Raw genomic sequence first — 55233 nt, forward strand, 5'->3', positions numbered from 1 at the left:
GCGACCGGGTCCGACGGCAGGACCCGTTTCCCGCTCACGAGGCGGCCTTCAGGGCCTCGCCGCCGCCGCGGGCGTCCTGGTCGAGGGCATCGGCGGCGATCCAGCCCGACATCATCACCATCGGCATGCCGGGCCCCGGATGGGCGGCGCCGCCGGCGAGGTAGAGGCCCTGCACCTCCCGCGAGCGGTTGCCGGGCTTGAACGCCCCCATGATCCGGCCGTGGGAGGCCAGCCCATAGATCGCGCCGTTGAGCACCTTGTAGCGCGAATGGATGTCCGCCGGGGTCAGGTGGCGCTCGACGACGATGCGGTCCTCGATGTCCGGCATGCCGGCGGTGCGCTTCAGCTTGTCGAGGATCTTCTGCCGGTAGGCCGGCAGCATCTGCGACCAGTCGTGGTGCGGGCGCAAGTAAGGCGTGTGGACCAGCACGTAGAGCGCCTCGCCGCCCTCGGGCGCCACAGAGTGGTCGGTGATGCTGGGCGCAGCGAGATAGGCGGTCGGGTCCGGGGCCGGCTCGCCCTTGCGGTAGATCGCGTCGAACTCCTCCTCGGGGTCGCGCGAGAACACGAAATCGTGGTGGGCGAGGTGGTCGTAGCGCTTGTTCAGGCCGAGATAGAGCACCACGCCCGAGCAGGCCGGCTCGAAGCTGCGCTTCTCGTAAGCGCGCCCGACCTCGCCGCCGACCAGCTCGCGGTAGGTCCGCACCGCGTCCATGTTGGAGATGACACGATCGTAGGGCACCACGCTCCCGCCGACCCGCACGCCCTTCACCGCGCCGTTCTCGATGGCGACGCCCTCGACCTCGCTGTGGGCCTTGAGGGTGGCGCCGAGATCGCCGGCGAGCTTCATCAGCCCCTCGGCCACCGCCCGCGTGCCGCCCATCGGGTACCAGACCCCGTCCGCGGTCTGCATATGGGCGATGGCGCAGAGCACCGCCGGCGCGCCGTAGGGCGAGGAGCCGACATATTGCACGAAGTGGTCGAGCATCTGGGCGAGGCGGGCATCCCGCACCTTGCCCCGGATGGTGCCGGCGACCGAGGCGTGCATGCGTAAGGACAGCACGTCGCGCAGGGTGCCGGGATTGAGGTTGGCGCGGATGTCGATCGTGTCGAACAGGTCCTGCACCGGCTTCCAGAAAAAGAACTTTTCGGAAACGCCGTGCAGGTGCTCGGAGAGCGCCAGGAAGCGCTTGTAACCCTCGCCGGCCTTCTGGCCCGGGGCGAAGCGGTCCATCTCGGCCGCCATCGCCGAGACGTTCTCCATCAGGTCGATGCGGCTGCCGTCGTCGAAGAAGCAGCGCCATTGCGGATCGAGCCGGCGCAGGTCCATGTAGTCGTGCACCGAGCGGCCGGATTCGGCGAAAATCCGCTCCAGCACGCGGGGCACCGTCAGGATGGTCGGCCCCATGTCGAAGCGGAAGCCGCCTTCGTGCAGCACCGCGGCCTTGCCGCCGATCCACGCATTCTTGTCGTAGAGGGTGACGTCGTGCCCCCGCGCGGCGGCCACGCAGGCCGCCGCCAGACCGCCCAACCCGCCGCCGACCACCGCGACCGAGGACCCCGCCATCACGCCCCTCCCGAGCGGGCGAAGCGCCCGTTTCGGACAAGCTAGGCCCGTGCCGGGATCGGTCAACGCGTCGGACCCGGTCCATGTTGCCGCGCCGCAGGCATGCCGTCGGGGTCAGGAACCCGGTCCCATCTCCTGGGATTTGATTCCGCAGAGCACGACGTCGCCGCCACGACGGAGACATCCCGGAGACAGCCCCATGAAAACGACGACCCTCGCCCGCATCGGCCTCCTGAGCGTCGGCCTCCTCGGCCTCGCCGGCCCGGCTTTCGCTCAGGAGGCCCTCGACATCACCGTGAGCCCGCGCGCGGCACCGGTCGACCCGCTGGTGACCGGCAGCGTCCGGCCGCTCATGCCGAACCCGAACGTCACGCCGAGCAACCCGATGGGCGTCGTCGGCTGGGACGGACCGCCCGGCGGCACCACCAGCGTGATCGGCGACGACGAACCGCTGGCCCCCGGCTCGCCGGCCGCGACCCCGGACGCGCCCTTCGCCCGGCCCTGAAAGCCGCGACGTTTTCGCCCCGGTCCGGTTGACTTTTCAGGCCCCCGCCGGGTAAGTCACGCGCCTCCGCACGGGCGGTGCTCCGCATCGCCCGGCGTCGGCGTTCGTCTTTTCGGGCGGATGCCGCGAGCCCGTTTCCCCATCCGCGCCCGGGCGTTCCGGCGCACCGACGTGAGACCAGACCGATGAAGATCCGCAACTCGCTGAAGTCGCTCCGCGGCCGGCACCGTGACAACCAGCTCGTGCGCCGCAAGGGCCGGGTCTACGTCATCAACAAGACCCAGAAGCGCTACAAGGCCCGCCAGGGCTAAAGGGCGTGGGGTTTGCCGGCGCCAAGCCGCGGCAAGCCATCGCGTTGACGGGATCGCGCCGGCGCCGGACAGTGCCGGCATGCGCCGTCTCTCCCTTCCGATCTGCATGATGGCCGGCCTCCTCGGAGCGCCGGCTTTCGTCGTTCTGGCGACCGTGCCGGTGGCCGCGGCCCCGAAGGATGCGCCGAAAGAAGCGCCGCGCCCGCCCGTCACCCTCGACGACCTCTACGCGCGGCTCAAGGCGGCCAAGGACGATGCCGAGGCCCGCGGCGTCGCCCAGCTGATCGAGCGCCGCCTCGACCGCTCCGGCAGCGACACCGTCGACCTCCTGGCGAGCCGCGCCGCGGAGGCGATGCAGGCCAAGGACTATCCCCTCGCCGTCGAGCTCCTCGACCGGGTGACCGTGCTGGAGCCTGCTTGGGCCGAGGGCTGGAGCCGGCGCGCCACCGCCTTCTACCTGCTCGAGGACCAGGCGAGCGCGCTCGCCGACCTGCACAAGACCCTGACCCTGGAGCCGCGCCACTTCGAGGCCTGGGCGGCCCTCGCCCATATCTACATGGCGAGCGACGACAAGGCCCGCGCGCTCGCCGCCTTCCGCCGCGCCGAGGCGATCTATCCCCGCATGGGCAAGGTCCACGAGGCGATCGAGCGCCTCGCCCCCGACGTCGACGGCCGCGACCTGTGACCGGCCGGCCTCCGCGCCGGCTTCGACAACGGATTTCCCGCGTGCTGACCCTGATCGCCGGCCTCACGGCCGGATTCGTGCTGGCGCTCGTCGCCGTGGGCCTGCTGGCGACCTGGATCATCACCCTGGTGGTCGAGGCGCGCTATCCCCCGGCGGGCCGGCGCGTGGCGGTGGAGAGCGGGCACCTCGCGGTGATCGAGGCCGGCCCGGGCGAGGGCGCCCCGAGCCGCGGCACCGTCGTGCTCCTGCACGGGGCCTCGGCCAACGCCATGGACCCGATGCAGGCGATCGGCCGTCGGCTCGCCGGCGACGGGTTCCGGGTACTCTCCTTCGACCGGCCCGGCTTCGGCTACAGCGACCGCATCACCCCGGACGCCGCCTCGCCGGCGGTGCAGGCCCGGTTGATCGGCGAGGCGCTGGCGGCGATGAAGGTCGGCCCCGCCCTGATCGTCGGCCATTCCTGGTCCGGCGCGCTCGCCACCGCGCTTGCCCTCGATCACCCGGAGCGGGTCGCCGGCCTGGCACTGCTGGCGCCGGTGAGCCATCCCTGGCCGGGCGGCTCGGTTGGGGGATATGCCGGCTGGTACCGCTCGCTCCCCGGGCGGATGCTCCTCACGCTCGCCACCTACACGGTCGCGGCGCCGCTGGGCTTCACGTATCTCGACCGCTTCGCCGAGGTGGTGTTTCGCCCGCAAGGGCTGCCGAAGGGCTATCTCGACGGCGCGCGGGTGCCGCTGATCCTGCGCCCCTCGACCTTCGGGGCGAATCTTCGCGATCTCGACGGGCTCTACGCCTTCCTGGAGCGGCAGAGCCCGCGCTATCCGGAGATCACCGCCCCGACCGTCATCATCGCGGGCGATATCGACCCGGTGGTGAAGACCGACGTGCATGCGCGGGCGCTCGCCCGCGAGGTGCCCGGTGCGAAGCTCGTGGTGCTGCCGGGCGTGGGCCACATGCTCCAATACATCGCCGCCGATACGGTGGTGGCGGAGATCGAGGCCTTGGCGGCGCGGGAGAGAGTGGAGAACTAATCATCCAGTGGCAGACGCGGCACATCGCGAAAGGCATCGCAGATCCGCTGGATCGCCCGGAAGTCGCTGCGCCCGTCCTCCTCGACCGGAACCGTGAAGGGCGGCCCCTTGCTGGGGCGGCACCACCATTCCGCAGTGTTGAGCCGCCCCTTGCCGGGAAGAGGCTCGCAGCCGTTCCTCCGAAGTTTGGCTTCCCATTCGGAGCGTTCGAGCCAAGGCGAGCGGATCATGCTTGAGCATAATGCGCCACATATTCCCAACTCAAGGGCATCTCGGCACGTTTTTCGATGATTCCACGTTCCTCGAGCGCTTCCCGCAAATCGACGAGCGGCTCCGCAAGAATATCTTCGCCGAATTTGGCTGACAGGATGACCTCAAGCGCAGGCTTGATGTCGGCCAGCAGCGCATCGATGGTCTTATGAGACAAGACGAACTCCGGAACGTCCTCGCTCCAGGCCCGCAACCCCCCGTCAGGCCGCCGCTCGAAGCAGACGACCACCTTGAAGAACCGTCGGCTGGGATCGTTGGGCGCTATTCGGTTCATGAACATGCCTTCACGCTAGCGCCCTCATTCTCCCGCATCCAGTGAATAATTCACAAGTCAAGCCATAACGGATTTTCATTAAGCAGAACATCGGGTTAAGGTCCGCGGCCTAGCGCCGCGGATTCAGGGTCGGCCTTGCAGCCGGCTCACGCCTTGGCGGCATGCTCCGGCGTCACGGTCGCGATCCGCACGAGGTTCGTCGCCCCCGGCGTGCCGAAGGGCAGGCCCGCCACCACGATAACCCGGTCGCCGATCCCTGCGAAATTCTCCCGCACCGCGAACTTGCAGGCGCGGAACGACATGTCGTCGATGTCGCTGGCGTCGTTGGTGACGATCGGGTGGGTGCCCCAGGCCAGCGCGAGGCGCCGCGCCGTCTCGCGCTTCGGGGTAAGCGCGATCACCGTGGCGTCGGGGCGGGCGCGGGCGAGCCTGAGCGCCGTCGAGCCGGAGGCGGTCCAGGCCATCACGGCCTTGAGCCCGAGCGTGTCGGCGATCTGGTGGGCCGCCGCCGCGATGGCGTCGGAGGCGGTCGATTCCGGCTGGTTGCGCTGGGCCGCGATGATCGACCAGTAGATCCCGTCCTGCTCGACCTGCTCGGCGATGCGGTTCATGGTCGAGACCGCCTCGACCGGGAAATCCCCCGACGCGCTCTCGGCCGAGAGCATCACGGCGTCCGCCCCCTCGTAGACCGCGGTCGCCACGTCCGAGACCTCGGCCCGGGTCGGCACCGGGGCGGAGATCATCGATTCGAGCATTTGCGTCGCCACCACCACCGGCTTGCCGAGGCGGCGCGCGCCGCGGGTGATGCGCTTCTGCACGCCCGGCACCTGCTCCAGCGGCATCTCGACCCCGAGATCGCCGCGGGCGACCATCAGCCCGTCGGCCACCGCCATGATCGCGTCGAGGGCGGCCACGGCTTGCGGCTTCTCGATCTTGGCCATCACCAGGGCCTTCCCTTGCGCCACCGCCTTGACCTCGACCACGTCCTCCGGGCGCTGCACGAACGACACCGCGATCCAGTCGGCCCCGGCGGCGAGGCCGGCCTCCAGGTCGAGGCGGTCCTTCTCGGTCATCGCAGCCACAGGGATCGTGGTGTCGGGGAGCGACACGCCCTTGCGGTTCGAGATTTTTCCGCCGGTCACCACCCGGGTCACCGCCCGGCCGGGCGAGACCTCGGTGACGACGAGGCGCAGCTTGCCGTCATCGACGATCACCGCGTGGCCGGGCTCCAGGGCCGAGAGGATTTCGGGGTGGGGCAGGTGGACCCGGGTCGCGTCGCCAGGCGTCGGATCGTCGTCGAGGACGAAGCTCTGGCCGTTCTCGATCACCGCCGCGTCGGCGGCGAAGCGGCCGACCCGGAGCTTCGGGCCCTGGAGATCGACCAGCACGGCGATCGGCCGCTTCAGCTTCTGCTCGATGCCCCGGATCGTCGCCACCCGCTCGCTCAGCCGCTCGCGGGGCAGGTGGCTCATGTTGATGCGGAACACGTCGGCACCGGCGGCGAACAGCGCCTCGATCACCGCCGGATCCTCGGAGGCCGGGCCAAGGGTCGCGACGATCTTGGTGCGGCGGGCGCGCTTCATGGGGGTGTCGTCCGGGGGTCAAGCGATGGGGGAGGATGGACCGTACGGAAAGCCGGTTGGCGGGCCGGGGTCAATTGGCGTTTTGGGGCCAAGCGCCAATCGCGAGTGACGGGATAGGATGGCCCGAGTACCCTTGTGGTCTCTTGTCCAACCCGATTTTTGTAGATACAAAAACCATGACGATCGTGTTCGACGAGCCGAAGCGTCAGGCGAACCTCGCGAAGCATGGCTATGACTTCGCCGATTTCGAGCGCTGTTTCGACCGTGAGAGCGCGATGGAGGCCCCGACGCGGCCGAGTGAAACAGGAAGGCCCCGCTTCAACCTCATTGGTCGCTGGAACGACGAGATCATCGTCCTCGCCGTTGTGTCACCGCTCGGCAGCGAGGCTTTGTCCCTCGTGAGCCTGCGCGCTGCGAGCCCGAAGGAAAGGAACGCTTATGCCCGCCGCCTCGAAGGCTGACGCGAATCCGCCCACTTACACGCAAGAGGACTGGGATGCCGTCGATTCTCCCGAACTGACGGATGAGGAACTGTCTCAGCTGCGTCCCGCCCGGGACGCCCTTCCTCCCGAGGTCTACGCGGCCCTCCCGAGCCGCGGCGGCCGGCCGCGCGCCGAGCGCCCCAAGCAGCTCGTGAGCCTGCGGCTCGACCCGGACGTGATCGAGGCCTTCAAGGCGACGGGGCCGGGCTGGCAGACCCGGATGAACGAGGTGCTGGCGGAGGCGGCGCGGACGTTGCGGGCTGCAAATCGCATCTGACATCAACCGGACGACGAATGAGTCTGATCGACAACGAGCGCACGAACCTGACGGCGAACGCCCTGGATCGGGCATCGACGGCATGCGTGACGGTGGGCGTCGTCGGACCGATCGTCGCCTCCCTATATGGGGTGGGAGCGACGGCCGCCGGCGCCCATGGTATCATCCTCGCAATCGGGAGCCTCTTCTGGCTGGTGGTCGCTGGTGGGCTGCACGCGATGGCGCGACGGACGCTCGGGAGGCTGAAGTGACGGGACTCTGGATTTACGCCTACGTGGTGCTGCCCTTCGTCGTCCTTGCCATGGGCTACGGCGCAATGCGCCTCAACGAGCGTGAGACGCGATCCGGATCGACCGACCGATAGAACAACCTTCTCGGCGCCAGGTGCCGGACAGTTCATCCCCGCGCCTGCGGGGAACACTCCTTCTCGAAGTGATTGATGCGCGTGGCGGTTCACGCGATCAGACAGCGCACCGACGGTCCGCACCCGTCCCGGGGCCGGTCAACCGGCCCTGAAATCCCCTCGTCCGGCCCGCCTCACGGCCCCGCCCGTCCCGGATCCGTCAGCTGGATCGTCCAGCTCTTCTGCTCGCCCGTATCGACCTCGAAGAAGCCGTTGCGGTCGTAGCCGCGGGCCAGGCAATCCTCGACGCCCCGGATGGTGAACTCGCGGTCGCGGGTACACATCAGGGAACGGCCGCTCCACTCGCCGCCGCGGTCGTAATCGACCGCGAAGACGTAGTAGAAGCGGGCGGCGAGCGCGCCCTTGAGCAGGGTCTCGCAGCCCTTGGCGGACAGGTTCCACCAGCCCTCCGTCACCCAGCCGCCGGAATCCCGGTAGCCGAGCGCGATGCCGATGCGGCTGCCGGTCATGTTGCACATCCGCAGGTCCGCCCGCGCCGGCCCGGCCCCGAGCAGGGCGAGGAGCGGGAGCGAGAGCAGGGCGGCGCGGCGGGGGGAGAGGAAGTCAGCCAACCAGGATGATGCGGAGGTCATTGACGTTGGTGCGGGTGGGCCCGGGCCGGACGAGGTCGCCGATCCGGTCGAAGAACGGGGTCGAGTCGTTCTCTCCCAAGCTCGCCCCCGCGTCGAGCCCCGCCGCCGCCGCACGGGCGAGCGTCGTGGGATCGATCGTCGCGCCGGCCGGGTCGGTGGCCTCGCCGCGGCCGCCATCGGTGCCGTCGGTATCGGCCGACAGCGCCGAGATCCCGGGGGCGCCGTCGAGGGCGAGGGCCAGCGCCAGCGCGTATTCCTGGTTCGGCCCGCCCTGGCCCTCGCCGCGGATCGTCACGGTCAGTTCACCGCCGGAGATCAGCGCCACCTTGCGGCCCGCAGCCGCCATCTCGCGGGCGAGGGCGGCATGGGCCGCTGCGACCTCGCGGGCCTCGCCCTCGAGATCGGCCCCGAGCAGCACCGGCTCGTAGCCGGCTTTTTGCGCCGCCGCCGCGGCGGCCTCGATGGCGTCGACCGGCCGGGCGATGATGCGGAACTCGCTGCGGGCGAAGGCCGGATCGCCGGCCTTCGGGCTCTCGTTGGCCGGATCGTTCAGCAGCGCCTCGGCGGAAGCCGGCAGGGGAATGCCGCGCCGCGCGCAGATCGCCCGGGCATCGGCCAGCGTGGTCGGGTCCGGCACCGTCGGGCCCGACGCGATCACCGCGGGATCGTCCCGGGGCACGTCGGAGATGGCGAGCGTCAGGATCCGGCCGGCCCGGTGCGCGGCCTGGGCCAGGCGCCCGCCCTTGATGCGCGAGAGGTGCTTGCGCACGCAGTTGATCTCGTCGATCGCCGCGCCCGAGCGCAGCATCGCCCGGGTGATGCCCTGCTTCTCGGGCAGCGTCAGGGCGCCGGCCGGGGCGATCCAGTTGGCTGAGCCGCCGCCGGAGAGGAGCACCAGCACGAGGTCGTCGGGGCCGGCCGAGGCCGCGAGATCGAGCGCGCGTTGCGTCGCCGCGATGCCGGCCTGGTCCGGCACCGGGTGGCCGGCCTCCACCACCTCGATCACCCCGGCCGGCTCGCCGTAGCCGTGGCGGGCCACCGCCAGTCCTGCGATGCGGGACGGATCGACCCCGTGCGCCCGGTAATGCCGCTCGGCCAAAGCCGCCATGCTCGCCCCGGCCTTGCCGGCGCCGAGGATCACCAGCCGTCCGGCCGGCACCGGGGGCAGGTGCGGCACCAGGCAGCCGCGCGGATGGGCGGCGGTGACGCCCGCATCGAGCAGGCGCAGCAGCAGGGCGCGGGTCTCCGCAACGGGGGCATCGGTCACGAGGCGGCTCCTCTCAAGGGTATGGTCACGCTTCGGACCGGCTTCGTGCCGGTCTCGTTCCAATTTGTTAGAGCTAGATCGCCGGGCCGGAACGCCGGGGGCGGGCGACGGCGATGCCGGCCAGGATCAGGCCGCCGCCGAGCACCTGGAGGGGTCCCAGGGCCTCGCCGAGGAGGATCCAGGCGAGGATCGCGGCGGCCACCGCCTCCAGGAAGATCACCAGGGAGGAGAAGCTCGCGGGCAGGCGCCCGAGCGCCACCGCGAGCAGGCCCTGGCCGCCGGCATGGCTGACGAGGGCGAGCGCCAGGAGCCCGGCGGCGGCGGTCCAGGATCGCGGCAGCACCGGCCGGGTCTCGAGCCAGGCGACCGCGCCGAGCAGCACCAGGGCGGTGACGCAGGAGGCCACGAAGGTGACGCGGGCGGCCCCCAGGCCCCGGGCCCGGGCGCGCTCCACGGTCAGGAAGTAGAGGGCGAAGAAGAATGCGGTGATCACTCCGTCCCGGTCGCCGGAAAGGCGCGTGGGATCGACCTGCACCGACTGCCCGACCAGGGTGGCGCCGCCGAGAAGGCAGACGAGGAGGCCCGCGAGCGTGCGCCCGGCGGGCCGGCGGCTGAGGCCGATCCAGGAGAACAGCACCACGAAGACCGGTGCGGTGGTGGCGAAGAAGGTGGCGTTGGCGACCGTCGTGCCCAGGATGGCGAGGTGCCAGAACAGCAGGTCGCCCGAGAAGGCGAGGCCGGCGAGCAGCACCGAGGGCGTGAGGGCGCGGCGTAAGCGCGGCGCCCGCGCCTCCTCCCAGCGCATCCAGCCGTAGAGCGCCGGCAGGGCCAGGGCGACGCGCCAGAACGCGCTGGCGAAGGGCCCGATTTCGGGGCTGACGAACCGCACCAGCACCGGCGACAGGCCCATCGCCAGCGCGCCGAGGACGAGGGCGGCGAAGGCCGGACCGAGACCGGTCGTAACAGGGCCGGCTTGGGCATCGGCCGATGGGCCGAGGGAGGAGCCTGCGGCGAGGTCAGGCAGGGGAGTGCGGGACATCGGCGGGCCTTGCGCGGGGCGCTCCCGGTGCGGAAATCTGTCGGGCGTGTCCGTCACTATGGCATGTCGCGCCCGGCGTCACCGGTTCGCGCCGATGGAGGCCGCCCCGCCATTTGGGTATGGAGGGCGGCCGGATCCCGCCGCCGCCCTCGATACCCGCCACGCCGCCGCCGCCACTCCCCCCAAAAGACCGATCGCCCGATGACCACCGCCCCTTCGCTCCGCCACCCGCCCCAGCCCGTCGAGACGATTCCCGGCGATCCGGCCTGCGGGCTCCTCCTCCTGTGCGACCACGCCTCGAACGCGGTGCCGCCGGACCTCGACAACCTCGGCGTCGCCGCACCCCATTTCGAGCGGCATATCGCCTACGACATCGGGGCGGCTTCGGTGACCCGCGCGCTCGCCCGGCGGCTCGGGGCGCCGGCGCTCCTCACCACCTTCTCCCGGCTGATCATCGATCCCAATCGCGGCCGCACCGACCCGACCCTGGTGATGCGCCTCTCGGACGGGGCGATCGTGCCGGGCAACGCCCGGATCGGGCCCGACGGCGTCGCCGAGCGGCTCGCCCGCTTCTACGACCCCTACGACCGGGCGATCGACGCGGCCGTCACCGCCGCTCTCGCCGCGGGCGCGCCGCCCGCCATCGTGACCGTGCACAGCTTCACCCCGGCCTGGCGCGGGGTCGCGCGGCCCTGGCAGGTCGGCATCCTGTGGGACCGGGACGACCGCCTCGCCGGGCCGCTGATCGCCGGCCTCCGGGCGGACCCGGCCGGGTTCACGGTCGGCGACAACCAGCCCTATGGCGGCGGCCTGCCCGGCGACACGATCGACCGGCACGCCATCGCCCGGGGCCTGCCCAACGCGCTCATCGAGATCCGCCAGGACCTGATCGGCGACGCGGCCGGGGCCGAGGACTGGGCCGGGCGATTCGCCGCCCTGCTGGGGCCGTTGGTCGCCCGCGCTTGACCGGACGGGCGCGCGCCCCGACTTCCCGTTTGCACTGGATCTGAGGAATTTTTCGATGGACGGCATCGACGAAAAAACCCGCACCGAACTCGAGGCCGCGGTCTTCCGCCGCCTGGTGTCGCACCTCCAGGGGCGCACCGACGTGCAGAACATCGACCTGATGAACCTCGCCGGGTTCTGCCGGAACTGCCTGTCGAACTGGCTCAAGGACGCGGCCGACGCCCGCGGCCTGCCTCTCACGAAGGACCAGAGCCGCGAGCACGTCTACGGCATGCCCTACGACGCGTGGAAGGCGCGCCACCAGAACGAAGCGACGCCCGAGCAGGCGGCCGCCTTCGCGGCGCGGGCGAAGACGCATTGAGGGGTCCGCCCGCGCGGGGCAGGGCCGTCCGGGGAAAGATGTGGCGTGGGTTCTCTCCTCTCCCCGCGGGCGGGGAGAGGGCTGCGTTCCCGTTCAGGGAACACGGCGAGCGGAGGCGAAAGCCGGAGCGAGGGTGAGGGGGTCTCGACGCGTGAGGCTCCTGCGGAAACACCCCCCTCTCCCCCGCGGCGAACCTGCGGTTCGCTGCGCGGGCTTCCTGAGCCCCTTCGGAGCTCAGGCCTCTCCCCGCAACGAAGTCGGGCAGGCCCGACTTCGTCTAGCGCTTGCAGATCCCGGGCAAGCCCGGGATCTGTCGGGGAGAGGGGAAACCCGCGCCTCCTCCTCGTGCCGAACAGCCGCGCGCCGGGCGGTTGGCGAACGAATCCCGACGGGATCGGACCACCCCGAATCCGGACGCGCAAGAACTCGGTAAGGTTGCGCATCTATCAAGATCCGGGAGGGCGCGCCGCGAAGGCCGCCATCCGTCAGTGGGTTGGGGTGCCTGATGGCCGCGTCCGCCCCCGGCGGCACGACAGACCCATCGGCCACGACAGACCCATCGGCAAGGAGACCGTGAATGAACGCGCACAGCATGCCGGACGCCGACGTCGCCTCGTCGGGCGTCGCCGCCGAGGAGCTCAAGCAGTTCATCGAGCGCATCGAGCGCCTGGAGGAGGAGAAGGCCGGCCTCCAGGGCGACATCAAGGACGTGATGCTCGAGCTCAAGGGCCGCGGCTTCGACGTGAAGGCGGTCCGCACCATCCTGCGCCTGCGCAAGAAGGACCATTCGGAGCGCCAGGAGGAAGAGGCGATCCTGGAGCTGTACATGCAGGCGCTGGGGATGGCTTAAGGCCCCCCGGCGTCCCTGAAGGAAACGCCGCCGCATCGACGAACGTTTGGCAGGGATGGAGACACCGACGCCCCCGGAGCCCGCAGACGGCTTCCGCTACGCCGACCTCACTCCGGCGACCGACTTCCTCAGTATCCTCGAGGACGCACACTATTGCGCCGTCCCGGACGGCTGGTGGGTGGCGGTCACCGACGTGGTCGATTCGACCGGCGCCATCGCGGCGGGGCGGTACCGGGCGGTGAACTTCGTCGGGGCGGCGGTGATCGCGGCCCTGCGCAACGCGCTGGGGCGGCGCGGGATGCCCCGAGACTTGCCTTTCGTGTTCGGCGGCGACGGGGCGAGCGTGCTGGTCGCGCCGGGGGAGGAAGCGGCGGCGCGAGAGGCGCTCGCCGCGACCGTGACCTGGGCCCGCGACGCGATGGGGCTGTCCTTACGCGCCGCCCTGGTGCCGGTGGCGGCGATCCGGGCGGCCGGGCACGCGGTCGAGGTGGCGCGCTATGCGCCGTCGCCGGACGTCGCCTACGCGATGTTCATGGGCGGCGGCCTCGCCTTCGCCGAGCGCGCCCTGAAGCAGGGGCGCTACGCGGTCGCCCCGGCGCCGGCGGGCACGCAGCCGGATCTGACCGGGCTGACCTGCCGGTTCGAGCCGGCGAGGGCGCGCCACGGCCTGATCCTGTCGATCCTGGTGGTGGCGGCCGAAGGCGCCGACCGGGACGCCGCGCGGGCGGCGATCGCCGACGTGGTGCGGCTCGCGGCCGAGGCGCCGGCCCGCGGCCATCCCCTGCCGCCGGGCGGGCCGCGCTTACGCTGGCCGCCGCCCGGCTTCTCCCACGAGGTGCGGGCGCGCGGGCCCCTGTGGGGCTCCCTGCTGCTGCGGCGCCTCCACCTCCTCGGTGCGACGATCCTCGCCCACCTGATCTTCCGCTTCGGCCTGCGGGTCGGCGGCTTCTCGGCCCCGCGCTACCTCGACGAACTGGTGGCGAATGCCGATTTCCGGAAATACGACGACGGCCTGCGCATGACCGTCGATTGCGGGCCCGATCTCGCGGCGCGGATCGAGGCGCGGCTGGAGGCGGCCGAGGCGGCGGGGCTGGTGCGGTTCGGCCTGCACCGCCAAGCCGCGGCGCTCACCACCTGCATCACCCCGGTCGCGGCCTTGCGCGACCACGTCCACTTCGTCGACGGCGAGGATGGCGGCTACGCGCGGGCGGCGCAGGCGTTGAAGGCGAAGCAGGCCGCGCACCGCACGGATGAGAAGACAGAGGCCGCGCATCGCCCGGCTGGCGCGGATCCGGGCATCGAATCGGCCCGGACGCCGGTTTGAGGCGAGAGCGTGGCCGCGAACGGGGCAGGCTGGCGATCGGTCGCAGCCCACCCTTGCGTCAAGAGAAGGGACTTGGTGACCAGACTCACCGTATATCCCGCCTTTCCGATTCGAACTGGAACAGAGCCCCCTTGGAAATGAACGACGCGGTGTGGACGGCTGAGGCGACCGAGAAGGCGGTCGCGCTGTGGATCGATGGACGTGACCCGGCGGAGATCGCCGGCGCGATCGGCACGACGGTCGCCGATGTGATCGGCCGTGTCGCGCAGGCCGCCCTGGCGCGGCAGCAGGCCAAGGCGGCCGAGAAGGCCGCGGCGGCCAAGTCTCCGGAAATGAAGTCTCCGGAGATCAAGGCTCCGGAGGTCAAGGCGGCGGCAGTTCCTGCCGCCCCCGCCAGGGTAGAGCAGGCCGCCTGGGTCGAGCCCGTGCGGGCAGAGCCGGTCCAGGCCGTCGCCAAGGTGGAGCCTGCCAAGATCGAGCCTGCCAGAGCGGAGGCCGCCAAGGCCGAACCCGTCAAGGCGGCCCCCAGGATCCTGCCTTCCCGGATCCTGACCGCGGAGGCCGCTCCCGTCTCCACCAAGGTCGTGACCAAGGCGGCCCCGGCCAAGCCTCCGGTCGCCAAGACGCCGATCGCCAAGACTCCGGTCGCCAAGACTCCGGTCGCCAAGCCCGCGGCGGCGCCGGTCGCCCAACCGGCGGCAGCTTTCACCAAGCCCGTCCAGAAGCCGGTCGCCGAGAAGCCGGTCGCCGAGAAGCCGGTCGCCAAGCCGGCGGTCGCGCCGCCGGCACCCCGCGTCGAGGCGCCGGTGATGAGCGCACGCGCCCTCGAGGAGGCCACCCGGGCGTTCCTGGCCGCCAACACGGCGCCGTCCCGCAAGGCGCCGCCCGCCCCGAAGGCCGCCCCGGCAGTGGCAGCCAGGCCCGAGGCCCCCCGGGTGCAGACTCCGCCGCGCCCCGTCGAGGCGCCTGTCCGTCCGGTCGCCCCGGTCGTCCAGGCGGCTCCCGAGCCCGTGATGGCCGCTCCCGCCATGGCCGAGACGGCCGAGGGCGGCAGCATCGTGGCGCTGCCGATGTCCCGCCGGGTGCCGGCGGCGGCGGCCGATGGCGGCGACGGGGTGCTGTTCCTCAAGGCGGGCCTCCTCGACTGCACCTTCCCGCTCTGGGCCGACGGCGACGGCACGGCGATCGAGTCGAAGCGCGTCTGCGGCTGCCGGGTGCTCACCGGCAAGCGCTGGTGCCACACCCACTACGCCACCGTGTTCGAGCCGCCGAAGCGGCCGATGCGGGCGGCCTGATGTCGGGAGTACTTCACGATCGCGGCGATCGTGAAGTACTCCCGGTCTTTGAGTTTGCGGCATTTTCTACGACGGACCGGTTTCCGCTTCGTCGGAAAATGCTCCATCCGGGCCCCGACAGGGGCCCGCATCCGTCATCCCGGCAGCACCACCATCACGTCCGGCTCGCGTCCGGTGGCGAGAGTGCCCTGGACGCGCCGCGCGTCGAGGTCGACGACCGCGATGCGGTCGTCCTCCAGGGCCGCGAAGGCCAGCGGGCTCGACGGGTGGCGGGCGAGCGCCACCGGCGCGGCCCCGAGCGGCACCACCGCCATCTCCTTGAGCGCCGGATCGAGGAGCGACAGGCTCTTCTCGGCGTAGTTCGCCAGGATCAGGTCGCCCTCCGGCCCGCAATCGACCCGCACCACATCCCCCCGCGTCGGCACGGAGCGGGCGACCGTCATCGCCTCGGCGGCGAGCGCGGTCAGCGTCGCGCTGCGGCGGTTGGCGACGTAGAGCGTGGCCTCGTCGGGGGAGAGGGCGTTGCCCTCCGGCCACAGCCCGGTCGCGGCGAGGCGCGGGCTCTCGGCCGGCGCGAAAGGCCTGACCCGGCTCACGGTGTTCGACAGGATGTTGGCGACGTAGGCCGTCTCGCCGTCCCGCGACAGCGAGAAGAGGTGGCCCTTGAGGCCGCCGGTCGCCACCGCCCGGTCCGGCCGCTCGGCCCGCTCCGGCGCGTCGAAGCCGAGGAGCACGTCGCGGTCCTCGCTCAGCACGAACAGCCGGTCCTTCGCGTCGAGCCGGATCCCGTGCAGGCGCCGGAACGGCCCGCAGTCGATCGTACGGGCGAGGCTCCGCGCGGCGAGATCGACGACGAAGACGGCATGTCCCCCCGGGCCCGGCGTGGTCGAGGACTTGGCGCCGTAGAGGGCCGCGTAGGCGCGCGCCCCGGCCCGGTCGACGACGAATTCGTGCGGGTACTCTCCCGGCAGCTCGACCCGGCCGGTGCGCCGGCCGCTGGCGAGCTCGTAGAAGCTCAAGGCGCGGTCGCCCTTCTCCATCACCAGGAGGGTGTCGGAACGGCCGGCCTGGATTTGGCTGGTCTGTGCCCGGACGGAGGTCGCCGTCAGGGCGAGGGCGGCGAGGCCGGACAGGCAGGTGCGGCGGTCGATGGCGGGGGGCATGGCGGTTCCTCGATCGTCCCCGACACAACCCGGAGGTGACGCAAGGGTTCTCCCCGTGCGCGCGCGTGGCGCTCCCGCCACATCGGCCGGCGATCGTCACCGGACCCATCGATGGTCGCATCGCCGTCACGCGACAACGGGCAGATATCCGGACACCCGTCGCGAGGACCCGGTCCATGCCGCATCTCCGTTCCTGGCCGCTCGCCGCCTTCCTGCTCGCGTCCGTCAGTCTGCCCGCCGCCGCCATCGAGGGACCGCCGGGCCCCTTCGGCGAAAAGCTGACCATCGACGAGAAGGGCATCACCCTCAAATTCCCCGACGACGCCGCCACCCTGCGGATCGGCGGGCGCCTGCAGCTCGATTTCGGCACCGGGCGGGTGCAGCAGCGCGGCTTCGGCACGGTGTTCGACACGCCGATCGCCGTGCGCCGCTCCTGGATCGAGAGCTACCTGACCCTCGGCAAGGTGCTGGAACTCGCCTTCCAGTACGATTTCGCCGAGCCGAACCGGCCGATCAACGACGCGGTCGTCGCCTACAAAGGGTTCAAGAACGTCATCGTCGCGCTCGGCAACATGAAGGAGCCGTTCAGCCTCGACCAGCTGATCTCCGACAACAACACCCTGTTCACCGAGCGCTCGCTCGCCGACGCCTTCGCGCCGGCCCGCAACTTCGGCTTCGCCGTCGGAACCTACGGCCGGAACTGGACCGCGGTGACCAGCGTGTTCGGCGGCAACATCAACAACGCCGCCATCGGCGACCAGGGCATCGCCTCGACCACCCGGGTCACCTACGCGCCCTACCTCAGCGAGGACGGGTACGACGTCCTGCATGTCGGGCTCGCCGGCAGCTACCGCTCGCTGCCGAACGACGGCAGCGCGCTCACCCTGTCGAGCCGCTCCGAGGCGTTCCTGTTCGCGCGGCAATTCGTGAATACCGGCGGCATCCGCGACGCGGCGAATATCGGCCGTGTCGGGCTCGAGGCGGCGTGGCAGGCCGGACCGTTCCGGCTCCAGGCCGAGTACATCCTGACCGAGATCGGCCGCTTCGGAGGCGCGCCTTCGTTGAGCTTCCAGGGCGGCTACGTCCAGGCCGGCCTGATCCTCAACGGCAAGGGCCGCCGCTACCAGATCGCCCCGAACTACGCCACGGAATACGCGGTGTTCGGGGGCGTGCAGGTCGAGGAGGCGCAGCGCGTCAGCCGCGGCGGCACCGGGGTGTTCGAGCTGGGGTTACGCTACAGCGCCATCGACCTCGAGGACCGCTCGATCCGCGGCGGCATCGAGCAGGACTTCACCGCCGGCGTGAACTGGTACCCGGACCGCAACATCCGCTTCGTGTTCGACTACGTCCGCTCCCACACCTCGCCCTCGCCGGCGAGCCTGAACTTCAACCGCCGGACGATCGATGCGGATGCGTTCATCGGGCGGGCGCAGCTGTATTGGTAGGATAGCCGCCGTCCCGATGGTGCGGTCGGCAGACGGGGATTGGATGCCGCCGATCTCCCGTCAGCGCGGCAACGCCGCGAATTTCGCCGTCAGGAAAAACGGCCGGGCCGGCTCGGGCGAGGCCGCGAGGGTGAGGCGGGAGGGCTCCTCCGCCAGGCGCAGGCGCGAGAACGGCGACGGCTCGGTCTCGATCACCGGCAAGGGCACGAAGGCGACCGGCACGAAGGCGGCCGCGACCTGGATCGGGTGGATCGGGGCTGCCGGGCGGCGGCGGGCCGGGATCACCACCACCTCGCGGCCGGCCAGCGCCAGGGCCTCGGGCCGGCTGACATCGCCGAAGCCGGCCGGCACGATGAAGGACGCGAAGGGGCTCGCCGAAGCAGTGCCGACGGGCGCGTAGGCGGTGGCGCCAGTGACCACGGCCGGGCCGGCGATGGTACCGGTGACGGCAGCAGCACCGGCGGCGGCCCCGAGACCCTGGGCCCGCTTCAGGATCGCGGTGAAGCTCGGATGCTGGCCGCCATCGGCGTAGGTGGTGCGCACCGCCTCCACCCCGCCCTCGACCAGGGCCCGGATGCGGGCCTCCTCCTCGCTGCGCCGCGCCACCGCCAGGGCCTCGACCGCCGGGTCGGGATAGGGAGCGAAGACGTAGGCCCCGCCCTCGACGCCGACCAAGGGCTCGCGGCCGGTCGCCTCGAACCGGTCCGAGCCCTCCTTGAGCTGGCGCCAGAAGGCGATGTGCCGGTCGCTGCGGTGGCGCGCCAGGGCGCGAGCGGTCATCCGGAACGGGAAGGCCTGGAACTGGAACGCCGCCTGGCCGCCGGCGAGCGCGTCGCGCACGAGCGCGTAGATCTCGCCGACCTGCCGGTCGGTCATCGCGAAGCAGCCGGCCGAGGAGCAGGTGCCGTGCACCATCAAGGCCGAGCCGGTGCCGCCATGGGCCCGGTCGTAGGCGTTGGGATAGCCGACGTCGAAGGAGAGGTAATAGGCCGAGTTCGGGTTCAGCTGCCGGGCCGCCACCGAGTAGAATCCCTCCGGGACCTGGCGGTCGCCGGAGCGGGTCTTGGGGCCGAGCTGGCCCGACCAGCGGCAGATCGGGAAGGTCTTGAGGTGGACGAAGCGGCCATCCGCCGCCCGCTTCCACACCTCGATCTCGGATTCCTGCTTGTAGGCCCGCAGCAGCACCGGCGCCGACGGCGCCATGGAGCGCGCCGCCATCAGGGCGACCGTCGCAGGCGGCACCGGAGCGAGGTGCTTGGGAGCCGCATGGACGGGGAGGGGACCCGCCAACAGGGCCGCCGAGACGGCCGCCCGGCACAGGATCGTCCGTCCCCGCAAGGCCATTCCCCGTCGCTCCATCCTCAGCCCGGCCGATGCCTGACACGGCAATGTGGCGGTTTTCGCGCGGGAGCCTGCCACCAAAGACTGTCGAGAGGGTGAAGACTGTCGAGCCACCGAACGGCAAAGCTTTTTCCCGGGAGTCGGCGTGATCACTGCGAGACGAAGCGTGGCCGGCATTCTCAAGATCTCGTTAACGTCTTGTTCGCTCCTGGTGGGCAGCATCGGCCGTCATGCCCCGCGAGGACACGCACGCCCCGCGAGGACACGCACGCCCCGCGAGGACACGCACGCCCCGCGAGGACACGCACGCCCCGCGAGGACACGCACGCCCCGCGAGGACACGCACGCCCCGCGAGGACACGCACGCCCCGCGAGGACACGCACGCCCCGCGAGGGCCCCGGATGACGGAGGCTGCCATGCCCGAGACCGGACGACGCTGGCTGCGGCTGGTGGAGGGGAATGCACCGCACGACGAGGTGGATGGGCCGCTGCCGGGGGAGGCGGGAATCCAGCGCCTCGCCGCCCTGCGGGGCCAGTTGCGCAACCAGCTCGCGGCCCTGCGGGACGCGCCGGTCTCCGCCGAGGCGCGGGCTACCCCGGAGGGCGCCGAGGCCGCGGCGGCTCTCGACCGGCTGGTCGCCGAGGTCACGCGGCTGGCGGAAAGCTGGGACCGCCTCGCGGCGGCAGTCAGTATCCTGTCGGCGGGTGGCGGGGCCGAGGGTGACGGGGCCGAGGGTGACGGGGCCAAGCCGAAGGAGTAGGATCGGGACCCCGACCGGCACCTTTCGAACGACCATGGCCCCGAATCTCAAGCTGCGACCGCTGGAACGCGAAGACCTGCTCTTCGTGCACCAGTTGAACAACAACGACAGCATCATGCGCTACTGGTTCGAGGAGGCCTACGAATCCTTCGCCGAGCTGGCGCAGCTCTACGAGCGCAACATCCACAACCAGACCGAGCGGCGCTTCATCATCGCCACCCCGGAGAACGAGCGCGCCGGCCTGGTCGAGCTGGTGGAGATCAACCACCTGCACCGCTCCTGCGAGTTCCAGATCGCGATCCACCCGTCCTTCCAGGGCCGCGGCTACGCCCTGCGGGCGACGCAGATCGCCATGGACTACGCCTTCAAGGTGCTCAACATCCACAAGCTCTACCTGCACGTCGACAAGGACAACCGGCGCGCCGTGGGCATCTACGAGGCCTGCGGCTTCGAGTCGGAGGGCATCCTGCGCGACGAATTCTTCGTCAACGGCAAGTACCGCGATGCGGTGCGGATGTGCATGTTCCAGCCGGCCTATCTCGCCCGGCGCGGCGGCGGCGACGTCAACGAGCCGGTGCTGAAGACCTGACCCCGCGCGCCGCAAGGGTGCCGCGGATTTCACGGGCCGGGGCCTGGGCACGATTCCGGAATGCGGCGGCGCCCCCCTGGCGCGGGCCTGCCCGGCTCCCCTATTGAGGGGGCCGACCGGGAGCCCCCAGAGCCTTGCTGCGCGAAACCTACCACATCGAGATCATCGGCCCCGAGGACGCGCCGGTCCAGCGCGCCTCGATCCGCAGTACCGGCCTCGACGCCGCCCGCGAGCGGGCGCTGCGCCTCTTTCGCCGGGCCCGGGTGCCGCAGCGCTCCGGCCCGGCGGCCGAGGCGGTGCGCATCGTCGACGGTGCCGGCACCGAGGTGTTTCGCTGGAGCGTGTGGGACGAGGGGACCGGGCCCGCGCGCGGGCGGGGATAGGCGCCCTCACCCCCCTTCCGGCCCCGTCCGCGCCGCCAGTTCGTCGATCAGGCCCTGCATCGAGGCCGGCACCGCGTCCGGCACCTGCCCGGCATACATGTTCCGCAAGAGACGGCCGATCTCGCCGAGCGACACGCTGCCCTTGACGATGACCCGCTCGGTGTCGCGGCCGAGCCGCTCCTTCTCGGCCGGGGTGATGTCCTTGGCGGTGAGCACCACCACCGGCACGTCGGCGCCGTCGGGCCGGGCGCGGAGCTGGGTCAGGAAGGCGAAGCCGTCCATCACCGGCATCATCAGGTCGAGGAGGATCAGCGAGGGCCGGCCCTCGTCGAGGCATCGGAGGCCGACGGCGCCGTTCTCGGCCTCGCGCACGGTCCAGCCGTCCCGGGACAGGCTGCGGCGCAGGCGCTCGCGGGCATCCGCGTCGTCGTCGACGAGGAGCACCGTACCGGGAGCATCCGCCGGACGGTAGCGCTCCATCAATCCCTTGAGGTGGTCCCAATCGATCGGCTTGACGAGGTAGTCGGTCGCCCCCAGCGCCCGGCCGAGGCCCTGCTCGTTGACCACCGAGGTCATGATCACCGGGGTCGCGGCGAGGTCCGGGTCGGTGCGGATGGCGTGCAGCACCGACCAGCCGTCCATCCTGGGCATCTCGATGTCGAGGAGGATCGCCCGGGGCCTGAGCGCCCGGGCGAGCGCCAGGCCCGCCTTGCCGTCGCTGGCGGTCCGCACCCGGAACCCCTCGCGCTCGAGGAAGCGGGAGAGCAGCTCCCGCGCCGCCGGGTCGTCGTCGACGAGGAGCACCGTGTCGTGGCGCGCGGCCTCCTCCTTGGCCTCGGCCAGCGCCCGAACCTCCTCGGGACTGGGCTCGTCGTCCTGCGCCGCCAGCACGGCGGGCAGCCGGATGGTGAAGGTCGCGCCCTCGCCGTAGGTCGAGGCGACCGTGATGTCGCCGCCCATGCGTCGGCAGAAGGCGCGGGTGATGGCGAGGCCCAGGCCCGTGCCGCCGAATTGCCGGGTGGTCGATTCGTCGGCCTGGGCGAAGCGCTCGAACAGCCGGCCGCACTGCTCCGGCGTGAGGCCGATGCCGGTGTCGGCCACCGCGAAGGTCAGCCACTCGGCCCCCTCCACGGAGTCGCGCCGGGCCGAGAGGGTGATGGTGCCGCCCTCCGTGAACTTCGCCGCGTTGCCGAGCAGGTTGACGAGGCACTGACGCACCTTGCCCTGGTCCTGGCGCATGGCGCCGGCATCGTCGGCGATGTCGAGGGCGAGGCGGTTGCGCTTCTTGCCCACCAGCGACTCGGTCGCCGCCACGACGTCGTCGATCATGTCGGTGACGGAAAAATCCTCGGCCGCGACCGTCATCCGACCGGCCTCGATCTTCGAGATGTCGAGGACGTCGTTGATGAGGCCGAGCAGGTGGCGGGCCGACGACTCGATCTTGCGCAGGTCCGGCAGCAGCTCGGCCTGGCCCAGATCCTCCAGCTCCTCGGCCAGCATCTCCGAATACCCGATCACCGCCGAGAGCGGGGTACGCAGCTCGTGGCTCATATTGGCGATGAACTGGCTCTTGGCGCGGTTGGCGGCTTCCGCGGCGTGGCGGGCGCGCTCGATCTCGGCCTCGGCCTCCTTGCGGTCGGTGATGTCGACATGCATGCCGACCCATTCGCGTAAACTTCCGTCCTCGGCGATCACGGGGGCGGCCCGCACCTCCATGTGGCGCCAGGCGCCGTCGCGCCGGCGCATCCGATACTCGATCTCGAAGGGGGTGCGCGCCTCGACGGCGTGGGCCCAGGATTCGGCGGCGCGGCCGCGATCGTCCGGATGCACCGCCTCGACCCAGCCCCACCCCTGGCATTCCTCGTCGCTCTGGCCGGTATAGGCGGTCCAGCGCCACTGCCCGATCGAGAGCTCGCCATTGGCGTCCGCCGACCAGATGATCGCCGCGGCGCTGTCGACGAGGGCGCGGAAGCGCTCCTGGGCGTGGCGCAGGCGCTCCTCGGCGGCACGCCTGCGGGTGATGTCGGTATTGGTGCCGTACCAGCGCAGGATGCGCCCGGACGCGTCGCGCGAGGGCTGGGCCCGCGACAGGAACCAGCGGAAGACCCCGTCGGCGCCTTTCAGCGGGAAGGTGTCCTCCCAGGACTCGCCGGCCGCGAAGGCACGGCGGAAGCGCGCTTCGACCCGCTCGAGGTGGTCCGGATGGTGGACGGCGCGCCAGCCCCAGCCCCGCATCGTCTCGAGGGTCGTGCCGGTGTAGTCGTACCAGCGCTGATTGTACCAGACGATGGAGCCGTCGGCCTCGGCGATCCAGGCGAGCTGCGGCAGCGACTCGGCGAGGTTGCGGTAATCGTCCGGCTGCAGGGCGCTCTCGCTCATCGGATGCGGCCCCGGACGGGGTGCGAGGGCAGGCGGTCGGGCATCCGGGGGGGCTCCGTGGCGTGGCCCCGACAGGGGGCCCAGCGACGGAACTAATCGGGTGCGGGCCGGCTTCCAGTGCGCTCCGTTGACCTCGCGTCGCAAGGCCTCAGCCGAACTGCTCGCGCAGGATGCGCTCGTCCATGCCCTGGCCGGGATCGTGCAGCATCACGAGGTCGGTCGAGCGGTCGAGCTGGGTCTCGACCCGGGCGACGCGGCGGAACTCGGTATGGTCGGCCACCGCCGCGACGGGGCGGTATTCCGGGTCCTTCACCTCGATGCGGATGCGGGCGTGGTTGGGCAGGAGCACGCTGCCCTGGCGCCGGGGCCGGAAGGCCGAGATCGGGGTGAGCGCGATGAGCTGGGACGAGATCGGCAGGATCGGCCCGCCGACCGAGAGGTTGTAGGCGGTGGAGCCCACGGGCGTCGCCGCCAGCACCCCGTCGGCGATCAGCTCGGGCAGGCGGACCTGGCCGTCGATCGAGATCTTCAGCTTGGCGGTCTGGTGGGTCTGGCGCAGCATGTAGACCTCGTTGACCGCCCGCGCCGTATGGGTGAGGCCGAGCACGTCTGTCGCCACCATCAGGAGCGGGTGGACGATGCTGCGCTGGGCCACCTCCAGCCGCTCGATCAGATCCTCGAGGTGGAACTCGTTCATCAGGAAGCCGACGGTGCCGCGGTTCATGCCGTAGATCGGCTTGCCCGTGCCCATGAAGCGGTGCAGCGCCTGGAGCATCAGCCCGTCGCCGCCCAACCCCACCACCACGTCCGCCTCCTCGGGCGGCACATGGTCGTAGCGCTGCATCAGGAGCTCGGCCGCCTGGCGGGCGTCGGGCGTCGGGCTCGCGATGAAGGCGATCTGGTTGAAGCGCCGCGCCATGTGGGGTGTCCCGACCGCCGAAATCGTCAAGGTCCCGCCGCGCCTCCCTCGACGCGACCGGCCGCCGGGCCGTCGCCGGCCGCGGCGGCAGAGGCATAGCACGCGGGGGCGGCGTGTCGTCCAGCGGTCGGCGACGCTCAGGCGAGACCCAATCCCCATTGCAGGGGGACGAACTCGTAGGCCGCACCCGCCTTCGCGATGTGGCCGGCGGCCGGGAAGGGGGCGTGGTAGAAGGCGACCGGCAGCCGCTCGTCGGCGGCGAGCGCCAGCATCCGGTGGCGGGTGGTCCGGGCCTGGTCGGCATCCATGTCGAACAGCGCCGACCAGTCGGGATGGCGCACGAAAAGGGCCGGGTGGTTGGTGATGTCGGAGGCGATCAGGAGCCGCTTGCCGCCCGATTCGAGCCGGAACGAGGTGTGGCCGGGCGTGTGGCCGGGGGTGCCGAGCGCGGTGAGGCCCGGCAGCACCTCCTTGTCCCACGAATAGCGCTCGACCTTGAGGCCGCTCCCGAAGGTTTTTTGGACGGCGGCGAGATTGGCCTTCAGCGCCTCGGGCGGGTTCGCCATGCGCCCGTCATCCATCCAGAATCGCCATTCGGCCTCCGGCACCAGCACTTGCGCGTTCGGGAAGGTCGGCGAGCCGTCCTTGCGCTTGAGGCCGAGGATGTGGTCGGGGTGGAAGTGGCTGATCACCACCGCGTCGATCGTGCCCGGCTCGATCCCGGCGAGCGCCAGCCCGTGCAACACGCCGCCGGTGCCGGGCGGGCCCTGATCGGCGAAGCCCGCATCGACCAGCACCCGTTTGCCCCCGAGGGTGAGAAGGAGCGGCGTGAAGGTGATCGGCAGCACGTCGGTCGGCAGGAAGGCCTGGGCCAACGCCGCCTGGACCTCGGGGAGGGGAGCGTTGCGCACGAAGCCGGCATCGAGGGGGCGCTTCACCCCGCCCTCGTGCAGGGCCGTCACCGAGTCCTCGCCGAGGCGATAGCGGTAGACCCCCGGCAGGTCGGCGGCCGGCGCCGCGGCGCCGCCGGCGAGGCCGGGGGCGCTGGCAAGCACCGGGCCGGCGAGGATGCCCCCGGCCATGAGGGTGCGACGGTTCATCGACATGGAGGCCTCCCTGGAGCGTCGTCCTCCCGCAGCTAGAGCGCGGGCCGCGGAAGGGGATGGGTGCCGCACGGATCTCTCATGCGCGCGATACAGCCGCGCGCCGCCGTCGTGTACCGTGGCGGTCGAATCACCAGCAGGGCAGGACGCTCATGGGCACCAGGATCGCCGCATTCGGCATCGGTCTTCTCTCCGCGCTCCTCGTCGTGGCGGTCCCGCGGGAGGCCGCTCACGCCGCCTCGCGGGCGCCGGTCGCCGCCGAGCACGGCATGGTCGTCACCGCCCAGCATCTCGCGACGCAGGTCGGCGTCGATGTGCTCAAGCAGGGCGGCAACGCCATCGATGCGGCGGTCGCGGTCGGCTACGCGCTGGCGGTGGTCTATCCGGCCGCCGGCAATCTCGGCGGCGGCGGCTTCATGACGATCCAGCGCGCCGACGGCAGCCGGACCTTCCTGGATTTCCGCGAGAAGGCGCCGCTCGCCGCCACCCGCGACATGTTCCTCGACACGAACGGGAACGTGATCAAGGGCGCGAGCACCAAGAGCTTCCTCGCCGTCGGCGTGCCCGGCACCGTGTCCGGCCTCGAGGAGGCGCGGGCGAAATACGGCACGAAGCCCCGCGCCGACCTGATCGCGCCGGCGATCCGGCTCGCGGACGAGGGCTTCGCCCTCGACCAGGGCGACGTCGACATGCTGGGAACCGCCACCGAGGATCTCGGCAAGGATCCGGCATCCGCAAAAATCTTCCTGAACCAGGGGCAGCCCTACCGGGTGGGCGACACGCTGGTTCAGAAAGACCTCGCCGGGACGCTGCGGGCGATCGGCGAGCAAGGCAAGGAGGGGTTCTACAAGGGCGCGGTCGCCGAGGCGCTGACCGGGGCGAGCCGGGCGCAAGGCGGGCTCATCGTCCAGGCCGACCTCGACCGCTACGCTACCCGCGAATTGCCGCCGATCGAGTGCGACTATCGCGGCTACCGGGTGATCTCGGCCCCGCCGCCCAGTTCCGGCGGGGTGGTGATCTGCGAGATGCTGAACATCCTCGAAGGCTACGACCTGGCGAAGCTCGGCTGGGGCTCGGCGCAGGCGGTCCATTACGAGATCGAGGCGATGCGCCACGCCTATCTCGACCGCAACAGCTATCTCGGCGACCCCGATTTCGTGAAGAACCCGGTCGCCCGGCTGACCGACAAGGCCTATGCGGCCAAGATCCGCGCCGCGATCGACCCGCAGAAGGCCGGGGTCTCGGCCGAGCTGAAGCCCGGCTCAGCCCCGCACGAGGGCAGCAACACCACGCATTACTCGATCGTCGATTCACAGGGCAACGCGGTCTCGGTGACCTACACCCTCAACGACTGGTTCGGCGTGCGGATCACCGCGCCGGGGACCGGCGTCCTCCTCAACAACGAGATGGACGACTTCACCGCCAAGGTCGGCGTGCCGAACATCTACGGCCTGCTCCAGGGCGAGGCCAACGCCGTCGCGCCCGGCAAGACGCCGTTGAGCTCGATGAGCCCGACCATCGTCACCCGGGACGGCAAGCCGGTCTTCGTGACCGGGACGCCGGGCGGCAGCCGGATCATCACGGTGGTGCTGCACAGCATCCTCAACGTGATCGATTACGGGATGAACGTGCAGGAAGCCGTGGATGCCCCGCGCCTCCACAACCAGTGGATGCCCGACGTGACCAATGTCGAGCGCTTCGCCCTGTCGCCGGACACCCGCAAGATTCTCGAAGGCATGGGGCACAAGTTCGGCCCGGCCCAGCCGGCGAACCACCTGGCGGCGATCCTGATCGGGGCGCCGACTTTGGGCGGCCAGCCGGTGGGGGCGTTTCGGTATTACGGGGCGAACGATCCGCGGCGGAATACCGGGAGTGCGTTGGGGTATTGAGAGGGAGCGAGGTGGGGGTGTCGCGGGAGCCTTGGGCTTCCGCGGCGCGAGGGCAGATTTACCGGGACACGATCGGTCCGAGTGAATCGCTGACGCTGACCGCTGGTGCGTTCTACTCCGGAATTTCACTCTCTTGGAACGGAGGCGGCTAGGCCTTGGACCGTTCCATGACAGTAGGCCTCATTGGACTGGCCTAGCTGGTAGGGTAGCAACCGGTGCGAGCCAACAACGGCGCTCATCGCCACGCTCGCCTGTACCCTGGTCGGCTCAGGAGAGCTTGCAAGTGGCGATGCGGCCAGCACAACGATCCATCGAGTTTGCCTTGGTCATTACATAGCTAATTTGGAAACACATCATTAAACCACAGCCCAAAAGGCTCGCTTGGAACAAGGTACACGACTGCAATGCTGGACGATGCAGGATATGGCAGTTTGGCAGCCCGACATAACTACCACGTACGTATGCGCGTGACTCATTGCTCGTTATGGACTAAATTTCCAGTCAGGTGGGGGCGATCCATGCCTATTTTGCTGGATGACCGAGAAAAAATGCACAACCCACTATCAACCGACGATTCATGCGAAGGCATGCGCTTGAGAATTAATATTATTTTATCAAAAATCACTATAATATCATCTTAACATCAATTCGATCGATATGATATCAAGATAAGCGAATAACAGCTATATCTTTTGTATATACAGAATCGGGGACCTGAAGTGAAAATTTATATCAGCTACAGCCACAAAGATCGTGACGCGGTCGAGCGCATCACTTCTCGATTAACACAGGATGGGCATGATATTTGGATCGACAGCCAAAGCTTGGCGCCTGGAGATGTTATAGAAGAAAAATTTGTAGAGGGACTTGCTCAATCTGATGTTCTTATTGTTGTGGTTAGTGAGAATTCGTTCCGTTCAAAATGGGTCCAGCGTGAATTTTCCATGCTTGCCCTCAATCAGATCTCCAGCCGAGATAAGCGCATCATACCTATAAAAATAGACGAATCAGAAGTACCAAGTTATCTCGCAGATAGATATTATCTCGATCTGTCACTTAATTTCCAAGCAGGACTCGAAAAGCTTAGTGAGACGCTTCGTAGCCCTATTTTGGAGTCATTCACCCGCCCTGCTACAACAGCGACATCAACCGAAACTAGAGCAGATCAAATAGCCAAATTGCGCGACGCACTTCGGCAGGGGAATTTAACCCTCATGTGCGGAGCCGGCGTTTCCGTTGAGGCTGGAATCCCAGCATGGGGCAATCTCTTAGTAAGACTTCTTGAATTGATGATGGACAAACTTTCAAGGAGCCACCCTCAAAAACTTGGGGAGTTGGAGGCCGCGGAGTTTCAGAAACGCCATGGAGCATCATCTCTTATATTAGGAAAATTTCTTAAGAACAATTTGGGCGATGAGTTCCCAATCAAGGTCAGAGAAGCCCTGTACGAAGCGCCCCTATTAAAATCCCCTTTAATCGAAAGTATCATACAGCTGGCTCGTCCGCAGCGACACACCAGATCACTTGAGTCTATTATAACATTTAATTTTGATTCTATTATAGAAGAAAATTTTGACTCCAATCAAATTAGCAATAGAGCAATTTATTCCGAGTCAATCAAGCACAAAGGCCATGAAATACCTATCTATCACGTCCATGGATATCTACCTAGACAGGGCGAACTCCCAGAAAAATCCACACTCGTATTTAGCGAAGATGCATATCATACGCAGTTCATTGATCCTTTTAGCTGGTCAAATTTGATACAACTTACAAAATTGACGCAAAATACATGATTACTAATCGGTATAAGCTTAACAGATCCCAATATGAGGCGCCTGCTAGATGTGGTGTGGAGAAAAAATCCTGAAAAAACTCTTGGACATTACATCATCAAGCGAAAGCCGACCTCATTCAACGGAGGTGCACTGGATGATATCTCAAAATTGCTAGAAGAGCAAGATGCAAATGCGTTGGGGTTAAATGTAATCTGGATAGATGAATACCAGGAATTGCCTGGTATCCTCACGCAGATTGCTCACATCAGATAATTATCTATGCCCGTCGCCGCGGCATCACACACTGATGGTCGTGCTGGTTCTATAAGCCTTCCTTTCGCGAACCGCCCGCAGCGAGCGCGGAACAGCCGTTCCGCGCCCGCTCCACCCCTCACGCCGCCGCCGGCACCCCGCCGAACCGGCGCTGCCGCCCGCGAAACGCCGCCATCGCCGCGGCCAGTTCCGCCTCGCCGAAATCCGGCCAGGCGCAGGGCGTGAAGTGCAGCTCGGCATAGGCGCTCTCCCAGAGCAGGAAGTCGGAGAGGCGCTGCTCGCCGCTGGTGCGGATCACGAGGTCGACCTCCGGGGCGCCGTCGCCGGTGACGAGGCGGGCGAAGTCCTCGCGGGTGGCGTCGGGGGCGGCGAGCCGGGCGGCGGAGAGGATCGCGTCGCGGGCCGAGTAGTCGAGGGCGATGCGCAGGTGCAGGCGGGTCCCGGCGCGGGTCGCCGCCTCGGCGGCGGCGATGGCGTCGGCCAGGCCGTCGGGCAGGCGGTCGCGCCGGCCGATCACCGTGAGACGGATGCCGTCGCGGCGTAAGAGCTCGACCTCGCGGGTCAGGTAGAGGCGCAGCAGGGCCATCAGCCCGGTCACCTCCGCCGCCGGGCGGCACCAGTTGTCGGTGGAGAAGGCGTAGAGCGTCAGCGTGCCGATGCCCTCACCGGGCGCCGCCCGCGCCACCCGCCGCACCGTCGCGACCCCGGCCTCGTGCCCGACGCCGCGGGGCAGGCCGCGGCGTTCCGCCCAGCGGCCGTTGCCGTCCATGATCAGGCCGACGTGAATCTTGGCGTTCTGTGAAGAAGTGCTTTGCATTGCAAAGTCTCCGGGTAAAAAAGGGGGGAAACGGTTCAGGCGGGGCGGGGCGCGGGCTCGCCCTCGCCTTTGCCCTCGCCGTGGCGGGCGGCCTCGGCGGCGTCGCGGACCACGCGTTCCAGTACGGCGAGATAGGCGACGAAGCGCTCCCGCCCGGCCGGGGTGAGGCGGCAGGTGGTGAGCGGGCGCCGTCCCTCGTAGCCCTTGTGGATCTCGACGAGGCCGGCCTCCTCCAGCACCCCGAGATGGCGGCTGAGATTGCCGTCGGTCAGGCCGCAGAGCTGCTTGAGGTCGCCGAAGGCCAGGGGCTTTCGGTGCGAGGCGAGGGAGGTGAGCAGGCTGAGCCGTGCCCGCTCGTGCAGCACCCGGTCGAGCCCGTCATAGGCGAAAGGCGCCGGCTCAGGCATGGTCGCCTCCCGGGGCACGATGGAGGATGAGGGCCAGCAGCCCCTGGCCGAGAGCGAAGGGCAGCCCCATGATCCAGGGCGAGAGGGCATGCCCCTCGGAAGCGGCCGCGATCGCGCCGAGGCCCGCGACGAGGTACCAGCCCGCCGCCAGGGCGACCGGCCGCGGCAGGGCGCGCAGGGACGAGAACAGCCCGAGCCCGACCAGCATCTGCCACAGGCCCGGCAGCAGCCACAGCGAGTCCGGGGCGAGGCGCGCCAGGACCAGGAGCAGCAGCGCCCCGGCGGCGCCGGCCGGCAGGAACGCCTCGACGGCATTGAGGATCATCGCGTCGGCGAGACCCGAATGATGCCGGCGGCTGCGCGCCAGCATCTCGGCCCCGATCACCCCGACCGAGACGAACGCGGTGGCGATCCAGCCGGCGAGGAAGGTGAAGGGGCGGCCGGTGGGATCGTCGAGGAATATCGCCTGGAGGCTTGCGGTGGCGAGCGCCAGGCCGCCCGTGAGGGCGAGTGCGGAGGGGCCGTAGCCCTGGAAGGCGGTGCCGGCAGCGACCTGGCTCCTGATCGCCACGATATCGGCCAGCACCTTCTCGAGGTCGGCCTTGCCGAGGTCCGTCCGGTCGAGGTCGCGCATCGGGGAACTCGCATCAACTTTCCAATGCAAAGTATGCCGATCCACAAAGTCGCGCAAGCGGATTCGGGCGGCCGCGCGACCGCCCGCTCGTGCTCTTACCGGTTGGCCCGCGCCAGGGCGGCGTGGAGCAGGAGGTTCACGCCCGGCAGGGTCGGCTCCAGGGCGATGTCCTCGGCCTCGTTGTGGGTGATGCCGTCCCGGCAGGGGGTGAAGATCATGCAGGCCGGAGCGACCCGGGCGACGTGGTAGGCGTCGTGGCCGGCCTGGGAGCGCAGGTTCATGGTCGGGACGCCGAGGTTTTTCGCGGTCTCGCGCAACAGGCCGATCAGCCCGTCATCGAAGGAGAAGACCCCGAACCCCCATTCCTCGGCGATGGAAATCTGCGTCAGCGAGCGGGCGGCGCAATCGGGCAGGGCGGCGCGCAAGGCGGCCTTCATGGTCTCCAGGGTCTCGAGCTGCGGCGCCCGCATGTCGATGAACAGCTCGGCGTATTCCGACAGGGTGCCGGGGAGGTTGGGCACCAGGTCGAGCCGGGCGGCGGTGGCCTTGGCGTCGGTGTCGGCATGGGCCCAGCCGATGTCGTTGACCGCCACCGCCACCATGGCGGCCCCCACCAGCGCGTTGTGGCGCTCGCCCATCGGGGTCGGGCCGGTATGGGCGGTGGCGCCCTCGACGGCGATGCGCATGCCGCAGCTCGGATAGCCGCCGGTGACGATGCCGACCGGCACGCCGGCCTTGTCGAGGGCCGGGCCCTGCTCGATGTGGAGCTCGAAATAGGCGTCGATGGTGCGGCCGCCGACCGCGTCCGGTCCGCGATAGCCGATGCCGTCCAGCGCGTCGCCGAAGCGGATGCCGTCGCGGTCGCGCCGGTTCTCGACCCAGTCCGGCGTCGCCTGGCCGGACCAGGCCAGCGAGCACAGCATCGGCGGCGAGAACCGCGCGCCCTCCTCGTTGGTCCAGTTCACGACCTCGATCGCGCGCTTCGTCGCGATCCCGAGATCGTCGAGGGTACGCAGGACCTCCAGGCCCGCCAGCATGCCCAGGATGCCGTCGAAGCGCCCGCCGGCCCATTGGGTGTCGAGGTGGCTGCCGATCACCACCGGCGGCAGGCCGGGCTCGGTCCCTTCGCGGCGCAGCACCATGTTGCCGAGCCCGTCGATGGTCAGCGGATAGCCGCCTTCCTCCGCCCAGGACTTCAGCTGGTCGCGCATCACCCGGTCCGGCTCGGTCAGGGTCAGGCGCCGCAGGCCCCCCCGGGGCCCGGTGCCGATGCCGGCCGACACCATCAGGGTGTCCCAGAGCCGGGAGCCGTTCACGGAGAGGTTGGTGGTCATCGCCGATAAGCCTCGCACTGCAACCCAAGCTGGGTGTGAGCACCAGCATGCGAGGCCCGTGCCCGGCGGACAAGCGCCGGGCGCAAGGGAGGGGTGCGCGCTACCCGAGCCGGGCGCGGGCCGCCGCGTATTCCGCCTTCAGCCGGTCGATCACCAATGCGGTGGCCGGCGCGTCGTCGATGGTGCCGACGCCCTGGCCGGCGCCCCAGATGTCGCGCCAGGCCTTGGTGGTGCCGGACCCGAAATTCATCTTGGTCTTGTCGACCTCCGGCAGCGCGTTGGGGTCGAGGCCGGCGGCGGTCACGCTCGGCTTGAGGTAGTTGCCCGGCACGCCGGTGAAGTAGGGGGTATAGAGCACGTCGGCGGCCGTAGTGCCGACGATCATCTCCTTGTAGGCCGGCGCGGCATTGGCCTCCTGCGTGGCGATGAAGCGGGTGCCCATATAGGCCAGATCCGCCCCCATCGCCTGGGCGGCCAGGATCGCGTCGCCGGTGGTGATCGCGCCCGACAGGATCAGCGGCCCGTCGTAGAAGCGCCGCACCTCGCCCACCAGCGCGAAGGGCGAGAGCGTGCCGGCATGTCCCCCCGCCCCGGCGCAGACCAGGATCAGGCCGTCGACGCCAGCCTCCAGCGCCTTCTCGGCGTGGCGCACGGTGGTGACGTCGTGGAAGACGAGGCCGCCCCAGCCGTGCACCGCCGAGACCACCGCGTCGGGCGCGCGCAGCGAGGTGATGATGATCGGCACCCGGTGCCGGCCGCAGACCATCAGGTCGTGCTCGAGCCGGTCGTTCGAGGCGTGGACGATCTGGTTGACGGCGTAGGGCGCGACGATCCGCTCGGGATCGGCGGCCCTGGCCTCGGCGAGCGCGCCGTCGATCCGGGTCAGCCACTCGTCGAGGGCTTCCTTCGGCCGGGCATTGAGGGCCGGGAACGAGCCGACGATGCCGTTCACGCACTGGGCGATGACCAGGTCCGGCCCGGAGACGATGAACATCGGCGAGGCGATCACCGGCAGGGCGAGGGCGTGGCGGAGGCTGTCGGGCAGGGACATCGGCGGCGTGGCTCCCAGGCTCATTAATTGGGGCCCGGCATCGCACCAGCGTCCGGCATGGTCAACCGGTCGACCTGAAGCGAGACCCGATCACCCGGCTTTTCAGATCCGCCTCAGTTATGTGTTTCGACCTGTGATCTGGAGGAGATTTTTCCATGATGGACCGGCATCCACGCCATCGAACGGTGCTTTGGGAGGCTGAGATGTCCGAACCATCGTGCAACTGACCCGGCACGCCCTCGCGCGCCGGCGATGCGGGCTAGAAAGCGATACTCGCCCCGATTTTCGGGCCTGCCGCCTTGAGCCGGGCGGAGGCGTCGCGACGGCATGACGAACCGTCGCCCTCGCATCGCCGTCGTGATGCGAGAGCACAATGTGAAGTTCGCTCAGGCCACCACCAAGCATGAGCCTGATTGAGCGCAGCTAGAGCGCTTCACGATCGCGTTGCCATCGCGAACCGCTCTAGAGTCTTTAATTTTTGCCGCGTTTAAAAATAATTAGAAAAATCTATACTGCTGTACTGATGATCTATAAGCTGCGCCGCGTGACTCTCTGTCAAATCGGACTTTCCGACATCATCGAACGCTTTAAATTCCAGCGCGATCATCTCCTTAAGGTCATAAGTACTGACAGGACTGTCGCCGAACGTAGTCGGCTTAAAGTTGTACGATCCTGGATACTTCAGGCCGAGATGATTGCTGATTTCGGGATATACTGGGAATATTGCAGATCCCGCCAAGTAATTCATGCCAAAAAGAGCGTCTTTATGAAACCCACTCTGTTTGATGCCGATTTTTTCTTCAAGGAAAGCAGAAATTCTTTGACAATACAGATCGAACATCAACGAAGTCGGATGATTGACCGAGAAAAAGGTCGGTTTCTCACGATAGTTTGCTTGTAGAATATCCGAAAACTGAACATCGACATTCTGCTCGCGGTTTTTCAGTTCCTCAATCGATCGGGTTGCGGCATCGAAATAGCCAAGAGCCTCAAATACTTTAGCGGTATATAATTTGAATGTCTCGTCTGCATTATACCCACGCAAATATGCCAACAATGCAACCTTGCTGTGATAATCGCCGAGCGGCCCATCAACCCTTTTCGCGATACCCCCAATATACGTCAAATCAGGATGAAGCCCTGTAAAGTACATATTGACGATGCGAACCAGCTTATCGCCTTTTACATGATCACCGATTTTTTCCGAGGAAATTTCACCATAGTGATCCGAGAGCGGAACGGCTAAAACGACGTCGTATTTATCGATATCAGCCACAAGAGTGTCGATATGAGCCTTATTGTCATGCGGAAGAAGATGAACTCCAAATCCATCAAAGATTATATTATCAGAATACAAGCTCATCGTATGCTTAATCGGCTGGCACTGACAGTTGCTGATGACCAGTCCACGCTTCATATCGAACTCCTTTTGTCCAAAGACGCACCTGAGATCAACGTCCGTTGAAGATGATCTTAGAGTCCATGCTCGAATTTTTGCCAAAAATTAAAAGGCTGTAATTTTGCGCTTGGCATCGGACCTTCGAAACGGACGGGGAGTCTGATATGTCCAAGTCTCGGCCTGCTGGCATGACAAAGCAAGATGGAACCCTCTTCCCTTTGGGCATCAAGTGGGCATGGCGACGGATTGTCGATGCCTGCCCTGCGTCCGACATTTCCGCACCGCATGATGACGACGCCCAGCGTTGAGACAATGGGCATTGGCGAGGGGAGCAGGGACAGGGCGAACGCGGCGCTCGGCCTGTCGGGTGGGGTGCATCGGCAGCGTGCCTACCATGAGCATTGTTCGGCAGTCAGATCGCATCAACCGTGCATGCCGTCAACGACCCCACCGCCAAGGCGTTACCCGGAAGAAGCCCGCCGAGTCATGCGCCCCGCAAGATCGCATTGCGCACCCATCGCATCGATGTCGACCCGCGCCCGTCAATATTCATATACCCATCATACAAACTGCAGCATCTTACAATATATGATGCGCCGGCCGGATGGCCATCGAATAATAAAAAATCATCACATCTTAATATATCGCACGCTTCGAATTCCGTTGGCACAGTTAAGTCATGACGCGCATGATACGGCCAGAGGTCAGCTTCAGGATTTGATATGACCGTGCCTGGCAGCAAGCGGCGAGGTCGGAGAGGGCGGTGGGCTTCCCTCTTGCCGGAACGGGCTCCGGCGGATTTCCTTATGGCTCGCGCCGCGGAAGGCCGGGTCTTTCGCCCAAGCAGGAGCCGATCGCAGTGGACGGAAGCAGCACCATTTGAAGAAAGCCTCGTTCTCCTGACCGCGGAACGGGCGCGGCGCGGTCGCCCGCCTACCGACCTTGAGCCAAGATCGCTCCCAACGTCCTTGATCATCCTGAGCCAAGTCGACGCCGCCGCCGATCAAGGAGCGGTCGCTGCGTCCAACTGGTCTGCCGCGAAATGTGACGAACCACTCCCGGGCGAGGCAGCGGCCCACATCGTCGCCGGCACCGCTCATGCAACGGAAGCGGGCGGCTTCCGAGAACCCCTGACGGCTATTCGTGCTGATTCCAGCCGTCAGAGACGTGGTTGATCACCGGTCTTGATTTAGCCCGGCACAACAAACAACACTTTACGAAACGATTTCATGTAGCATTTTTTCAAGCGACTCAATATCGACCTCAAGATCGGCGAAGGCAACACCCCACGCATGTTCGGCAACCCGGCATTTCAAAATATAGTGCCGCATTCCCTTAATGTTTGACGTGAACCGATAGCCGGTATCATAAAATCCATTAGACAGGAACTCTGCCACAACAGCGTCAGGCTTGGCCCAAACTATGTTTGTCAAGCCGGCACCGTGAGCGCCAACAATAAACTTTGCGTTTTTAAAGGCGCATATCTGCTCATGCAACGAATGCTGACCAGGACAAAACTCCTTGAACCCGAACTTTCTCAGGACCTCCCGGACGAGAGGCTCATTCATAATTCGCCGATGCTCAGCATCCGCTCGCGTCACGTATATTTTTTCGCCCAATCCTAAATCGGGCATTTCCCGCGTTTTCAAATCTGCGCGATCGCGCAGCTCGGCAAGATAGTCGCTCGACCACCCGACTTTATATATACCGCTGTTATAATCCGGCCTTAGCGTACCAAGCGACTCCTCGAATCGAAACGCTGCATTATATGCATTTTTGAATTTTACAACACAATCACGTTCTATTGTGATGAAATCTTCAGCCTTCAAATCAAAAAGTTCCAGACTTGCGCTCTGGAATTTTCTATCCACATATCTTCCAAACCATTTTATATTTTTTGGGGCCGAATCCTTGATAAAGTTCTTTATATACCAAACCCGAGACAGCCCATCCATTATCCAATGAAAATATTGATGATTGTATCTATGGTGAATATTGGCAACCGGCTCGTCGTATTCTATCGCCTCGAACGACCGGTCGATCAAATACTTCCAGTTCGTCGACCTGTCGTTACGAAACCACTTTGAGAAGAAAATCTCAGAATGCCAGGTGCTTTCCTCTAATAATACGCTACGATCCCCCTCTCCAACGAGGCATGCGTGATCGGGCAAAAACAACGTAGTTGATACAGGCTCGCACACGGCGCGCCGAAACGTCGCCTGGCAAGCGTCATAGACGTTTTTTGCGGGAGATTCGAGCTCGTTGAAGATACGAGACGCAGGAAAGTTCGCAGGTCCGTATACTTCAGATTTAATCGTTATGTCGGACGACAGCTGCCGATCGACCATGGAGGCGAGCTCGCAAGGAACGCCAAACGAACTGTTATCCAACCCGTCCGGCATAAAATTGCGATGATAATGAGTATTCCACATGAAGCCGCCTGGATGCTCGCAGTACGTTTATTCGACCGCTGGCTGAGGCTGCCCCCGATCGAGCAGGACGGCCTACGCCGACACACTTCTTAAGCCACCTGAAAGCAATGTCAAGCTACTGTGATAGCTCAAGCATTGGTATCGATTTTTGCGATATTCCACAGACGAATCCGAATTCGACAATTGAAATATCATATCTCTTGCAGAGGAGATATTACGCCGTATTTTATAATTTATTTTAATAAAAAGCAGGATATCCGCAGATCGCATGCTCGCTCACTATTCGTTACATAATTCAGATATATATAAAGGCCGGACATTGGACGATAGGCACAATGTATTTCACGCGCTACGATGGTATTTATCAAAAAAACAGCCGTTTCGTTAGACGGTCGATGCACCATTGCCGCGCTTCGTCCTGCGGACTGATCGCGCGTCCGTTGTGGCCTAGGCCTGTGCCGGTTTCATGACCGTGCGGTGGGAGGCGGCATGATCGGGTATGACGATCCATGGAACTAGCGAGCGCCACGGGGGTGCGATGCCGGCCCCGGCGAAAGCAAGGCCTTGGTGGTGCCGGACGCGGCGATTGATCTCGAGGCAAGTTCCGGGCCCGCCACTTCCCCTCCGGCAGTTGCATCGAGTCCGGAAGCCTGCCGGTTGTTCGCCATGCATCGCGCGCAGGCATTTCGAACTTGAAAATCGGCGGGCTACGACGCACTCCCGCACGGCCCACTCGACGGTAAGGGGAGCCACAATGCACGCTGAGGTCAGAACCCCGGAGGCGGTCGGCCTCTCGTCGGAGCGGCTGGGCCGAATCATCCCGTGGATGCGGGGCTACATCGAGGCCGGCAAGCTGCCGGGCCTGTCGGTGACCGTGGCCCGGCGCGGCCAGGTGGTGTTTTCGCATCAGGAAGGCCTGCGCGACCTCGCCCGGGGTCTGCCGATGGAGCACGACACCATCGTGCGCATCTACTCGATGACGAAGCCGCTGACCTCGGTGGCGATCCTGATGCTGTACGAGGAGGGCCGCTTCCAGCTCGACGATCCGATCACCCGCTTCCTGCCCGAGTTCCGGGACATGCGGGTTCTGGTCGGCGGCAGCCGGGGGAAGCCCGAGACGGTGCCGGCGGAGCGCGACATCACGTTCCGCGATCTCCTCACCCACACCTCGGGTCTGTCCTACGGCTTCATGGACGCGACCCTGGTCGACCGGATGTACCGGGAGGAGGGCGTCGACTTCCAGACCGCCGAGACCTCGCTCGCCGAGATCGTCGCCAAGGCCGCCCGCCTGCCGCTCCTCGCCCAGCCGGGGGCGGAGTGGAACTACAGCATCGCCACCGACGTGCTCGGCCACCTCGTTGCGGTGATCTCAGGCGTTCCCTTCGACGCGTTCCTGCGCGAGCGGATCATCCGGCCCCTCGGCATGGTTGATACCGATTTCCACGTCCCGGCCGACAAGATCGCCCGCTTCGCCTCGAACTACGCGCTCGGCGAAGGCGGCCGGCTGACGCTCATCGACGATGCGCGCGAGGGCCGCTACGCCCGCCCCCGCACCGTGCCGTCGGGGGGCGGCGGCCTCGTCTCGACGGCGGCCGACTATGCCCGGTTCTGCCGCTTCATCCTGGGGCGCGGGGCGCTCGACGGCGTGCGGCTTCTCGGGCCCAAGACCGTCGACCTGATGACGGCCAATCACCTGCGCGGCGACCTCGCCGATATGGGCCAGCCGCGTTTTTCGGAGTCGAGCTACAGCGGCATCGGCTTCGGGCTGGGCTTCTCGGTGATGCTCGATCCAGCCAAGGCCCAGATCCTCGGCACCCCGGGCGAGGTCGCCTGGGGCGGGGCGGCCTCGACGGCGTTCTGGATCGACCCCGCCGAGGACCTGTTCGTCATCATGCTGACCCAGCTCATGCCGTCCTCGACCTGGCCGATCCGGCGCGAGCTGCGGGTGCTCACCTACGCGGCGATCACGTAAGTGATCGCGGCGATCACCGACTGATCGTCACCCCACCGCCCGGCGGTAGAGGTGCCAGGTGGCGTGGCCGAGCACCGGCAGCACCACCGCGAGGCCGACGAACAGCGACACCATGCCGAGCACGAGCATCCCGGCCACGATGGCGCCCCAGGCGAGCATCGTGCCGGGATTCTCGCGCATCAGCGCCAGCGAGGTCTCGATCGCGGTGCCGGCATCCGCATCCTTGTCGATGATGAGCGGGATCGAGACCGCGCTCACCGCGAGAGCCAGGAGCGAGAAGGCGGCGCCGACGAGGTTGCCGGCGAGGATCAGGCTCCAGCCCCGCGGCGTGGTCAGCACGTCGTCGAGGAAGGCCAGCAGCGAGGGCTCGGTGACGCCGCCATAGAGGGTCCAGTACAGCCCCATCGCGGCGCAGAGCCAGGCGAGGAAGATCAGCGCCAGCACCACGCCGACCGCCGTCACGGCCTTGGCCGAGCGGCCGCCCAAGGGCGCATAGGCATCCGCGAGCGTCGCGGGCAGGCCCCATTCCCGCCGGCGGCTCATCTCGTAGAGGCCGAGCGCCGCGAAGGGACCGATCAGCGCGAAGCCGGCGGCGAGCGGGAACAGGATCGGGATCAGGTCCTGCTCGAAGGTCGCCGCCGCGATCACGACGCCGGCGATCGGGTAGATCAGCACCACGAACAGCACGTGGGTCGGCATCGCCAGGAAGTCGTCGACGCCCCGCGACAGGGCGGCCTTGAGATCCGGGATGCCGATGCGCCGCACGGCAGGGCGGGCGGCGGACAGGCCGTGGGCGAAGATGGGCGAACTCGTCATCGCGTTTCCTCCGGGGGGAGGCACCCGCGACGGGGAGGCCGGGCCGCGTTCGGGCCGTCTGTCGGCGGTCCTCAGGCGCCCGGTCCGGCCCGCACGGGCGCCGGACAGATCGGTCGCATCAAACCTGGATCACTCGCACCGGGCGGGGGGTCCCGCCACACGGCAAGAGCGTAACGCCGAGCCGGCCCGCCCGCCAAGAGGGTGCCGCGCACGATCACGCGACGGTGAGCGGGCCGGGAGCGTGTCGAGCGCCCGGGGTGCCGCACCGCCCGCTTCCACGCTACAAGAGGCCATCCTCGTCTCAACCCAAGGCCGATCATGCCGAGCACGCCCCGCGCCGCGATCATCCCGGTCACGCCGTTCCAGCAGAACTGCACCCTGCTGTGGTGCGAGGCGACGAAGCGGGCTGCCGTGATCGATCCGGGCGGCGACCTCGACCGAATCCGGGCGGCGATCGCCCAGGCCGGCGTCACGGTCGAGAAGATCCTGCTCACCCACGGCCATATCGACCATGCCGGCGGCGCGGCCGACCTGCGCGACGCGCTCGAGGTCCCCGTCGAGGGGCCGCACCGCGCCGACAAGCCGCTCCTCGACCGCCTGCCCGAGACCGGGGCGGCCTACGGCATCGACGGCGCCAAGGCGATCACCCCCGACCGCTGGCTCGACGAGGGCGACACGGTGACGGTGGGGGAACTGACCTTCGACGTGCTGCACTGCCCCGGCCATTCCCCGGGCAGCGTGGTGCTGGTGAGCCGGGACGCGCGCTTCGCGCAAGTCGGCGACGTGCTCTTCCGCGGCTCGGTCGGCCGCACCGACCTGCCGGGGGGCGACCACGCCGCCTTGATCTCCTCGATCAAGGTGAAGCTGCTGCCGCTCGGCGACGACGTCGCCTTCATCCCCGGCCACGGCCCGACCAGCACGATCGGCCAGGAGCGGCTGTCGAACCCGTTTCTCCAGTAAATTCCTCGCCTTCAGTAGGAGCCTCCCCCATGGAGTTGCGTCCCCTCGGCCGTTCCGGCCTCTCCGTCCCGCCCTTCTGCTTCGGCGGCAACGTCTTCGGCTGGACCGCCGACGAGGCGACCTCGTTCGCGCTGCTCGACCGGCTGCTGGAAGCGGGCTTCACCTTCATCGACACCGCCGACGTCTATTCGCGCTGGGCGCCGGGCCACCAGGGCGGCGAGTCGGAAGCCGTGATCGGGCGCTGGCTCAAGGCGCGGGGCGCCCGCGACCGCATGACCATCGCCACCAAGGTCGGCATGGATATGGGCGAGGGCCGGAAGGGCCTGAAGGCGCCGTATATCGAGCGGGCGGTGGAGGATTCCTTACGCCGTCTCCAGACCGACCGGATCGACCTCTACCAGTCCCATGCCGACGATGCCGAGACGCCGCTGGAGGAGACGCTCTCGGCCTTCGACCGGCTGATCCGCGCCGGCAAGGTGCGGGCGATCGGGGCCTCGAACTATTCGGCGGCCCGCCTGCGCGAAGCCCTGGCTGTGGCGGCCCGCGAGAACCTGCCGCGCTACGAGTGCCTGCAGCCCGGCTACAGCCTGGCCGACCGGGAGGAGTACGAGGCCGAGCTGGAGCCCCTGTGCCGCGAGGAGGGGATCGGGGTGATCTCCTACTTCTCCCTGGCCGCGGGCTTCCTCACCGGCAAGTACCGCGAGGCGGGCGCTGCCGCCGGCCGCGCCCGGGAGGCCCGGGTCTCGCGCTACCTCAACCCGAAGGGCTTCGCCTTCCTCGACCTTCTCGACGCGGTCGCCCGGGAGCACGGCGCCACGCCGGCCCAGGTCGCCATCGCCTGGCTCGTCGCGCGGCCGGGGCTCACCGCGCCGATCGCCAGCGCCACCTCGGTGGCGCAGCTCGAAGAGGTGCTCGGCGGCGTGCGCCTCGCCCTCGACCCGGCGGCATCCGCCCGGCTGGAGGAGGCCAGCCGGGGCACGCTCAAGGCCTGACAACCGGCCGTTGGCGGATCCTTAACGGGGTGCGGCGAAACGTAACCTCGGTTATCCTTCGGCGGGGATGGACGGGCATCCGGCCCATCCCCGCCGGAGGCCCGAAAAGCGCCCGTGCGGCGCCGAAAACCGATGCAATTTCAAGGCGGAATGCTTACATCAGGAACATGCCGGATCGTGCCCGCCGCGGCCCGGAAGTCTTGAGACACGAGAGACCAGCCGGCGCCGGATCGAAAAACCGGCGCCGGCGCGGGCCGCCTCCAAGGGGAGGCGCCCGCCCGCACCAGGAACCGACATGGCCGAACCCGCCCGCGATCTGACCCCCGACACCTACGGCGCCGACTCGATCAAGGTCCTCAAGGGCCTGGACGCGGTGCGCAAGCGTCCGGGCATGTATATCGGCGACACCGACGACGGCTCGGGCCTGCACCACATGGTGTACGAGGTCGTCGACAACGCCATCGACGAGGCTCTGGCCGGCCACGCGACCCACGTCACCGTCACCCTCAACGCGGACGGCTCCTGCACGGTCTCCGACAACGGCCGCGGCATCCCGACCGACATCCACTCGGAGGAGGGCGTCTCGGCGGCCGAGGTCATCATGACCCAGCTGCATGCCGGCGGTAAGTTCGACCAGAACTCCTACAAGGTCTCGGGCGGCCTGCACGGCGTCGGCGTCTCGGTGGTCAACGCCCTCTCGACCTGGCTGCGCCTGCGCATCTGGCGCGCCGGCAAGGAACACGCGATGGAGTTCCGCCACGGCGACGCGGTGGCCCCCCTCGCGGTGGTGGGGCCGGCCGGCGACCGGCGCGGCACCGAGGTGTCGTTCCTGCCCTCGCCCGACACCTTCACGATGATCGAGTTCGACTACGCGACGCTGGAGAAGCGCCTGCGCGAACTCGCCTTCCTGAATTCCGGCGTGCGCATCGTGCTGACCGACGCCCGCCACGCCGAGCACAAGCGCGAGGAACTCGTCTACGAGGGCGGCGTCGAGGCCTTCGTGCGCTACCTCGACCGGGCCAAGGAAGCCCAGATCGAGGCGCCGATCGTGCTGCGCCAGGAGCGCGACGGCATCGGCGTCGAGGTGGCGTTGTGGTGGAACGACACGTTCCACGAGAACGTGCTGTGCTTCACCAACAACATTCCGCAGCGCGACGGCGGCACGCATCTCGCCGGCTTCCGGGCCGCCCTCACCCGCCAGATCACCGGCTACGCCGAGTCGAGCGGGGTGACCAAGAAGGAGAAGGTCGCGCTCACCGGCGAGGATTGCCGCGAGGGGCTGACCGCGGTGGTCTCGGTCAAGGTGCCCGACCCGAAATTCTCCTCGCAGACCAAGGACAAGCTCGTCTCCTCGGAGGTGCGGCCGGCGGTCGAGGGCGTCATGAACGCGACGCTCGGCACCTGGCTCGAGGAGCACCCGAACGAGGCGCGCATCATCGCCGCCAAGGTGGCGCTCGCGGCGGCGGCCCGCGAGGCGGCGCGCAAGGCGCGCGACCTCACCACCCGCAAGGGCGCGCTCGACATCGCCTCGCTGCCCGGCAAGCTCGCCGATTGCCAGGAGCGCGACCCGTCGAAATGCGAGATCCTCTTGGTCGAGGGCGATTCGGCCGGCGGCTCGGCCAAGCAGGGCCGTGACAGAACGTTCCAGGCCGTGCTGCCGCTGCGCGGAAAAATCCTCAACGTCGAGCGGGCGCGGCTCGACAAGATGCTGTCGAGCCAGGAGATCGGCACGCTGATCACGGCGCTCGGCACCGGGATCGGCCGGGACGGCGCCCACGCCTTCAATCCCGACAAGCTGCGCTATCACCGCATCATCATCATGACCGATGCGGATGTCGACGGCTCGCATATCCGCACCCTGCTGCTGACGTTCTTCTTCCGCCAGATGCCGGAGCTGATCGACCGCGGCCATCTCTACATCGCCCAGCCGCCGCTCTACAAGGCGCAGAAGGGTAAGACCGCGATCTACCTCAAGGACGACCGGGCGCTCGAGGATTACCTGATCGACGGCGGCGTCGACGGGGCGGTGCTCAAGCTCGCCACCGGCACCGAGTTCGGCGGCGCCCAGCTCAAGACCCTGGTCGACGAGGCGCGCGGTGTGCGCCAGGTCCTGCACGGGATGCATTCGCGCTACGACCGCGTCGTGGTCGAGCAGGCGGCGATCGCCGGTGCGCTGCGTCCGTCGGTCGCCGGCAACCCGGCCGAGGCCGAGGTGGTGGCCGACGAGATCGCCCGGCGCCTCAACGCCATCGCCGACGAGATCGAGCAGGGCTGGGAGGGCGAGGCCAAGGACGGCGGCTACGTGCTGTCGCGAACCTTACGCGGCGTGCGCCAGGTCGCGGTGCTCGACGAGGCCCTGATCCACTCGCAGGAGGCGCGCCGCCTCGACGAGCGGGCCGAGACCCTGAGCGAGATCTACGGCGCCCCCGTCACCCTGGTGCGGCGCGGCGACCAGACCATGCTGTACGGCCCGGTCGCCCTGTTCGAGGGCATGATGGCGCTCGGCCGCAAGGGGTTGCAGCTCCAGCGCTACAAGGGCCTCGGCGAGATGACCGCTCAGCAGCTCTGGGAGACGACGCTCGACCGCGACGTGCGCTCGCTGCTCCAGGTGAAGGTCAAGGACACGACCGACGCCGACGACCTCTTCGTCAAGCTGATGGGCGACGTGGTCGAGCCGCGCCGGGAGTTCATCCAGGAGAACGCCCTCAACGTGGCCAATCTCGACGTGTGATGGTGAACCCGATGGACACGGCCGCGCTCGCGCCCTTTACCGATTACGTCCTGCCCGAGGCGACCCTGCCGGAACTGCCGGGCCATTACCGCGGCAAGGTGCGGGACAATTACGACCTGCCCGACGGGCGGCGGATCCTGATCACCAGCGACCGGTTGAGCGCCTTCGACCGGGAACTGGCGGCGATCCCGCTGAAAGGTCAGGTCCTGACCCAGACCGCGCGCTACTGGTTCGAGAAGACGCGGGACATCTGCGACAACCACGTTCTCGCCTATCCCGACCCGAACGTGGTGGTGGGCCGGCGCCTCACCATCCTGCCGGTCGAGATCGTGGTGCGTGGCTACCTCGCGGGCAGCACCGGCACCTCGGTCCTGACCCTCTACAAGGCCGGCCAGCGCGAGATGTACGGCCATCGGCTGCCGGACGGGATGCGCCCGCACGAGGCGTTACCGCAGCCGATCATCACCCCCACCACCAAGGCCGGCCACGGCGACCACGACGCGCCGCTCTCCGCCGCGGAAATCCTGGAGCGGGGTCTCCTGACGAAGGAGCAGTGGCACACCCTGTCGGAGGCGGCGCTCGCGCTGTTCGCCCGCGGCCAGGCGCTGGCGGCGGAACGCGGCCTGATCCTCGCCGACACCAAGTACGAGTTCGGCCTTGATCCCGAGGGGCGGATCGTGCTCGCCGACGAGATCCACACCCCCGACAGCAGCCGCTACTGGTTCGCGCAAAGCTATGCCGCGCGCTTCGAGGCCGGCACCCTGCCGGAGAGCTTCGACAAGGACGTGGTCCGCAACTGGGTCGCGTCCCGCTGCGATCCCTACCGCGATCCGGTGCCGGAGATCCCGCCGGACGTGGTCCTGCGCACCGCCGCCACCTATGTCAGCGCCTTCGAGACGATCACCGGCGAGCGCTTCGCCCTGCCGGACACGAGCGAGCCGCCGCTGGCGCGCATCCGCCGCAACATCGCGGCGTATCTGGGGGCGTAGGGAACGGGCTGGCGCGGGAAATCCCCTCTCCCCGCGGGGCGGGGAGAGGGCTCCGGCGACCTTGTCGTCGACGGAGCTAGCGGAGGCGTAGCCGGAGCGAGGGTGAGGGGGGCTCGACGAGTGAGGCTCCTCCGGAAACTCCCCCTCACCCTCGCCCTGCGGGCTTGCCGCGCCCTCTGAACGAGGGCTCGGCCCTCTCCCCGCCCGCGGGGAGAGGAGAAATCCGCGCTCCTCTTCTTTTTTCCGGATATCTCCACCCCGGAGCTGCCTCACGCCTCCGGATCGGCCCGGGTCGAGAAGCGGTCGCGGGCGGTGAAGCGGTCGGCCGGCAGGCCGGAGGGGAGGGTGCCGCGGTAGATTTCCTTCGACAGGAACGAGCGCTCGATCTCGATCTGCTCCTCGTCGAGATCGACGTACCAGCAGCGGCGCCGGGGCGACCAGCGGTAGTTGCGGTCCTTGAGCCGGTCCTTCAGCGCGATCGGCGCGTCGGAGGCCCAGAGCCGCACGGTCGGCCGCCGCGCCGCCTCAAGGAGGGCGGCAAGCGCCAGGCGCCCCGAGGCCCGCAAGGGGCGGGCGAGGATGGCGAGCAGCGCCTCGCAATCGTCGATCGCCCGGTGGCCGTTGTGGAAATGGCCGTAATCGGCGAGCAGGTGGCCGAGCCGCATCCCCTCGTGCCCCTCGGCCCGCCAGGGGATCTGGTGGCACGAGCAGGCCCAGTTGCGCGAGACGAAGATCGGCCAGCGGCGCTCGCACATCTGCCGGTCGAACCGGGCATTGTGGGCGATGACCACCCGCGCCTCCGCGGCGAGCGCCTCGACGGCCGCATCGTCGATGCGCTGGCCGGCGACGTCGGCGTCGGTGATGCCGGTCAGCCGCACCACCGCCTCGGGGATCGGGATGGAGGGCTGGTGGAGCTGGTTGAACCGCTCCAGAATTCGGTAGATCCGGCCGCTGGCGCCGTACTCGAACTTGATGATGCCGAGCTCGATCACCTCGTCGGCGGTGACGTCGATGCCGGTGGTCTCGGTGTCGAGGATCAGCCCGACGAAGGTCGGCTCCTCGGGCTCCTCGGCCGGCGGCACGAAGGGGCCGAGACGGCGCAGCACCCGGTACTCGCCGGTGCGCTCCAGGATGGCGGCGATGTCGTCGAGCGCGTCGGTCAAGGGCGTGTCACCTCGAGGCCATCGGCGGCGGCGCCGTGTCGTTGCTTGAAGCCGGATTAAACCCGGCTCGGCCGCCGGGCCAAGAGCCGGGCCGCCACGCTCCACCGTATTCGCATCCGGCAAACGAACCGTGCCACGCCCACGACGAAAGGCCCCGCTGCCGTGAGGCGGCGGGGAAGTCGAAGGAGATTCGAGAGACGAGCGCCGGCAAGGAAGGAGCGGGCCGGCGGGTGCGCCGGGCCGGCTCGAAAGCCGTCCGACTGCAGGCCCGACCTTCCGCCGCCGGGCCGGTTTTTCGGGGGCGGCGCGGAAAACGCCCCTGGGATATACCTGCGGCAGGCCCGAGGCCGGAATTCGACCGCAAGCGCCGGGATGCGCGGGACGACGGGCGCGGCGAGGATGGCGCCATCGCCCCGAAGGGAGGCACAAGAATCATGCGCAACCCGGATTCCGACCTCGCGACCGTCGGCGGCCTCCCGCCCCTCGACGATTCCGCGCGCTTCACGGCCATCGCCCGGCGCGACCGGGCGGCGGATGGCCGCTTCGTCTACGCGGTACGCACGACCGGCGTCTATTGCCGGCCGAGCTGCGCCGCCCGGCCGGCCCGGCCGGAGAATGTCAGCTTCCACCCGACCTGCGCGGCCGCGGAAGCGGCGGGCTTCCGGGCCTGCAAGCGCTGCCGTCCGAACGAAGCGAGCCTGGCTGAGCGCCAAGCCGAGGCGGTGGCCCGGGCCTGCCGGTCGATTGAGGCGGCGGAGACCGCGCCGGCGCTCGCCGACCTCGCGGCGGCGGCGGAGTTGAGCCCCTATCACTTCCACCGGGTGTTCAAAGAGGTCACCGGGGTGACGCCGCGGGCCTATGCGGCGGCGCGCCAAGCGGCACGGGCGGCGGAGGGGCTGCGGCAGGCCGGCACGGTCACGGAGGCGATCTATGAGGCCGGCTACGGCGCGGCGAGCCGGTTCTACGCCGCGGCGCCTTCCCGCCTCGGCATGACGCCGACGGCCTACCGGCGGGGCGGGGAGGGCGCGGCGATCCGCTTCGCGGTCGGCGCCTGCTCGCTCGGCCATGTCCTCGTCGCGGCGACCGAGCGGGGCGTCTGCGCGATCCTGCTCGGCGACGATCCCGATTCCCTCCTGCGCGACCTCCAGGACCGCTTCCCCAAGGCGTCACTGACCGGGGGCGACCACGACTTCGAGGCTTTGGTGGCGCAGGTCGTCGGCCTCGTCGAGACGCCCGGACGATCCTCGACCCTGCCCCTCGACATCGGCGGCACCGCGTTCCAGCAGCGGGTCTGGCAGGCCCTGCGGGCGATCCCGCCGGGGCGCACCGCGACCTATGCCGAGGTCGCGCAGGCGATCGGCGCGCCGAGCGCCGCCCGGGCAGTGGCCCTGGCCTGCGGCGCCAACCCGCTCGCGGTGGCGATCCCGTGCCACCGGGTCGTGCGGCAGGACGGCAGCCTCTCGGGCTATCGCTGGGGCGTCGAGCGCAAGCGGGCGCTGCTCGACCGGGAGCGGGAGGAGCGAACCTGACGGGCAGGGCCGCCCCCTCGCCGGGCGGCGACGCCCCCCTCCGATTGGCCGATGCCCCGGGCGGAGGGCACTCCCGTCCGGCCTAAGCCTTCCTTTAAGGAAGACACGACGGAATTTGCGCGGGGGACGGATCGACGGGCCGGGAGCGGCGTTCTCTCCTCGATCCCTGCCGCAAAGGTTGCGGCAAGGATCGAGACCAACACGCAAAGCGCGAGCCTCCCCCTTGGAGCGCAAATCCATGTCGTGCCGCCACAACGCCGTCGCTCCCCTGCCGCACATGATCGCGACGGCGCCGTCGCACCTGCGCAAATGGCGCCGCTTCCCGCGGCAGCTGCCGCAGGCGGCCAACGACAACGTCCGTCCGGGCGCCGCCGCCGAAGCCGGCCTGTGGGCCGCGGCCCTGGGCGCCACCGCCACGGTGGTGGCGGTGCTGCTCGTCGGGATGATGGTGTGAGGAAGGGTCCTCCGCGCCCGGTCTAGCGCCCCGTCTTCTTGCGCCATGCGGCGAAGTCGGCCTTGGCCTGCTCGTCGATCAGCGGGTAGAGGCCGATCACGCCGCGGCCGTTCTGGACCTCCTCCAGCACGAAATCCTCGAACACCGTCATCTCGGCGGCCTCCGCGGCGACCTCGTCGGCGATCTCCGCCGGGATGACGATCACCCCCTCGGCATCGCCCACCATCACGTCGCCGGGAAACACCGCGACGTCGCCGCAGCCGATCGGCACGTTGATGTCGAGCGCCTGGTGCAGGGTCAGGTTGGTCGGGGCCGACGGGCGGTTGTGGTAGGCCGGGAAGGGCAGGGCGCCGATCTCGGGCGAATCGCGAAAGCCGCCATCGGTCACCACGCCCGCCGCGCCGCGCTTCATCAGCCGCGTCACCAGGATCCCCCCGGCGGAGGCTGCGCGCGGGTTCTTGCGGCTGTCCATCACCAGCACCGCGCCCTCCGGGCACTGGTCGACGGCGACGCGTTGCGGGTGGGTGGGCTCGCGAAAGACCGCGAGCGTGTTCAGGTCCTCGCGGGCCGGGATGTAGCGCAGGGTATAGGCCTCGCCGACCATCGTCCCGGCCTGCGGGTTGAGGGGGCGCACGTCCTGGATGACCTGGTTGCGCAGGCCGCGCTTGAACAGGGCGGTGGCCAGGGTCGCGATGCTGACGGTCTTCAGCGTCGCGCGGGTCTCGGGGCTCAGGGGCATCGGGGCTCTCCGGTCGGGGGCGAAGGCCACGGACGAGGGGGGAGAGGCGAGGGGCCGTGCCGCCCGCCCCGAATCCTCTCCCCGCCGCACCGGGCGGCTTCGCCGCTCCGCGGCCGCCGGTCGGGCAGCCTGTGGCGCGCGCATTGAAGCACTAATGTTTTAGTACATCAACCGAGATGTCGCAGGTGGGTGCGCCGTCCGGGCCCTCCCCCCTGCGGGGGGAGAGGGGAACCACGTTTCAGGATGAGGCGGTGCCGTTCTGACGGGCGCCCTCTGGACGAGCGTCGCGCCACCCCTCTCTCACTTCGTTCACCACCCTCCCCCGCAGAGGTGGGGGAGGGTTATGAGCGGCGCGCTGGTTACTTCTTGCGCGGGGCCGGCGGCGGCGGGGGCGCCGGGGGCTCGTCGCCGCCCTCGTCGGGCTCGCCGCCGCCGATGGTCGACTTGAGGGCGAAGGCGACGAGCGGGCTTGCCACGTCGACCACCTCGGCCTTGGTCAGGCCGTCCTTCGGGTCGTAGCTGCCGACCAGCATCACGGTCCGGTTCTCGGTCTTGGCGAGGTCCAGGCCCTCGCCGGCGACGGCCATCGGCTTACCGGCGATCTCGTCGGCCTTGCGGTCGTTGGTGAACAGGACCGTGACCTTGCCGTCCTTGACCACGCCGACGTAGCAGGTCTCCTCCGGCGTGCGGCAGGGGAAGAGCATCGCGGCGGTCGGGTCGGGCGCCGGCGCCTCCTTCGGCGGCGGCGGCGGAGCCTTCGGACCCTTCGGGGCCGGCTGCGCCGCGGCCGGGAGAGCGGCGGTGAACGCGAGCAGCGTGAGGGCGAGCGCAGGGCGCATCGGTCTCGATCTCCAGGAAATATGCCCTATCGGAAGGCGCGAAGTGGCGCGGCGGCCCGGGCAATCAAGGGCCGGCCGGTCGGGTCGGGCTCACGCCTGCGCGAGGCCGGCGTCGAGATCGGCCGCGGCGACGAGCGCCCTTGTATAGGCCTCGCGCGGATGCGCCAGCACCGCATCGGTCGGGCCGCTTTCGACCTCGCGGCCCTCGCGCAGGACCAGCACGGTGTCGCAGAGCGCGCGGACCACCGCGAGGTCGTGGGAGATGAAGACGTAGGCGAGGCCGTGCGCGGCTTGCAGGTCGCGCAGCAGGGCGACGATGTCGCGCTGCACCGTGCGGTCGAGGGCGGAGGTCGGCTCGTCGAGGACGACGAGGCGGGGCCGCAGGATCATGGCCCGGGCGATGGCGATGCGCTGGCGCTGCCCGCCCGAGAAGGCGTGCGGGAAGCGGTGGCGCCAGGCGGGATCGAGGCGCACCTCGGCAAACGCCTCCGCCGCCCGGGCGTCGCGGGAAGCGGCGCCGAGATGGGGAGCGTGGACCCGCAGACCCTCGGAGACGATCTCGCCGGCGGTGAGGCGGGGCGAGAGCGAGCCCATCGGATCCTGGAACACCGGCTGGAAGCCCCGGCGCAGGGGCCGCAAGGCGGCGCGGTCGAGGCGAGTGAGGTCGCGGTCCTCGAACCGCACCAGGCCGTGGGCGGCGGGTTCGAGGCGCAGCAAGGCCCGGCCGAGGCTCGACTTGCCCGAGCCCGATTCGCCGACGACCCCGATCGTCTGGCCCGCCCGCAGGGTGAGGTCGATGCCCGCGACGGCGAGGCGCGGCGGATCCGCCCGCAGCCAGAGCCGCCGGCCCGGATAGGCGACCGACACGCCGCGGGCCTCCAGCACCACCGGCGCGGTGTCGGAGACCGGGGGCTTTCGGCCGGCGGGCTCGGCGGAGAGGAGGTCGCGGGTCTCCGGCGCCTGGGGAGCGCGAAACAGCCGCTCGGTTGGGCCGATCTCGACGAGGCGGCCCGCCCGCAGGACCGCGGTGCGCTCGGCGATGCGCCGGACCAGCCGCAGGTCGTGGGTGATGAACAGGAGCGCGAGCCCGAGGCGCCGTTTCAGGTCGGCGAGCAGCGCCAGGATCTGCGCCTGCACGGTGACGTCCAAAGCCGTGGTCGGCTCGTCGGCGATGAGCAGGTCCGGCTCGCAGGCGAGCGCCATGGCGATCATCACCCGCTGGCGCTCGCCGCCGGAGAGTTCATGGGAAAAGGCCGAGAGGCGGGCGGCACCGTCGCGGATCCCGACGAGGCCCAGGAGATCGCGGGCCCGCGCCATCGCCTGGCGCCGGCTCATCCCGCGATGGGCGCGCAGCGGCAGGGCGATCTGGTGGCCGATCGAGAAGAGCGGGTCCAAAGCCGTCATCGGCTCCTGGAACACCAGGCCGATGCGGGCGCCGCGGATGCGGTCGAGGGCAGGGCGCGCCAGCCCGGTCAGCTCGGTGCCGTCGAAGCGCACGCTCCCCGAGACCCGCGCCTGCGACGGCAGCAGGCCCATCGCGGCGAGCGCCACCTGGCTCTTGCCCGAGCCCGATTCGCCGACGAGGGCCAGGGTCTCTCCGCGCGCGAGGTCGAGATCGAGGCGATCGAGCGCGGTCACGCCGGCATCCGGGTAGCGCACGTCAAGGCCGCGCAGGGCGAGCAGGCTCGTGCTGTCCGGCTTCATGGTCTGCGGATTCATGCGCCCTCCCGCGGGTCGAGGGCGTCGCGCAGGCGCTCGGCCAGCAGCGTCAGGGCGAGCAGGGTGGCGACCAGGAACGAGGCCGGCACGACGAGCATCCAGGGGGTGGATTCGAGGGAACGGGCGCCGTCGGCGATCAGCACGCCCCAGCTCGTCGCCGGCTCCTGCACGCCCAGCCCGAGGAACGACAGGAAACTCTCGAGCAGGATCACTCGGGGCACCATCAGGGCCGCGAAGGCGACGACCGGCCCGAGGAGGTTCGGCACCACGTGGCGGCGCAGGATCGCCGCGGTGGGGAGCCCGAGCGCCTCCGCCGCCCGGACGTAGTCGCGCCGGCGGATCGCCAGCGCCTCGGCCCGGACGATGCGGGCCATGTCGAGCCATTCGACGGCGCCGACCGCGACGAAGATCAGCGCCACCGAGCGGCCGAAGAACACCACCAGCATGATGACGAAGAACACGAAGGGCAGGGAATACAGGATGTCGACGAGGCGCATCATCGCCGCGTCGATCCGGCCGCCGAGCGTGCCGGCGAGCGCTCCGTAGGCGACCCCGATGCCGAGTGCCACCGCGGTCGCCATCAGGCCGAGGGCCAGCGACAGCCGCCCCGCCACCAGCGTGCGGGTGAGAAGGTCGCGCCCGAGCGCGTCGGTGCCGGCAAGGAAGCGCGCGCGGCGCAACGGCGCCTCGACGGTGAGCCGCCGCCCGTCCTCGGAGCGCGCCACCTCGCGGGCCGCGCCGAAGATGTCGGAACGCGAGAAGAAGGTCAGCACCCGCGGGTCGACGGCCTTGTCGGCGGCCAGCGTCAGGCGGACCGCGTCCCCCGTCACGGCCACGTCCTCGGCCCGCACCCGCATGCGGAAGGCGAGCCGGTCGAGGGCCGGGCGCACCGCCTGCGGCGTCGGGGTGAGCGCCAGCGAGGGCGGGGTGCCGGGATAGTCGTAATAGAGCCGGTCGTAGGGGTGCCCGGTGAGGAACGGACCGACGAGGCAGGCGAGCGTCACGAGGAGCAGCAGGCCTGCGCTCGCCCGCGCGAGAGGGTCGCCGAGGAGGCGGCGCCGAGCCCGGGCGAGGAGCGAGGCCTCGGCGAAGGCGAAGGCGTGGCGTGCCGCGGACTGGCTCACCCGACATCCCTCAATCGCGGATCGATGAGCGCGCAGAGGAGGTCGGAGACGAGGTTGAGCACGAGGACGAAGACCGCGATCAGCACCACCGTGCCCAGCACCAGCGTGTAGTCGCGGTTGATCGCCCCGTCGACGAAGTAGCGCCCGACGCCGGGCAGGCCGAACACCGTCTCGACCACCACCGAGCCGGTCAGCAGTCCCGCCGCCGCGGGCCCGAGATAGGACACGACCGGAAGCGCCGCGCCCCGCAAGCCGTGGAGCGCCAGGATCCGGGGCGGCAGCCCCAGGCTCCGCAGGGTGCGCCAATGCGGCCGGTCGAACACCTCGACGAGGCCGGCCCGGGCGAGGCGCGCCACGATCGCCACCTGCGGCAGCGCCAGGGTGACGACCGGCAGGACGAGGTGTTTCGGCGATCCGTCGTCCCAGCCGCCGACGGGCAGCCAGCGCAGGGACAGCCCGAAGGCGATCTGGAGGAGCGGCGCCACCACGAAGCCCGGCACGGTGAGCGCGAAGGTGCCGAGAACCGTCACCGCGTGGTCGAGACCGGAGCCCCGCCGCAGGGCCGCGAGCCCGCCGAGCCCGGTGCCGAGGACGAGCGAGACGGCCAGAGCGAGGCTTCCCAGCGTCATCGAGACCGGCAGGCCGCGGGCGAACAATTCGGCCACCGAGAGGTCGCGCACCGAGAAGGAGGGCCCGAGATCGCCCCGGGCGAGCGCCGCGAGGTAGCGGCCGTACTGGACGACGAGCGGCTGATCGAGGCCGTAGACCCGGCGCAGGTTCTCCATCGCGGCGGCCGGCAGGGGCCGCTCCAGGTCGAACGGTCCGCCCGGCGCCAGCCGCACCAGGAAGAACGACAGGGTGACGACGAGGAAGAGCGTCGGGACGGCTTGGGCGAGGCGGCGCAGGACGTAGGGAATCATGCGAGCGAGAGCCACCGCGTCGGCGAGACGCCGCGCAGGTTGGGGAGAAAGCCGCGCAGGCGCGGGCCGATCAGGTGCTTGTGCCGGTAATGCAGCAGCGGGATCCAGGGCAGGTCGGCGAGGAAGAGCTCTTCCGCCCGGTAGAGGATCCGGGCCCGGGCCTCGAGGTCGGTCTCGCGGGCGGCGTCGCGCATCAGGGCGTCGTAGGCCGGGTTGGCGTAGCGGCCCGAATTGAAGCCGTCGTTGCCGCTCTCGACCAGGAACAGGAAGTTCTGCGGATCGGCGTAATCGGCGATCCAGCTCATCCGGGCGATGTCGAACGGGCCGCCGTCGCGCAGGTAGGCGAAATGGGTCTTGGCGTCGGTGGCGGCAAACGAGGTCGCGACGTTGAGCGGCCGCCACAGGTCGGCGATCGCCACCATGGTGTTCCGGTTGTTGTCGGTGATGTTGTACCGAAGCTCGACCGCGAGCGGCTTACCCCCCGGGCCGTAGCCCGCCTCGCGCAGGAGCGCGACCGCCGCATCCTCGCGCTCGAGCGGCGAGAGGTCCCGGCCCGGCATCTCGGGCGGCGGGAGCGCGTTGTCGAGCCCGGCCGGGGTGAGGGAATAGGCCGGCAGCATCGTCTCGCCCCACACCGCCTCGGCCAGGAACTCGCGGTCGAGGGCGAGCGACAGGGCGCGGCGCACCCGTGCATCGTCGAGGGGGCGCTTCCTCACGTTGACCATCAGCGCGAGCACGCCGAGGGCGGGGTTGAGCACCACTTGGTCGCCGAAGCGGGATTTCAGCGCCCGGACCTGGTCGGCGGGCAGGTCGTCGAGGGAATCGATCTCGCCGGCGGCGAAGCGGCGCACCGCGGCGGCGAGATCCGGCGTCGGGATGTACTCGACTTCCGGGATCGCGATCGTCGCGGCGTCCCGGTGATGCGGATTGCGGATCGCCGTGATGCGGTCGTTGGGAGAAAAGTCCTTGAGGAGGTAGGTGCCGTTCGACACCAGGCGGCCGGGCCGGGTGAAGGCGTCGCCGTACCGGGCGAGGGAGGGCCGGTGGACCGGCAGGCTCGCCTGGTGGGTCATCAGCTCGACGAAGTAGGGGGTCGGCTGCGCGA

Annotated in this window: 52 protein-coding genes (1 of these 52 running past the window's edge); 25 read left to right on the plus strand and 27 right to left on the minus strand. The window is 68.9% G+C overall.

Going from position 1 to position 55233, the window contains the following annotated elements:
- Positions 1 to 34: 34 nt before the first annotated feature.
- Positions 35 to 1567 (minus strand): phytoene desaturase family protein, encoded by a 1533-nt coding sequence (locus AC3AOF_RS22010; RefSeq protein WP_488346486.1) that lies wholly within the window; start codon positions 1565 to 1567, stop codon positions 35 to 37.
- 199 nt (positions 1568 to 1766) lie between these two features.
- Between AC3AOF_RS22010 and AC3AOF_RS22015 the strand changes: the two genes are divergently transcribed.
- The 4 genes from AC3AOF_RS22015 to AC3AOF_RS22030 all read left to right on the plus strand — a co-directional run bounded on the left by AC3AOF_RS22015 (position 1767) and on the right by AC3AOF_RS22030 (position 4099).
- Positions 1767 to 2072: a hypothetical protein gene (locus AC3AOF_RS22015; RefSeq protein WP_488346487.1), complete on the plus strand. Its 306-nt coding sequence runs from the start codon at positions 1767 to 1769 to the stop codon at positions 2070 to 2072.
- A 185-nt stretch (positions 2073 to 2257) separates the two neighbouring features.
- Positions 2258 to 2383 (plus strand): type B 50S ribosomal protein L36, encoded by a 126-nt coding sequence (ykgO, locus tag AC3AOF_RS22020; RefSeq protein WP_012334921.1) that lies wholly within the window; start codon positions 2258 to 2260, stop codon positions 2381 to 2383.
- 79 nt (positions 2384 to 2462) lie between these two features.
- The gene (locus AC3AOF_RS22025) at positions 2463 to 3068 is read left to right on the plus strand and encodes a tetratricopeptide repeat protein (protein WP_236988868.1); all 606 of its coding nucleotides are present in this window, start codon (positions 2463 to 2465) and stop codon (positions 3066 to 3068) included.
- Positions 3069 to 3109: 41 nt separating this feature from the next.
- Positions 3110 to 4099: an alpha/beta fold hydrolase gene (locus AC3AOF_RS22030; RefSeq protein ID WP_236988867.1), complete on the plus strand. Its 990-nt coding sequence runs from the start codon at positions 3110 to 3112 to the stop codon at positions 4097 to 4099.
- On the opposite strand, the gene AC3AOF_RS22035 is transcribed toward AC3AOF_RS22030, so the two are convergent.
- The 3 genes from AC3AOF_RS22035 to pyk form a co-directional block, all read right to left on the minus strand.
- Positions 4096 to 4329: a hypothetical protein gene (locus AC3AOF_RS22035; protein WP_236988866.1), complete on the minus strand. Its 234-nt coding sequence runs from the start codon at positions 4327 to 4329 to the stop codon at positions 4096 to 4098. The two genes, AC3AOF_RS22030 and AC3AOF_RS22035, sit on opposite strands and share 4 nt — an antisense overlap.
- Complete coding sequence (locus tag AC3AOF_RS22040) at positions 4326 to 4643, minus strand: hypothetical protein (protein WP_488346488.1); 318 nt, start codon at positions 4641 to 4643, stop codon at positions 4326 to 4328. The genes AC3AOF_RS22035 and AC3AOF_RS22040 overlap by 4 nt, the downstream gene beginning before the upstream one ends.
- Before the next feature lie 146 nt (positions 4644 to 4789).
- Positions 4790 to 6226: a pyruvate kinase gene (gene pyk / locus AC3AOF_RS22045; RefSeq protein ID WP_488346489.1), complete on the minus strand. Its 1437-nt coding sequence runs from the start codon at positions 6224 to 6226 to the stop codon at positions 4790 to 4792.
- A gap of 176 nt (positions 6227 to 6402) precedes the next feature.
- Here pyk and AC3AOF_RS22050 point away from each other — a divergent pair, with 176 nt between their 5' ends.
- The 3 genes from AC3AOF_RS22050 to AC3AOF_RS22060 are packed head-to-tail and all read left to right on the plus strand — an operon-like array spanning position 6403 to position 7236.
- Positions 6403 to 6687 (plus strand): BrnT family toxin, encoded by a 285-nt coding sequence (locus tag AC3AOF_RS22050; protein WP_236988863.1) that lies wholly within the window; start codon positions 6403 to 6405, stop codon positions 6685 to 6687.
- Positions 6665 to 6985: a BrnA antitoxin family protein gene (locus AC3AOF_RS22055; RefSeq protein WP_236988862.1), complete on the plus strand. Its 321-nt coding sequence runs from the start codon at positions 6665 to 6667 to the stop codon at positions 6983 to 6985. Before AC3AOF_RS22050 ends, AC3AOF_RS22055 begins: the two co-directional genes overlap by 23 nt.
- A 17-nt stretch (positions 6986 to 7002) precedes the next feature.
- The gene (locus AC3AOF_RS22060; protein ID WP_236988861.1) at positions 7003 to 7236 is read left to right on the plus strand and encodes a hypothetical protein; all 234 of its coding nucleotides are present in this window, start codon (positions 7003 to 7005) and stop codon (positions 7234 to 7236) included.
- Between the two features lie 286 nt (positions 7237 to 7522).
- Here the strand turns inward: AC3AOF_RS22060 and AC3AOF_RS22065 are convergent, their stop codons facing one another.
- From AC3AOF_RS22065 to AC3AOF_RS22075, 3 genes are all read right to left on the minus strand, one after another.
- Positions 7523 to 7981 carry a DUF1036 domain-containing protein gene (locus AC3AOF_RS22065; protein ID WP_272913255.1) on the minus strand — a complete coding sequence of 153 codons (459 nt, stop codon included), beginning with the start codon at positions 7979 to 7981 and terminating at the stop codon, positions 7523 to 7525.
- Positions 7953 to 9248, minus strand: a complete 1296-nt coding sequence (locus AC3AOF_RS22070; RefSeq protein WP_236988860.1) for a glycerate kinase type-2 family protein — start codon at positions 9246 to 9248, stop codon at positions 7953 to 7955. The genes AC3AOF_RS22065 and AC3AOF_RS22070 overlap by 29 nt, the downstream gene beginning before the upstream one ends.
- 73 nt (positions 9249 to 9321) lie before the next feature.
- Positions 9322 to 10287, minus strand: a complete 966-nt coding sequence (locus AC3AOF_RS22075) for a DMT family transporter (RefSeq protein WP_488346490.1) — start codon at positions 10285 to 10287, stop codon at positions 9322 to 9324.
- 201 nt (positions 10288 to 10488) lie between these two features.
- Here AC3AOF_RS22075 and AC3AOF_RS22080 point away from each other — a divergent pair, with 201 nt between their 5' ends.
- The 5 genes from AC3AOF_RS22080 to AC3AOF_RS22100 all read left to right on the plus strand — a co-directional run bounded on the left by AC3AOF_RS22080 (position 10489) and on the right by AC3AOF_RS22100 (position 15083).
- Positions 10489 to 11253 (plus strand): N-formylglutamate amidohydrolase, encoded by a 765-nt coding sequence (locus tag AC3AOF_RS22080; RefSeq protein WP_488346491.1) that lies wholly within the window; start codon positions 10489 to 10491, stop codon positions 11251 to 11253.
- A gap of 55 nt (positions 11254 to 11308) precedes the next feature.
- The gene (locus AC3AOF_RS22085) at positions 11309 to 11614 is read left to right on the plus strand and encodes a DUF1244 domain-containing protein (protein WP_488346492.1); all 306 of its coding nucleotides are present in this window, start codon (positions 11309 to 11311) and stop codon (positions 11612 to 11614) included.
- A gap of 592 nt (positions 11615 to 12206) precedes the next feature.
- Positions 12207 to 12464, plus strand: a complete 258-nt coding sequence (locus AC3AOF_RS22090) for a DUF2312 domain-containing protein (protein ID WP_236012505.1) — start codon at positions 12207 to 12209, stop codon at positions 12462 to 12464.
- Positions 12465 to 12519: 55 nt separating this feature from the next.
- The gene (locus AC3AOF_RS22095) at positions 12520 to 13788 is read left to right on the plus strand and encodes a DUF3095 domain-containing protein (protein ID WP_488346493.1); all 1269 of its coding nucleotides are present in this window, start codon (positions 12520 to 12522) and stop codon (positions 13786 to 13788) included.
- 137 nt (positions 13789 to 13925) lie between these two features.
- A complete protein-coding gene (locus tag AC3AOF_RS22100; protein ID WP_488346494.1) occupies positions 13926 to 15083 on the plus strand; it encodes a hypothetical protein in 1158 nt (385 codons plus the stop codon).
- 134 nt (positions 15084 to 15217) lie between these two features.
- Here the strand turns inward: AC3AOF_RS22100 and AC3AOF_RS22105 are convergent, their stop codons facing one another.
- A complete protein-coding gene (locus AC3AOF_RS22105; RefSeq protein WP_488346495.1) occupies positions 15218 to 16246 on the minus strand; it encodes a YncE family protein in 1029 nt (342 codons plus the stop codon).
- A gap of 176 nt (positions 16247 to 16422) precedes the next feature.
- On the opposite strand from AC3AOF_RS22105, the gene AC3AOF_RS22110 reads away from it, so the two are divergent.
- The gene (locus tag AC3AOF_RS22110) at positions 16423 to 17691 is read left to right on the plus strand and encodes an OprO/OprP family phosphate-selective porin (protein ID WP_488346496.1); all 1269 of its coding nucleotides are present in this window, start codon (positions 16423 to 16425) and stop codon (positions 17689 to 17691) included.
- Between the two features lie 60 nt (positions 17692 to 17751).
- Here AC3AOF_RS22110 and AC3AOF_RS22115 read toward each other — a convergent pair whose 3' ends face one another.
- The gene (locus tag AC3AOF_RS22115) at positions 17752 to 19035 is read right to left on the minus strand and encodes a L,D-transpeptidase family protein (protein WP_488346497.1); all 1284 of its coding nucleotides are present in this window, start codon (positions 19033 to 19035) and stop codon (positions 17752 to 17754) included.
- A gap of 399 nt (positions 19036 to 19434) precedes the next feature.
- On the opposite strand from AC3AOF_RS22115, the gene AC3AOF_RS22120 reads away from it, so the two are divergent.
- The 3 genes from AC3AOF_RS22120 to AC3AOF_RS22130 all read left to right on the plus strand — a co-directional run bounded on the left by AC3AOF_RS22120 (position 19435) and on the right by AC3AOF_RS22130 (position 20766).
- Complete coding sequence (locus AC3AOF_RS22120; protein WP_488346498.1) at positions 19435 to 19794, plus strand: hypothetical protein; 360 nt, start codon at positions 19435 to 19437, stop codon at positions 19792 to 19794.
- A gap of 34 nt (positions 19795 to 19828) precedes the next feature.
- Positions 19829 to 20383, plus strand: a complete 555-nt coding sequence (speG, locus tag AC3AOF_RS22125; protein ID WP_236988850.1) for a spermidine N1-acetyltransferase — start codon at positions 19829 to 19831, stop codon at positions 20381 to 20383.
- A gap of 137 nt (positions 20384 to 20520) precedes the next feature.
- Positions 20521 to 20766, plus strand: a complete 246-nt coding sequence (locus AC3AOF_RS22130) for a hypothetical protein (RefSeq protein WP_236992695.1) — start codon at positions 20521 to 20523, stop codon at positions 20764 to 20766.
- Positions 20767 to 20772: 6 nt separating this feature from the next.
- On the opposite strand, the gene AC3AOF_RS22135 is transcribed toward AC3AOF_RS22130, so the two are convergent.
- From AC3AOF_RS22135 to AC3AOF_RS22145, 3 genes are all read right to left on the minus strand, one after another.
- Positions 20773 to 23145: a hybrid sensor histidine kinase/response regulator gene (locus AC3AOF_RS22135; RefSeq protein ID WP_488346499.1), complete on the minus strand. Its 2373-nt coding sequence runs from the start codon at positions 23143 to 23145 to the stop codon at positions 20773 to 20775.
- A 148-nt stretch (positions 23146 to 23293) separates the two neighbouring features.
- A complete protein-coding gene (locus AC3AOF_RS22140) occupies positions 23294 to 24064 on the minus strand; it encodes an NAD kinase (protein ID WP_236988848.1) in 771 nt (256 codons plus the stop codon).
- A 137-nt stretch (positions 24065 to 24201) separates the two neighbouring features.
- Positions 24202 to 25164 carry an MBL fold metallo-hydrolase gene (locus AC3AOF_RS22145; RefSeq protein ID WP_488346500.1) on the minus strand — a complete coding sequence of 321 codons (963 nt, stop codon included), beginning with the start codon at positions 25162 to 25164 and terminating at the stop codon, positions 24202 to 24204.
- 167 nt (positions 25165 to 25331) lie between these two features.
- Here AC3AOF_RS22145 and ggt point away from each other — a divergent pair, with 167 nt between their 5' ends.
- Both ggt and AC3AOF_RS22155 read left to right on the plus strand, forming a co-directional pair.
- Complete coding sequence (gene ggt, locus AC3AOF_RS22150) at positions 25332 to 27056, plus strand: gamma-glutamyltransferase (protein ID WP_488349035.1); 1725 nt, start codon at positions 25332 to 25334, stop codon at positions 27054 to 27056.
- A 719-nt stretch (positions 27057 to 27775) separates the two neighbouring features.
- A complete protein-coding gene (locus AC3AOF_RS22155; RefSeq protein WP_488346501.1) occupies positions 27776 to 28852 on the plus strand; it encodes a TIR domain-containing protein in 1077 nt (358 codons plus the stop codon).
- Between the two features lie 373 nt (positions 28853 to 29225).
- Here the strand turns inward: AC3AOF_RS22155 and AC3AOF_RS22160 are convergent, their stop codons facing one another.
- The 7 genes from AC3AOF_RS22160 to AC3AOF_RS22190 all read right to left on the minus strand — a co-directional run bounded on the left by AC3AOF_RS22160 (position 29226) and on the right by AC3AOF_RS22190 (position 37097).
- Entirely contained in the window at positions 29226 to 29924 is a 699-nt protein-coding gene (locus AC3AOF_RS22160) for a di-trans,poly-cis-decaprenylcistransferase (RefSeq protein WP_488346502.1), read from the minus strand.
- Between the two features lie 35 nt (positions 29925 to 29959).
- Positions 29960 to 30331: a winged helix-turn-helix domain-containing protein gene (locus AC3AOF_RS22165; RefSeq protein ID WP_488346503.1), complete on the minus strand. Its 372-nt coding sequence runs from the start codon at positions 30329 to 30331 to the stop codon at positions 29960 to 29962.
- Positions 30324 to 30965 carry a hypothetical protein gene (locus tag AC3AOF_RS22170; RefSeq protein ID WP_488346504.1) on the minus strand — a complete coding sequence of 214 codons (642 nt, stop codon included), beginning with the start codon at positions 30963 to 30965 and terminating at the stop codon, positions 30324 to 30326. Before AC3AOF_RS22170 ends, AC3AOF_RS22165 begins: the two co-directional genes overlap by 8 nt.
- A gap of 95 nt (positions 30966 to 31060) precedes the next feature.
- The gene (locus AC3AOF_RS22175; protein ID WP_488346505.1) at positions 31061 to 32299 is read right to left on the minus strand and encodes a Zn-dependent hydrolase; all 1239 of its coding nucleotides are present in this window, start codon (positions 32297 to 32299) and stop codon (positions 31061 to 31063) included.
- A 100-nt stretch (positions 32300 to 32399) separates the two neighbouring features.
- On the minus strand, positions 32400 to 33350 hold the full coding sequence (locus AC3AOF_RS22180) for an NAD(P)H-dependent flavin oxidoreductase (protein WP_488346506.1): 951 nt from the start codon (positions 33348 to 33350) through the stop codon (positions 32400 to 32402).
- Between the two features lie 487 nt (positions 33351 to 33837).
- Positions 33838 to 34767 (minus strand): WcbI family polysaccharide biosynthesis putative acetyltransferase, encoded by a 930-nt coding sequence (locus tag AC3AOF_RS22185; RefSeq protein WP_236988839.1) that lies wholly within the window; start codon positions 34765 to 34767, stop codon positions 33838 to 33840.
- A gap of 1196 nt (positions 34768 to 35963) precedes the next feature.
- Positions 35964 to 37097: a glycosyltransferase family 61 protein gene (locus tag AC3AOF_RS22190; RefSeq protein ID WP_488346507.1), complete on the minus strand. Its 1134-nt coding sequence runs from the start codon at positions 37095 to 37097 to the stop codon at positions 35964 to 35966.
- 838 nt (positions 37098 to 37935) lie between these two features.
- Here AC3AOF_RS22190 and AC3AOF_RS22195 point away from each other — a divergent pair.
- The gene (locus AC3AOF_RS22195) at positions 37936 to 39153 is read left to right on the plus strand and encodes a serine hydrolase domain-containing protein (RefSeq protein WP_488346508.1); all 1218 of its coding nucleotides are present in this window, start codon (positions 37936 to 37938) and stop codon (positions 39151 to 39153) included.
- A 27-nt stretch (positions 39154 to 39180) separates the two neighbouring features.
- Here AC3AOF_RS22195 and AC3AOF_RS22200 read toward each other — a convergent pair whose 3' ends face one another.
- Positions 39181 to 39969 carry a DUF2189 domain-containing protein gene (locus AC3AOF_RS22200; protein WP_236988836.1) on the minus strand — a complete coding sequence of 263 codons (789 nt, stop codon included), beginning with the start codon at positions 39967 to 39969 and terminating at the stop codon, positions 39181 to 39183.
- A gap of 318 nt (positions 39970 to 40287) precedes the next feature.
- On the opposite strand from AC3AOF_RS22200, the gene AC3AOF_RS22205 reads away from it, so the two are divergent.
- The 4 genes from AC3AOF_RS22205 to AC3AOF_RS22220 all read left to right on the plus strand — a co-directional run bounded on the left by AC3AOF_RS22205 (position 40288) and on the right by AC3AOF_RS22220 (position 45641).
- Positions 40288 to 40929, plus strand: coding sequence for an MBL fold metallo-hydrolase (locus AC3AOF_RS22205; protein WP_488346509.1), 642 nt, complete (start codon positions 40288 to 40290; stop codon positions 40927 to 40929).
- A 29-nt stretch (positions 40930 to 40958) separates the two neighbouring features.
- The gene (locus tag AC3AOF_RS22210) at positions 40959 to 41921 is read left to right on the plus strand and encodes an aldo/keto reductase (RefSeq protein WP_236988834.1); all 963 of its coding nucleotides are present in this window, start codon (positions 40959 to 40961) and stop codon (positions 41919 to 41921) included.
- Positions 41922 to 42216: 295 nt separating this feature from the next.
- Entirely contained in the window at positions 42217 to 44652 is a 2436-nt protein-coding gene (gene gyrB / locus AC3AOF_RS22215; RefSeq protein ID WP_488346510.1) for a DNA topoisomerase (ATP-hydrolyzing) subunit B, read from the plus strand.
- Between the two features lie 11 nt (positions 44653 to 44663).
- The gene (locus tag AC3AOF_RS22220; protein ID WP_488346511.1) at positions 44664 to 45641 is read left to right on the plus strand and encodes a phosphoribosylaminoimidazolesuccinocarboxamide synthase; all 978 of its coding nucleotides are present in this window, start codon (positions 44664 to 44666) and stop codon (positions 45639 to 45641) included.
- 269 nt (positions 45642 to 45910) lie between these two features.
- Here the strand turns inward: AC3AOF_RS22220 and AC3AOF_RS22225 are convergent, their stop codons facing one another.
- The gene (locus AC3AOF_RS22225) at positions 45911 to 46804 is read right to left on the minus strand and encodes a 3'-5' exonuclease (RefSeq protein WP_488346512.1); all 894 of its coding nucleotides are present in this window, start codon (positions 46802 to 46804) and stop codon (positions 45911 to 45913) included.
- 434 nt (positions 46805 to 47238) lie between these two features.
- Between AC3AOF_RS22225 and ada the strand changes: the two genes are divergently transcribed.
- A complete protein-coding gene (gene ada, locus AC3AOF_RS22230; protein ID WP_488346513.1) occupies positions 47239 to 48333 on the plus strand; it encodes a bifunctional DNA-binding transcriptional regulator/O6-methylguanine-DNA methyltransferase Ada in 1095 nt (364 codons plus the stop codon).
- Positions 48334 to 48571: 238 nt separating this feature from the next.
- Positions 48572 to 48787 carry a hypothetical protein gene (locus AC3AOF_RS22235; RefSeq protein ID WP_488346514.1) on the plus strand — a complete coding sequence of 72 codons (216 nt, stop codon included), beginning with the start codon at positions 48572 to 48574 and terminating at the stop codon, positions 48785 to 48787.
- A gap of 22 nt (positions 48788 to 48809) precedes the next feature.
- Here the strand turns inward: AC3AOF_RS22235 and AC3AOF_RS22240 are convergent, their stop codons facing one another.
- The 6 genes from AC3AOF_RS22240 to AC3AOF_RS22265 form a co-directional block, all read right to left on the minus strand.
- Positions 48810 to 49526, minus strand: coding sequence for a ribonuclease activity regulator RraA (locus tag AC3AOF_RS22240; protein ID WP_488346515.1), 717 nt, complete (start codon positions 49524 to 49526; stop codon positions 48810 to 48812).
- A gap of 359 nt (positions 49527 to 49885) precedes the next feature.
- Positions 49886 to 50365: a hypothetical protein gene (locus AC3AOF_RS22245; protein ID WP_236988827.1), complete on the minus strand. Its 480-nt coding sequence runs from the start codon at positions 50363 to 50365 to the stop codon at positions 49886 to 49888.
- Between the two features lie 90 nt (positions 50366 to 50455).
- On the minus strand, positions 50456 to 52084 hold the full coding sequence (locus AC3AOF_RS22250) for an ABC transporter ATP-binding protein (protein ID WP_488346516.1): 1629 nt from the start codon (positions 52082 to 52084) through the stop codon (positions 50456 to 50458).
- The gene (locus AC3AOF_RS22255) at positions 52081 to 53208 is read right to left on the minus strand and encodes an ABC transporter permease (protein WP_488346517.1); all 1128 of its coding nucleotides are present in this window, start codon (positions 53206 to 53208) and stop codon (positions 52081 to 52083) included. The genes AC3AOF_RS22250 and AC3AOF_RS22255 overlap by 4 nt, the downstream gene beginning before the upstream one ends.
- Positions 53205 to 54128 carry an ABC transporter permease gene (locus AC3AOF_RS22260; protein ID WP_488346518.1) on the minus strand — a complete coding sequence of 308 codons (924 nt, stop codon included), beginning with the start codon at positions 54126 to 54128 and terminating at the stop codon, positions 53205 to 53207. Before AC3AOF_RS22260 ends, AC3AOF_RS22255 begins: the two co-directional genes overlap by 4 nt.
- Positions 54125 to 55233 carry the 3' portion of a peptide ABC transporter substrate-binding protein gene (locus tag AC3AOF_RS22265; RefSeq protein ID WP_488346519.1) on the minus strand. The gene runs 481 nt beyond the window's last position, so the window shows 1109 of its 1590 coding nt (coding positions 482-1590); its start codon lies off the right edge, out of view; it ends in the stop codon at positions 54125 to 54127. Before AC3AOF_RS22265 ends, AC3AOF_RS22260 begins: the two co-directional genes overlap by 4 nt.

The sequence above is a fragment of the Methylobacterium sp. 142-1Y genome (assembly GCF_057747795.1).

What these genes read in the sequence shown, in the direction of transcription:
- pyk (WP_488346489.1), bottom strand. Translation starts at nt 6,226, where the DNA reads ATGAAGCGCGCCCGCCGCACCAAGATCGTCGCGACCCTTGGCCCGGCC.
- speG (WP_236988850.1), top strand. Translation starts at nt 19,829, where the DNA reads ATGGCCCCGAATCTCAAGCTGCGACCGCTGGAACGCGAAGACCTGCTC.
- AC3AOF_RS22010 (WP_488346486.1), bottom strand. Translation starts at nt 1,567, where the DNA reads ATGGCGGGGTCCTCGGTCGCGGTGGTCGGCGGCGGGTTGGGCGGTCTG.
- AC3AOF_RS22235 (WP_488346514.1), top strand. Translation starts at nt 48,572, where the DNA reads ATGTCGTGCCGCCACAACGCCGTCGCTCCCCTGCCGCACATGATCGCG.
- AC3AOF_RS22160 (WP_488346502.1), bottom strand. Translation starts at nt 29,924, where the DNA reads ATGCAAAGCACTTCTTCACAGAACGCCAAGATTCACGTCGGCCTGATC.
- AC3AOF_RS22090 (WP_236012505.1), top strand. Translation starts at nt 12,207, where the DNA reads ATGCCGGACGCCGACGTCGCCTCGTCGGGCGTCGCCGCCGAGGAGCTC.
- AC3AOF_RS22250 (WP_488346516.1), bottom strand. Translation starts at nt 52,084, where the DNA reads ATGAATCCGCAGACCATGAAGCCGGACAGCACGAGCCTGCTCGCCCTG.
- AC3AOF_RS22055 (WP_236988862.1), top strand. Translation starts at nt 6,665, where the DNA reads ATGCCCGCCGCCTCGAAGGCTGACGCGAATCCGCCCACTTACACGCAA.
- AC3AOF_RS22180 (WP_488346506.1), bottom strand. Translation starts at nt 33,350, where the DNA reads ATGTCCCTGCCCGACAGCCTCCGCCACGCCCTCGCCCTGCCGGTGATC.
- AC3AOF_RS22240 (WP_488346515.1), bottom strand. Translation starts at nt 49,526, where the DNA reads ATGCCCCTGAGCCCCGAGACCCGCGCGACGCTGAAGACCGTCAGCATC.
- AC3AOF_RS22110 (WP_488346496.1), top strand. Translation starts at nt 16,423, where the DNA reads ATGCCGCATCTCCGTTCCTGGCCGCTCGCCGCCTTCCTGCTCGCGTCC.
- AC3AOF_RS22260 (WP_488346518.1), bottom strand. Translation starts at nt 54,128, where the DNA reads ATGATTCCCTACGTCCTGCGCCGCCTCGCCCAAGCCGTCCCGACGCTC.
- AC3AOF_RS22220 (WP_488346511.1), top strand. Translation starts at nt 44,664, where the DNA reads ATGGACACGGCCGCGCTCGCGCCCTTTACCGATTACGTCCTGCCCGAG.
- AC3AOF_RS22145 (WP_488346500.1), bottom strand. Translation starts at nt 25,164, where the DNA reads ATGAACCGTCGCACCCTCATGGCCGGGGGCATCCTCGCCGGCCCGGTG.
- AC3AOF_RS22095 (WP_488346493.1), top strand. Translation starts at nt 12,520, where the DNA reads ATGGAGACACCGACGCCCCCGGAGCCCGCAGACGGCTTCCGCTACGCC.
- AC3AOF_RS22105 (WP_488346495.1), bottom strand. Translation starts at nt 16,246, where the DNA reads ATGCCCCCCGCCATCGACCGCCGCACCTGCCTGTCCGGCCTCGCCGCC.
- AC3AOF_RS22060 (WP_236988861.1), top strand. Translation starts at nt 7,003, where the DNA reads ATGAGTCTGATCGACAACGAGCGCACGAACCTGACGGCGAACGCCCTG.
- AC3AOF_RS22175 (WP_488346505.1), bottom strand. Translation starts at nt 32,299, where the DNA reads ATGACCACCAACCTCTCCGTGAACGGCTCCCGGCTCTGGGACACCCTG.
- AC3AOF_RS22100 (WP_488346494.1), top strand. Translation starts at nt 13,926, where the DNA reads ATGAACGACGCGGTGTGGACGGCTGAGGCGACCGAGAAGGCGGTCGCG.
- AC3AOF_RS22115 (WP_488346497.1), bottom strand. Translation starts at nt 19,035, where the DNA reads ATGGCCTTGCGGGGACGGACGATCCTGTGCCGGGCGGCCGTCTCGGCG.
- AC3AOF_RS22080 (WP_488346491.1), top strand. Translation starts at nt 10,489, where the DNA reads ATGACCACCGCCCCTTCGCTCCGCCACCCGCCCCAGCCCGTCGAGACG.
- ada (WP_488346513.1), top strand. Translation starts at nt 47,239, where the DNA reads ATGCGCAACCCGGATTCCGACCTCGCGACCGTCGGCGGCCTCCCGCCC.
- ykgO (WP_012334921.1), top strand. Translation starts at nt 2,258, where the DNA reads ATGAAGATCCGCAACTCGCTGAAGTCGCTCCGCGGCCGGCACCGTGAC.
- AC3AOF_RS22085 (WP_488346492.1), top strand. Translation starts at nt 11,309, where the DNA reads ATGGACGGCATCGACGAAAAAACCCGCACCGAACTCGAGGCCGCGGTC.
- AC3AOF_RS22210 (WP_236988834.1), top strand. Translation starts at nt 40,959, where the DNA reads ATGGAGTTGCGTCCCCTCGGCCGTTCCGGCCTCTCCGTCCCGCCCTTC.
- AC3AOF_RS22185 (WP_236988839.1), bottom strand. Translation starts at nt 34,767, where the DNA reads ATGAAGCGTGGACTGGTCATCAGCAACTGTCAGTGCCAGCCGATTAAG.
- AC3AOF_RS22245 (WP_236988827.1), bottom strand. Translation starts at nt 50,365, where the DNA reads ATGCGCCCTGCGCTCGCCCTCACGCTGCTCGCGTTCACCGCCGCTCTC.
- AC3AOF_RS22025 (WP_236988868.1), top strand. Translation starts at nt 2,463, where the DNA reads ATGCGCCGTCTCTCCCTTCCGATCTGCATGATGGCCGGCCTCCTCGGA.
- AC3AOF_RS22075 (WP_488346490.1), bottom strand. Translation starts at nt 10,287, where the DNA reads ATGTCCCGCACTCCCCTGCCTGACCTCGCCGCAGGCTCCTCCCTCGGC.
- AC3AOF_RS22135 (WP_488346499.1), bottom strand. Translation starts at nt 23,145, where the DNA reads ATGAGCGAGAGCGCCCTGCAGCCGGACGATTACCGCAACCTCGCCGAG.
- gyrB (WP_488346510.1), top strand. Translation starts at nt 42,217, where the DNA reads ATGGCCGAACCCGCCCGCGATCTGACCCCCGACACCTACGGCGCCGAC.
- AC3AOF_RS22165 (WP_488346503.1), bottom strand. Translation starts at nt 30,331, where the DNA reads ATGCCTGAGCCGGCGCCTTTCGCCTATGACGGGCTCGACCGGGTGCTG.
- AC3AOF_RS22195 (WP_488346508.1), top strand. Translation starts at nt 37,936, where the DNA reads ATGCACGCTGAGGTCAGAACCCCGGAGGCGGTCGGCCTCTCGTCGGAG.
- AC3AOF_RS22035 (WP_236988866.1), bottom strand. Translation starts at nt 4,329, where the DNA reads ATGATCCGCTCGCCTTGGCTCGAACGCTCCGAATGGGAAGCCAAACTT.
- AC3AOF_RS22205 (WP_488346509.1), top strand. Translation starts at nt 40,288, where the DNA reads ATGCCGAGCACGCCCCGCGCCGCGATCATCCCGGTCACGCCGTTCCAG.
- AC3AOF_RS22050 (WP_236988863.1), top strand. Translation starts at nt 6,403, where the DNA reads ATGACGATCGTGTTCGACGAGCCGAAGCGTCAGGCGAACCTCGCGAAG.
- AC3AOF_RS22040 (WP_488346488.1), bottom strand. Translation starts at nt 4,643, where the DNA reads ATGAACCGAATAGCGCCCAACGATCCCAGCCGACGGTTCTTCAAGGTG.
- AC3AOF_RS22200 (WP_236988836.1), bottom strand. Translation starts at nt 39,969, where the DNA reads ATGACGAGTTCGCCCATCTTCGCCCACGGCCTGTCCGCCGCCCGCCCT.
- AC3AOF_RS22120 (WP_488346498.1), top strand. Translation starts at nt 19,435, where the DNA reads ATGACGGAGGCTGCCATGCCCGAGACCGGACGACGCTGGCTGCGGCTG.
- AC3AOF_RS22065 (WP_272913255.1), bottom strand. Translation starts at nt 7,981, where the DNA reads ATGACCTCCGCATCATCCTGGTTGGCTGACTTCCTCTCCCCCCGCCGC.
- AC3AOF_RS22140 (WP_236988848.1), bottom strand. Translation starts at nt 24,064, where the DNA reads ATGGCGCGGCGCTTCAACCAGATCGCCTTCATCGCGAGCCCGACGCCC.
- AC3AOF_RS22170 (WP_488346504.1), bottom strand. Translation starts at nt 30,965, where the DNA reads ATGCGCGACCTCGACCGGACGGACCTCGGCAAGGCCGACCTCGAGAAG.
- AC3AOF_RS22015 (WP_488346487.1), top strand. Translation starts at nt 1,767, where the DNA reads ATGAAAACGACGACCCTCGCCCGCATCGGCCTCCTGAGCGTCGGCCTC.
- AC3AOF_RS22190 (WP_488346507.1), bottom strand. Translation starts at nt 37,097, where the DNA reads ATGGTCGATCGGCAGCTGTCGTCCGACATAACGATTAAATCTGAAGTA.